This window comes from Paradesulfitobacterium aromaticivorans, from assembly GCF_054657415.1.
Genome location: NZ_BAAHYT010000012.1, coordinates 1 through 42801 on the forward strand (window position 1 = coordinate 1; position 42801 = coordinate 42801).

The 42801-nt window shown below is 45.3% G+C and carries 30 protein-coding genes, 8 pseudogenes and 1 CRISPR repeat array; of the genes and pseudogenes, 28 read left to right on the top strand and 10 right to left on the bottom strand.

The genetic code is table 11. The features are described 5' to 3' along the window. Window positions 1-93 precede the first annotated feature (93 nt). Complete coding sequence (locus ACYQ2N_RS22915) at window positions 94-321, top strand: site-specific integrase (protein ID WP_460001792.1); 228 nt, start codon at window positions 94-96, stop codon at window positions 319-321. After that, window positions 318-1340, top strand: coding sequence for a tyrosine-type recombinase/integrase (locus tag ACYQ2N_RS22920; protein WP_459997746.1), 1023 nt, complete (start codon window positions 318-320; stop codon window positions 1338-1340). The genes ACYQ2N_RS22915 and ACYQ2N_RS22920 overlap by 4 nt, the downstream gene beginning before the upstream one ends. A gap of 139 nt (window positions 1341-1479) precedes the next feature. Continuing rightward, window positions 1480-3307: direct repeats of the CRISPR family, unit length 32 nt; unit sequence GTCGCACCCCGTGCGGGTGCGTGGATTGAAAC. A gap of 200 nt (window positions 3308-3507) precedes the next feature. Here the strand turns inward: ACYQ2N_RS22920 and ACYQ2N_RS22925 are convergent. Together ACYQ2N_RS22925 and ACYQ2N_RS22930 are read right to left on the bottom strand one after the other, a co-directional pair. After that, the gene (locus ACYQ2N_RS22925) at window positions 3508-4917 is read right to left on the bottom strand and encodes an IS110 family RNA-guided transposase (RefSeq protein ID WP_460001793.1); all 1410 of its coding nucleotides are present in this window, start codon (window positions 4915-4917) and stop codon (window positions 3508-3510) included. A gap of 648 nt (window positions 4918-5565) precedes the next feature. Next, the gene (locus ACYQ2N_RS22930; protein WP_460001795.1) at window positions 5566-6309 is read right to left on the bottom strand and encodes an IS110 family transposase; all 744 of its coding nucleotides are present in this window, start codon (window positions 6307-6309) and stop codon (window positions 5566-5568) included. A gap of 214 nt (window positions 6310-6523) precedes the next feature. Between ACYQ2N_RS22930 and ACYQ2N_RS22935 the strand changes: the two genes are divergently transcribed. The 3 genes and pseudogenes from ACYQ2N_RS22935 (at window position 6524) to ACYQ2N_RS22950 (ending at window position 9069) form a co-directional block, all read left to right on the top strand. Beyond that, a complete protein-coding gene (locus ACYQ2N_RS22935) occupies window positions 6524-7510 on the top strand; it encodes an Rpn family recombination-promoting nuclease/putative transposase (protein ID WP_460001796.1) in 987 nt (328 codons plus the stop codon). Between the two features lie 353 nt (window positions 7511-7863). Next, window positions 7864-8173 (top strand): annotated as a pseudogene (locus ACYQ2N_RS22945) (tyrosine phenol-lyase); the annotation flags it as partial. A 377-nt stretch (window positions 8174-8550) separates the two neighbouring features. Next, a complete protein-coding gene (locus tag ACYQ2N_RS22950; protein ID WP_460001797.1) occupies window positions 8551-9069 on the top strand; it encodes a CRISPR-associated endonuclease Cas3'' in 519 nt (172 codons plus the stop codon). A gap of 58 nt (window positions 9070-9127) precedes the next feature. Here the strand turns inward: ACYQ2N_RS22950 and ACYQ2N_RS22955 are convergent. Next, a pseudogene (locus ACYQ2N_RS22955) lies at window positions 9128-9906 on the bottom strand (ATP-binding protein); the annotation flags it as partial. A gap of 305 nt (window positions 9907-10211) precedes the next feature. Here ACYQ2N_RS22955 and ACYQ2N_RS22960 point away from each other — a divergent pair. Then, the gene (locus tag ACYQ2N_RS22960; RefSeq protein ID WP_460001798.1) at window positions 10212-10592 is read left to right on the top strand and encodes a winged helix-turn-helix transcriptional regulator; all 381 of its coding nucleotides are present in this window, start codon (window positions 10212-10214) and stop codon (window positions 10590-10592) included. Between the two features lie 138 nt (window positions 10593-10730). Here ACYQ2N_RS22960 and ACYQ2N_RS22965 read toward each other — a convergent pair whose 3' ends face one another. Then, window positions 10731-11129, bottom strand: coding sequence for a pyridoxamine 5'-phosphate oxidase family protein (locus tag ACYQ2N_RS22965; protein WP_460001799.1), 399 nt, complete (start codon window positions 11127-11129; stop codon window positions 10731-10733). Window positions 11130-11380: 251 nt separating this feature from the next. Here ACYQ2N_RS22965 and ACYQ2N_RS22970 point away from each other — a divergent pair, with 251 nt between their 5' ends. Both ACYQ2N_RS22970 and ACYQ2N_RS22975 read left to right on the top strand, forming a co-directional pair. After that, window positions 11381-11761 (top strand): DoxX family membrane protein, encoded by a 381-nt coding sequence (locus ACYQ2N_RS22970; protein ID WP_460001800.1) that lies wholly within the window; start codon window positions 11381-11383, stop codon window positions 11759-11761. Window positions 11762-12050: 289 nt separating this feature from the next. Continuing rightward, complete coding sequence (locus ACYQ2N_RS22975) at window positions 12051-12956, top strand: MBL fold metallo-hydrolase (protein ID WP_460001820.1); 906 nt, start codon at window positions 12051-12053, stop codon at window positions 12954-12956. Window positions 12957-12985: 29 nt separating this feature from the next. Here the strand turns inward: ACYQ2N_RS22975 and ACYQ2N_RS22980 are convergent, their stop codons facing one another. Then, a complete protein-coding gene (locus ACYQ2N_RS22980; protein ID WP_460001821.1) occupies window positions 12986-13471 on the bottom strand; it encodes a benzoate/H(+) symporter BenE family transporter in 486 nt (161 codons plus the stop codon). 154 nt (window positions 13472-13625) lie between these two features. Between ACYQ2N_RS22980 and ACYQ2N_RS22985 the strand changes: the two genes are divergently transcribed. Beyond that, window positions 13626-14300 (top strand): TetR/AcrR family transcriptional regulator, encoded by a 675-nt coding sequence (locus tag ACYQ2N_RS22985; protein WP_460001801.1) that lies wholly within the window; start codon window positions 13626-13628, stop codon window positions 14298-14300. Window positions 14301-14436: 136 nt separating this feature from the next. Here the strand turns inward: ACYQ2N_RS22985 and ACYQ2N_RS22990 are convergent. Next, window positions 14437-15674, bottom strand: a pseudogene (locus ACYQ2N_RS22990) (IS4 family transposase). Window positions 15675-16017: 343 nt separating this feature from the next. Between ACYQ2N_RS22990 and ACYQ2N_RS22995 the strand changes: the two are divergent. Continuing rightward, complete coding sequence (locus ACYQ2N_RS22995) at window positions 16018-17205, top strand: M24 family metallopeptidase (RefSeq protein WP_460001802.1); 1188 nt, start codon at window positions 16018-16020, stop codon at window positions 17203-17205. 176 nt (window positions 17206-17381) lie between these two features. On the opposite strand, the pseudogene ACYQ2N_RS23000 reads toward ACYQ2N_RS22995, so the two are convergent. Further along, window positions 17382-18616 (bottom strand): annotated as a pseudogene (locus ACYQ2N_RS23000) (IS110 family RNA-guided transposase). A 590-nt stretch (window positions 18617-19206) separates the two neighbouring features. Between ACYQ2N_RS23000 and ACYQ2N_RS23005 the strand changes: the two are divergent. The 14 genes and pseudogenes from ACYQ2N_RS23005 to ACYQ2N_RS23070 form a co-directional block, all read left to right on the top strand. After that, window positions 19207-20742, top strand: coding sequence for a class I adenylate-forming enzyme family protein (locus tag ACYQ2N_RS23005; protein ID WP_460001803.1), 1536 nt, complete (start codon window positions 19207-19209; stop codon window positions 20740-20742). A gap of 2 nt (window positions 20743-20744) precedes the next feature. Then, window positions 20745-21941 (top strand): thiolase family protein, encoded by a 1197-nt coding sequence (locus ACYQ2N_RS23010; RefSeq protein WP_460001804.1) that lies wholly within the window; start codon window positions 20745-20747, stop codon window positions 21939-21941. A 216-nt stretch (window positions 21942-22157) separates the two neighbouring features. After that, window positions 22158-22931: an enoyl-CoA hydratase/isomerase family protein gene (locus ACYQ2N_RS23015; protein ID WP_460001805.1), complete on the top strand. Its 774-nt coding sequence runs from the start codon at window positions 22158-22160 to the stop codon at window positions 22929-22931. A gap of 17 nt (window positions 22932-22948) precedes the next feature. Further along, entirely contained in the window at window positions 22949-24109 is a 1161-nt protein-coding gene (locus ACYQ2N_RS23020; RefSeq protein ID WP_460001807.1) for an acyl-CoA dehydrogenase family protein, read from the top strand. A 28-nt stretch (window positions 24110-24137) separates the two neighbouring features. Beyond that, window positions 24138-25004 (top strand): 3-hydroxyacyl-CoA dehydrogenase family protein, encoded by an 867-nt coding sequence (locus tag ACYQ2N_RS23025; protein WP_460001808.1) that lies wholly within the window; start codon window positions 24138-24140, stop codon window positions 25002-25004. 375 nt (window positions 25005-25379) lie between these two features. Then, complete coding sequence (locus tag ACYQ2N_RS23030; RefSeq protein WP_460001809.1) at window positions 25380-26672, top strand: DUF362 domain-containing protein; 1293 nt, start codon at window positions 25380-25382, stop codon at window positions 26670-26672. A gap of 17 nt (window positions 26673-26689) precedes the next feature. Next, window positions 26690-28354, top strand: coding sequence for an AMP-binding protein (locus tag ACYQ2N_RS23035; RefSeq protein ID WP_460001810.1), 1665 nt, complete (start codon window positions 26690-26692; stop codon window positions 28352-28354). 103 nt (window positions 28355-28457) lie between these two features. Next, window positions 28458-29891, top strand: coding sequence for a 4-hydroxyphenylacetate 3-hydroxylase family protein (locus ACYQ2N_RS23040; protein ID WP_460001811.1), 1434 nt, complete (start codon window positions 28458-28460; stop codon window positions 29889-29891). 617 nt (window positions 29892-30508) lie between these two features. Next, on the top strand, window positions 30509-31714 hold the full coding sequence (locus ACYQ2N_RS23045; protein WP_460001812.1) for an ABC transporter substrate-binding protein: 1206 nt from the start codon (window positions 30509-30511) through the stop codon (window positions 31712-31714). Between the two features lie 122 nt (window positions 31715-31836). Then, entirely contained in the window at window positions 31837-32700 is an 864-nt protein-coding gene (locus tag ACYQ2N_RS23050; protein WP_460001813.1) for a branched-chain amino acid ABC transporter permease, read from the top strand. Further along, on the top strand, window positions 32700-33725 hold the full coding sequence (locus ACYQ2N_RS23055; protein WP_460001814.1) for a branched-chain amino acid ABC transporter permease: 1026 nt from the start codon (window positions 32700-32702) through the stop codon (window positions 33723-33725). The genes ACYQ2N_RS23050 and ACYQ2N_RS23055 overlap by 1 nt, the downstream gene beginning before the upstream one ends. After that, window positions 33722-34486, top strand: a complete 765-nt coding sequence (locus tag ACYQ2N_RS23060; protein WP_460001815.1) for an ABC transporter ATP-binding protein — start codon at window positions 33722-33724, stop codon at window positions 34484-34486. The genes ACYQ2N_RS23055 and ACYQ2N_RS23060 overlap by 4 nt, the downstream gene beginning before the upstream one ends. Beyond that, window positions 34479-35186, top strand: coding sequence for an ABC transporter ATP-binding protein (locus tag ACYQ2N_RS23065; protein ID WP_460001816.1), 708 nt, complete (start codon window positions 34479-34481; stop codon window positions 35184-35186). Before ACYQ2N_RS23060 ends, ACYQ2N_RS23065 begins: the two co-directional genes overlap by 8 nt. A gap of 38 nt (window positions 35187-35224) precedes the next feature. After that, window positions 35225-35739: pseudogene (locus ACYQ2N_RS23070) on the top strand (DUF362 domain-containing protein); the annotation flags it as partial. On the opposite strand, the pseudogene ACYQ2N_RS23075 reads toward ACYQ2N_RS23070, so the two are convergent. Next, window positions 35731-36584 (bottom strand): annotated as a pseudogene (locus ACYQ2N_RS23075) (IS110 family transposase); the annotation flags it as partial. The pseudogenes ACYQ2N_RS23070 and ACYQ2N_RS23075 sit on opposite strands and share 9 nt — an antisense overlap. 591 nt (window positions 36585-37175) lie before the next feature. Between ACYQ2N_RS23075 and ACYQ2N_RS23080 the strand changes: the two are divergent. Together ACYQ2N_RS23080 and ACYQ2N_RS23085 are read left to right on the top strand one after the other, a co-directional pair. Next, a complete protein-coding gene (locus tag ACYQ2N_RS23080) occupies window positions 37176-37946 on the top strand; it encodes an alpha/beta fold hydrolase (protein ID WP_460001817.1) in 771 nt (256 codons plus the stop codon). Window positions 37947-38273: 327 nt separating this feature from the next. Next, window positions 38274-39212: a tyrosine-type recombinase/integrase gene (locus ACYQ2N_RS23085; RefSeq protein WP_460001818.1), complete on the top strand. Its 939-nt coding sequence runs from the start codon at window positions 38274-38276 to the stop codon at window positions 39210-39212. A gap of 137 nt (window positions 39213-39349) precedes the next feature. Here ACYQ2N_RS23085 and ACYQ2N_RS23090 read toward each other — a convergent pair. Both ACYQ2N_RS23090 and ACYQ2N_RS23095 read right to left on the bottom strand, forming a co-directional pair. Further along, window positions 39350-40482, bottom strand: a pseudogene (locus tag ACYQ2N_RS23090) (IS91 family transposase). Continuing rightward, window positions 40475-40651: pseudogene (locus ACYQ2N_RS23095) on the bottom strand (tyrosine-type recombinase/integrase); the annotation flags it as partial. The pseudogenes ACYQ2N_RS23090 and ACYQ2N_RS23095, both read right to left, overlap by 8 nt. Before the next feature lie 164 nt (window positions 40652-40815). On the opposite strand from ACYQ2N_RS23095, the gene ACYQ2N_RS23100 reads away from it, so the two are divergent. Together ACYQ2N_RS23100 and ACYQ2N_RS23105 are read left to right on the top strand one after the other, a co-directional pair. Then, window positions 40816-42054, top strand: a complete 1239-nt coding sequence (locus ACYQ2N_RS23100; RefSeq protein WP_459998007.1) for a site-specific integrase — start codon at window positions 40816-40818, stop codon at window positions 42052-42054. Then, window positions 42051-42801, top strand: a 751-nt coding sequence (locus ACYQ2N_RS23105) for a tyrosine-type recombinase/integrase (RefSeq protein WP_460001819.1), incomplete at its 3' end; no start/stop codon positions are given. The genes ACYQ2N_RS23100 and ACYQ2N_RS23105, both read left to right, overlap by 4 nt.

Sequence of the window (42801 nt, forward strand, 5' to 3'; positions counted from 1 at the left end):
AAACCTTTTTTCATCAAAATCCTTAAATATCAGGCATATTTGAAAAAGGTTTGGATTTTATTTAAGTTTGGATAACGAAGGAAATCAAAACGTTTGGATTTCCTTCGCCATACCTTCGCTGTCTGTTGTCTGAAAAAATGGGTGCTTTCCGGTGCGGAACTTATGACGGTCCTTCCCTATCTAGCAGCCTATATGGGACATACCGATTTTCGGGGAACCCAATATTATCTGAGGCTTACAGCAGACTTGTATCCCGATCTGATCAGCCGAACGGAAGCGGAATTTGGATATGTTATTCCGAACGGGGGACGGCTATTATGAGGGAAAGAGACTTCCCGAGATACCTTACCGGTTTCCTCTCTCAGTACCTTCCCGGTCAGAAAAATGTGAGCCCCCATACGATTGCTGCCTACAGAGATACATTCAAGCTGTTCCTCACCTACTGTGAAACCTGCAAAGGACTAGCTCCTGAGAGAATTACGATGGCCCAGCTTACTAAGGAACTTGTACTGGGCTTCTTAGAATGGATTGAGACAGAGCGAGGCTGTTCTATCCCTACCAGAAATCATCGATTGGCCGTTATTCATTCCTTCTGCCGATATACCCAGAAAGAATTTCCGGAAAACCTCCATGAAACCCAAAAGATACTAGTGATTCCAAACAAGAAAAGCCCAAAGCCCTTGGTATCCTATCTAACTGGCGATGAGATGCGGATTGTCCTATCCCAGCCGGATAGTTCCACAAAGGATGGATTCCGCGATTTGGTTCTTTTGTCTGTGCTCTATGATACAGCGGCACGAGTTGACGAACTCATCAATCTAAAAGTTAAAGATGTCCGCCTTATGGACCCTGCAGTCATCACTCTGCATGGAAAGGGAAGCAAGACTCGTCAGGTTCCAATTATGAGTAACACCAAAACACTGCTTAGTTCCTATCTGGATACTCGAAAAAGCTGCTCAGGTATGGCAGATGTTGAAAATTTCTTATTTGTTAACCAGAAGCGCCAGAAATTATCTCGTTGGGGAATATCTTATATCATCAATAAATACGTAAAAGAAGCAAAAAAAAGTAGTGACTTTATTATTCGATTCCCAGTCACACCCCATATATTTCGGCATAGCAAAAGCATGCATTTGCTTCAATCAGGAGTTAACTTAATATATATCCGGGATTTCCTTGGTCATAGTGATTGTTCAACAACAGAAATATATGCCCGGGCAGACAGCGAGATGAAACGCAAAGCTATTAAAAATGCATATCCGGATTTAGTGCCTGACGGACTGCCAAACTGGGAAGAAGACGGTAACTTAATGAGATGGTTAAATTCACTTTGTGAGTAAAAGATTATGGGGAGTGTTTTCACATAAATTAAGCTGATTTAGAAGATTATTGTGTTATACTCCCCATAATCTGAGGCTCTACATAATGCCGATTATGGGGAGCTCTCCATAATCGTCACTACTACGCGACCTGGTTGTAGTCGCACCCCGTGCGGGTGCGTGGATTGAAACATTTTGAAGTGCGACAAGGCGGGAAAGCTCAAAGTCGCACCCCGTGCGGGTGCGTGGATTGAAACCCTTTAATATAAGTTTGGCGCACAGTTGGGTCAAGTCGCACCCCGTGCGGGTGCGTGGATTGAAACTCGATTGAGTATGATATACTGTTAGTAAGAGTAAGTCGCACCCCGTGCGGGTGCGTGGATTGAAACTCAATAGCTCTAACACAATGGTTCACCTGAACCAAAGTCGCACCCCGTGCGGGTGCGTGGATTGAAACAAGGCCAGCCGGTTTAAGAATCCCTTATATGCTGGTCGCACCCCGTGCGGGTGCGTGGATTGAAACAACAATGGGTGTCACGTTGACCGCAACACTGGAAAGTCGCACCCCGTGCGGGTGCGTGGATTGAAACATCACCCATATAAACAGAAGCGCCAACAGACCAAGTCGCACCCCGTGCGGGTGCGTGGATTGAAACAGTTCATTAACTGCATTTGTCACGCTGGTCTTATCGTCGCACCCCGTGCGGGTGCGTGGATTGAAACAGAGCATTAGTTTGGTTTGTGTTATAGGTGTCGGCGTCGCACCCCGTGCGGGTGCGTGGATTGAAACATCTACCGTCAAATGGATGCGGCCGGAAGCATGGATGTCGCACCCCGTGCGGGTGCGTGGATTGAAACCCCTTAATCGAGAGTACAACAAGACCCGCAGTCAGGTCGCACCCCGTGCGGGTGCGTGGATTGAAACATTGTATAGAGAGTGGGAAGCAGGGAAGGGGGCAGTCGCACCCCGTGCGGGTGCGTGGATTGAAACGTAATATCCATCGGTAGGCGTATATTCGATTTTAGTCGCACCCCGTGCGGGTGCGTGGATTGAAACATTTGGTTGGTGTAGTCGGTTTTGGTTGCTTCGCGTCGCACCCCGTGCGGGTGCGTGGATTGAAACTCATGTGAGTGAGTAACCTTGCGTCCAGCGGCCTAGTCGCACCCCGTGCGGGTGCGTGGATTGAAACGATTGAGCCGAATTCAAGCAGTTTTAGGATGACTGTCGCACCCCGTGCGGGTGCGTGGATTGAAACCAATTTAAGATTAGAAACAACATGTACAATCGTGGTCGCACCCCGTGCGGGTGCGTGGATTGAAACTCGTTCGCCGTTCCTGCGTTGGGTGAACCCGTTGGGTCGCACCCCGTGCGGGTGCGTGGATTGAAACCTGTTTTATAGTCCCAGACATAAACATTGTTATTGTCGCACCCCGTGCGGGTGCGTGGATTGAAACGGAGAGTAAGATCACATCGTAGTTGACTTGCTCCCGGTCGCACCCCGTGCGGGTGCGTGGATTGAAACTTTGGGTTGAGGGGGTTCGACAAGTGCTTTGTACTGTCGCACCCCGTGCGGGTGCGTGGATTGAAACGTCAAACGTCCATCCATACTTACCATAGTTCTCTAGTCGCACCCCGTGCGGGTGCGTGGATTGAAACACCAGACGCAAAGCCAATCAAGCCAGTGACAATCTGGTCGCACCCCGTGCGGGTGCGTGGATTGAAACACCCCCGAAAGGTCGTATAGCCTTTCCGAACCCCGTCGCACCCCGTGCGGGTGCGTGGATTGAAACACCCCCGAAAGGTCGTATAGCCTTTCCGAACCCCGTCGCACCCCGTGCGGGTGCGTGGATTGAAACGTATAGTCCGTCGCGCTGTATCGTATAAAGCTTCGTCGCACCCCGTGCGGGTGCGTGGATTGAAACTGTGATTTCCCCGAACTTTATTTTCTCGTTATCGTCGCACCCCGTGCGGGTGCGTGGATTGGCTTGAAAATAAAATAGACTTAGGGAGAAAAAGTAGTTGGGATACGAGAGAAAAATTCCTAAGGACTGAGTTAAACCAGGAGGAAAAACAAAAGCGGAGGCGAATAAAATAGTCAGCAAACCGAAAATAGGCTTAGCAAAGCTAGGATCCTGATTGGCTTCGGATCCCTTTGAGTCTTAGAACTCGTTATGCTTGCTTGCAGCCTTATCCTTCGGTTTGCTTTTTGCGAGGACGTCCCCGGCGGCGAACAAGTGGTTCAATGGGCGTGGGGGATTCTTCTTTAGGATGGAGAACAGCCTTCGGGCTGGGAGAGATGGAGTGATTCTCTGAGGTTGGGAGTTCCGGTAGATCGTCTTCCTCGGCCATATCGACGATACGGGCTAGTCCCTCGGATAATTCACTCACGTCGGGGAATTCTTCTTTGACTTCGGTAGCCGGAGCTGGCAGTGAAGAAACAGAGGAAGAGACGAGCTTGGCAAAATCGAACGTTTCCTGGCGTGTAAAGAGCGTATAGATAATGCGCACCAGCTTATGAGCCAGGGCAATGAGGGCCTTATTCGTACCACGACGGCGCTTTACGGTCTGGAAGTAATTTGCCAGTGGGGAGTTTTTCTGGCGGGCTGCTGCCCAGGCCACCTGAACCAAAGCGGAGCGCAGATAGCGGTTCGCTCTGCGGATAGCCGCTGACTTCGGCTTACCGGCGCTAATGTTGTTACCTGGACAAAGGGCAATCCAGGAAGCAAAATGAGCCGAATCGGGGAACGAGGAGAGATCCGTGCCAATCACCGCAAGAATATTAATGGCCGAAAGCCGTTTCACTCCAGGCATAGAGAGCAGGATATCCAGCCAAGACTGCAGCTTATGAGCTAAGACATACGCGTTAATCCTGGCATCAAGCAAGACAAGCTCCTGTTCAATGTGGGCTAAATCGTTTAAAAGAAAGCCCAAAATAAAGCGGTGCTCATCCGAGAGATGTCCTGTCAGAGCCTCACAAAGAAGCGGGATCTTCTTGCGGAGTTTACCTTTCGCAAAATTGGCTAAGAGGAAGGGATCCGGTTGTTCCTCTTCTAGTAAAGCAGCAAGCACGAGACGGCCAGACACCCCGAATAAATCCGTGGCAACCAGACTGAATTTAATGTTGCACTCATCTAAGGTGCGGGTAATCGTGTTCTTGGTGCGACGCAGAGAACTCACGACCGCCCAGCGTTGACGAGTCAGTAAACGCAGATTCATAATGACTGGTCCAGGAATATAACTGGGGCGGACTAAGTTATGCATGGACAAATAAGCAATCCGCTGAGCATCGGTCTGATCGGTTTTCTTACCGGGGATCGCTTTCACGTGCAAGGGGTTTAAGATGTGAGACGAAATATTGGCCTCGGCCAACACATTAAAAGGGGGCTTCCAGTAGATGCCACTGCTCTCCATCGCGACCAAGGGGCAATCGTGCTCCAATAGCCACTGACGAAGATCATGGAGACCGGAAGTAAAAGCAGAAAATTCCCGGGTGTACAATACCGGTTCCGTCTGACCACGGGCATCCAACAAGGCGGCAGAAATCGCGCCCCGATGAACATCCAGTCCACAGATAATGGGATAAGTAGCAGGAATCAAAGAAACCAACTCCTCGATTAAGATAGGAAAGGTAGCGCCACAACACCCTGAATAGCCGCTTCAAGCGGAATAAATTGGCTTACGTACTCACCACCCAAAAAAGGATGGGGTAACAATTGGAGGTCCAAAGAGGGGTTGCGGTACAGTTTGAAACACGCGGTCTAAGCCGCACAATCCCTTGGCCCTACGACACTACCGTTCCGACTAAGAAGTTCGACAGAAAATAAAAAAATACTGCTTTGATCGCAGTGGGGGATGAGTTCTGAGTACCCATTTTCATTCGGGGAGGTGTAGGGCGTTCATAGGCGTTTGAAACCGCTATCTGGCGCAGTTCTGCGTTTTCCTCTACGTCGCACCCCGTGCGGGTGCGTGGATTGAAACGGCATAAAATGAAGTGGGCTCCAGGACACGGACCAGTCGCACCCCGTGCGGGTGCGTGGATTGGCTTGAAAATAAAATAGACTTAGGGAGAAAAAGTAGTTGGAATACGAGAGAAAAATTCCTAAGGACTGAGTTAAACTAGGAGGAAAAACAAGAGCGGAGGCGAATAAAATAGTCAGCAAACCGAAAATAGGCTTAGCAAAGCTAGGATCCTGATTGGCTTCGGATCCCTTTGAGTCTTAGAACTCGTTATGCTTGCTTGCAGCCTTATCCTTCGGTTTGCTTTTTGCGAGGACGTCCCCGGCGGCGAACAAGTGGTTCAATGGGCGTGGGGGATTCTTCTTTAGGATGGAGAACAGCCTTCGGGCTGGGAGAGGTGGAGTGATTCTCTGAGGTTGGGAGTTCCGGTAGATCGTCTTCCTCGGCCATATCGACGATACGGGCTAGTCCCTCGGATAATTCACTCACGTCGGGGAATTCTTCTTTGACTTCGGTAGCCGGAGCTGGCAGTGAAGAAACAGAGGAAGAGACGAGCTTGGCAAAATCAAACGTTTCCTGGCGTGTAAAGAGGGCGTAGATAATGCGCACCAGCTTATGAGCGAGGGCAATGAGGGCCTTATTCGTACCGCGACGCCGCTTTATGGCATAGAAATAATTTGCCAGGGGAGAATCTTTCTGGCGAGCGGCTGCCCAGGCTACCTGAACCAAAGCGGAGCGCAGATAGCGGTTCGCTCTGCGGATAGCCGCTGACTTCGCCTTACCGGCACTATTGGCCTCGGCCAACACATTAAAAGGGGGCTTCCAGTAGATGCCACAGCTCTCCATCGCGACCAAGGGGCAATCGTGATCCAATAGCCACTGACGAAGATCATGGAGACCGGAAGTAAAAGCAGAAAATTCCCGGGTGTACAATACCGGTTCCGTCTGACCACGGGCATCCAACAAGGCGGCAGAAATCGCGCCCCGATGGACGTCAAGTCCACAGATAAGGGGATAAGAAGCAGGAATCAAAGAAACCAACTCCCATAAATAAAGATAGGAAAGGTAGCGCCACAACACCCTGAATAGCCGCTACTGGCGCTAATGTTGTTACCTGGACAAAGGGCAATCCAGGGAGCTTCATTGTCCAGCGAATAAAATCACCTCTATTTGCAATATTACAATTTATGGCTGCGAAAGACGGGATATGTTATAATGTAAATGGGAATAGCTAGGAGTTGATAAGATGCCCCGTTTGCAAGAGAACTCAACCCATCATCCGCACGATAAAGGGTATAAAGAGCTGTTAGCCAATAAAGCAACGTTTCTTGAACTCTTAAAAACCTTTGTCGAGGAAACATGGACAGAGGATATACGGGAAGACGACCTAACGCGGGTGGAAAAAAGCTATATCCTACAGGATTTTAATGAAAAAGAGTCCGATATCGTTTATCAATTGCACGGTAAAGAAGAAGACATGGTCTTTTATGTCTTATTGGAACTCCAATCCACCGTGGATTATGGGATGCCTTTTCGACTCTTATTGTACATGGTTGAGATCTGGCGAGACATCTATAATAACACTGCAGTGGAAGAAAGGGAACGCCAAGGCTTTCGTCTACCCGTGATCATCCCAGCGGTGCTCTATAATGGAGAAGGGAATTGGACCGCAGCTCAGGAATTTCGAGCGATGCTCAACAATGTTACTACCTATGCCGAGCATGTAGTAAACTTTAAATATATCTTATTTGATGTTAATCGATATCCTGAAGACATGCTGATTAGGGCGTCTAACCTTATCGCCAGTATTTTTGCCTTAGATCAAAAGATGAGTAGCGAAGCTTTAGTCAAGCGACTGCGGAAAATGGTAGACAACCTCAGAAACTTAAAGAACGAAGAGTTCAGGCAACTCGTCATTTGGATTAAACATGTTCTGAAAGGTCGGCTAGCAGAGCCTTTGACTCAGGAAGTCGACGAGATTTTAGACGGAGCCAATCCGAAGGAGGTGGAGATGATGATCTACAATTTGGAGCGAACGCTGGATGAAATGGAGCAAAAAGCGGAATTTCGGGGGATGCTGAAAGGTCGGGAAGAAGGTCGGGAAGAAGGGAAATTGCAGACAGCCAAGGCGGCTTTGGAGAAAGGATTAGCGGTAGAACTCATCGCAGAAATTACCGGACTTCCCTTGGAAGAGATTCTAAAGTTGCAAAGCGAGATCAGGCAAAAAGCCTAAATAGGAAAAGCTTCTGATAATTCAATTGAAGCATACTATCGAAAGGGTTCCGGAGGAGTAATCTCTGCGGAACCCTTGGCATTTGTACGCTAGAGATGCCAAAAGGGGCAGGAGCCGCTACTCGGAGGTAGAGACCCAAATCAGGGGGATCGGATTAGAAAAAATTCCCTTGGGAAGATTTGAGTAACAGCTAAGCCTAGCTTTAGGATTAAAATGCAGGGGAGCCTCCGGGCAATGTCAGGCAGTTGGAAAATGCGCTCGAACGCATCATCAATATTGTGGATACCCACAAAATCACACCGAAGCAATTCACTCAATGGACAGAACATCGCCTTCATTATCGTCACAATCACGCTGTCGGTCTTCATGAAGGGCTGGATTTTGATTATCTGGAAAGCCGGATTGGGCAAGTTGCATACCTGGGAGAAGCACTGCGCAAACACGGGATTCCGATTCAATGGCCTGTCGGCGGCCATGCCGTTTTTGTAGACGCTGGAAAGTCCTCCCGCACATCCCTGCCGCGTCTATACTGACCGTCACATGGATGTCGGGGTAGACGCTCTCGTCAAGATTTGGGAGCGCCGTGATCGAGTTAAAGGCTTAGAATTTACCTATGAACCTAAAGTACTTCGTCACTTCCTCTGTCGTTTGAGGTCGGTATAACTAATATATTAAACTAACATTTTTGATATAGATTTTTATACAGGGGCGTACAATGCTCCTAATTTTTTTTCTAGGCACGAAGGAAAAAGGCGATAAATGGAGAAAATGGTAAAGGGAGAAATGTTTGTAGTAAGCGGTGATGAATAATTTGGAATATTACGCTCATTCAGACAGTCAAAAAGACAAAAGCCAGTGGCACCTATTAAAACGACATTTAGAAGATACCGCAGTACTAGCTGCACATTTCGCAGAAAAGTTCAAGGCTGCGAAGATAGGCCACCAAGGGTTTTCTTCAACCAATTAATGGACGCTAGTGTTGATTTAATGCTTGTTAAATATGAACGTACCGAAAGCATTTTCCAAGGAGGATAAGTGCAATGTCCCAAGGAGATACCCATGAAGGCCCGAATACTAAAAGAAAATTCATAGCACATCGCCGCGAAAAAGACGGCGGAATTCAAGATTTATGGGAACATGCGGAAGAAACTTCTGCTTTGGCGGGTAAATTTGCTTCGAAAATTGGTTTGGGAAAGCATGGCGAATTGATAGGCTTATTGCACGATTTGGGAAAGGCAAGCTTCGAATTTGACCAATATATTAGATCAGCGACTGGCTTAATTGACCCGGATGAAGACAATTGTATCGATGTAAAAGATAAAAAGGGCAAAATTGATCATTCGCACCGTTCCAAAGTCGCACCCCGTGCGGGTGCGTGGATTGAAACAATCACCACGTTAAAATTAAAGGGGTTAAGAAAGGTCGCACCCCTTGCGGGTGCGTGGATTGAAACCAGCGGCCGATTTAATGCCGACGGTCATGGGTTGGTCGCACCCCGTGCGGGTGGATTCGCTCAAGCCAGTGGGTACCAAAATGTACCCGTTGCTCGCCTAAATTGAGACCACGAAAGTGGTCATTTTTCTGAGAGAGGGGCCAAATATGGAGTTGTACCAGATGCTAGAGCGTCGGGCGGCGGGCATGCAGCCGAGCTTTGACGCTTGGGTAACGGTCGATGTCTGTGTGGGGTAGAAATTTGCTGCTTTTGAATTTGTCCATAAAGGTCGGGTTGGTGTTAAGCTCGAAATAAGTGATCCTGACGGCAAGTGCTTCCGCTTCCCTGCGCTTGGACTGGGACAAAAGCACCTGCCGGGCTCCTTCGCCGGAACTGTTGCCCAGACGGACCATCGCCGAGCGCGGCAGATCGGGGTAGAGGCCGATCGTGATGGCGGATTCCAGGGAGAGGTATTGTCCGAAGGCTCCCGCGGCGTAAAAGCGGCGGATATCCTGCCAGTTGTAGCCGACGCTCTCCAGGAGAACCTCGAGGGCCGCATTGACCGCGCCTTTCGTAGCCATCAGGTTATCGATATCCGCTTGTGTGACAACGATATCCTGCCCTGAGGCAGATTCGGCGGCAGGCACGACCACAAAATACCTTTGCCCGGCGCTAAACCGCGCTGCCCTGTCAATGAGCCCGTTGAGAAAGAGTTCGGCCAAGACATCCACCAGGCCTGAACCGTCCACGGGCCGGGGCATTCCCAATCGTCGAATAGCGCACTCCGGTGACGGGGTCCAGGCTCACCCGATCCACAGTTCCCGGTTCTGCCCGCATGCCGTGGGTCGTGACGCCACCTTCCAGAGCGGGCCCCGTTGTTGACGACCGGGATATACGGGGAACGGCTGAGGGACGTGGGGTCAAGGCCAAGAAGAAGATGCACCATGGTCGTGTTGGCTCCGATGAAGTTGCAAAGTAAGATTGGGCACAAAACCTAAAAAGGAAACGATTCCGACTTATGAGCGAGTCTAAGATTAAGCCTGATGATTCGGGACGAATCGAAGAAACTGTTTCTCCATACCAAATACGGATGGGGTCTTAAGCCACAAATAACGGGGAAAATGGCCACAAAATGTCTGCCTGGAGTTTAGGTTTGCGATAACTCGTTGCCCCAATATTATGAATGTGATATCATTGCTTAGGTATATTTTTTTATGTAAATACTTTTTTATTCCATAAAGCTTACAGGATACTGAGGAGACGAACAAAATGTTAGACATAAGCCAACGGCATGAGGAATGCCACATGAAAGAACAATGCCTAAGGTATGAGATATGTCCTATGGTGTTAGTACAAAATATAGTTTCCGGTAAGTGGAAAATACTGATTCTATGGTATTTGAGTTATAATACGTTAAGATTTCGTGATATAAAAAAACATTTGCCCGATGTTACTCAAAAAATGCTTACACAACAATTAAGAAGATTAGAAGAAGACAAACTCATTTACAGGAAAGTTTATCCAGTTGTACCACCCAAGGTGGAATATGGTTTAACGGATATCGGCAAAAGGATTATTCCAATCCTAGAAATGATGCATGGGTTTGGAACCGAATATTTAAGGGGAGTTCTGGATAAGAAGGGAATATAATGCCGAGTCAATGTTTACCAATTATCAAAGAAAAGAGAAAGGAGTCTGATATCTCCGCGGAAGGGATTAGGCTCCTTTGTGTTGCTCATAGCAAAATATTTAGTTTGGTCCTTACGAATTCTCAATGCGCAACTAAACTTAACCGATTTTCTTACCCGCCATTGGCCCTGGTTTAAGGCTATGAATTTCTTCAATATGCACCAACACTACTGCCTTTGGCCTGGGTAAACCATTTTGTTCAGATAAAGTCGCTGCTTGCTCATAAAATTCCCCGCTGCTTTGAATCTCAGCTCGGCCCCAAAAACGATAACCGTCAGGAATTTCCCTATTTACTACTGCTATGACAACTCTGGAACCGTCTAAGATGTTTCTGTAAGTAGTACCCCCGGTACCTTCAGTAAAAATCAAGGTATCATCATTTAGAACCCGCGTTGAACGTTTTGGGCCAATGTTTTGAATACCATCTTTACTTACTGTACCGATGAAACATTGAAAATTATTCACCATTTCCTTCATTTCCTGGCTAAGAACAGCCATTTTCGCACCCCTTTTCTTCCTAAATAATTAAATTGACGATTAATAAAAGAATACAATATGGAAACTGATTTGAGTAGTACGCACATTATAGTAACATAGTACCTAAAACAATACCAGGTTATTGCCGGAAAGGTATCATTTCAGGTACTATGGCACATAAAGGTGCCTACTAGTCAAAATGGTTCTTGCATTTTATAATTTTATCAACACCAGAGCGCACGGCAAAAGAGATAAAAAGAGGAGGGGCCACATTGAAAAAAGTTGCTGCGGTTTTTCGTTATGTATTCGCTATTTTCTACGTTTTTTCCGCATTAGGGTATTTCTTCGGTTTTATGCCTTTGCCTAAGATGGATGGAATGGCACAACAACTAATGGACGCCATGGTTAGTTCCGGATACCTGATGATCTTTGTTAAACTTACTGAGTTGGTCGGCGGTATATTGTTATTGTTCAATCTTTCAGGACCTTTGGCTCTGGCCGTACTAGCCCCAATCACGTTAAACATTTTCCTTTTTAATTTGATCTTAAATCCATCGCTAATATTTTTAGGTTTAATAATGCTTCTGATTCACCTGGGTTTGGTATGGAACTATCGGGAAAGGTTCATGTTGGTTTTTGCGAAAAGAACCTGATGCTTCTATCCGTACTCGAAAGTTTACCGCTTAAACAGCTCATTCGAGTTAAAGACGTTTAAGCTTTGGTTAAGAGCAGAGAGAAACTTAGGCACGGAAGAAATCATGAAAATTGTCCGAATAAAGGAAACTTACTTCAGGTGGAGTTTTTAACTTAATCTGAAGTTTAGTTGAATTTATCCGATGGCTGACTGCCATCGGATAAAATCATTGTAAGGGGATGTAAAAAATTATTGACGAAGTTTTACCCAATCTGTACCGGATTGAAATTCCCTTGCCCGAAAATCCATTGAAGTCTCTTAATTCATATGTGGTCAAAGCGGGAAAACGCAACTTAATCGTGGACACGGGATTTAATCGTGAAGAATGTATGAGTGCGATGCATTCTGGTTTAAAAGAAATTGGAGTAGACTTAAGGGAAACCGACTTTCTTCTTACCCATTTACATGCTGATCACTCGGGTCTGGTTGCAACTCTCGCCACCAATACGTCAGTAATATACTGTACCAAGGTGGATGGAGAAATTTTCAATACACGAGACCCATGGAAACAAATGCGGGACTTTACTCGGGGCAGTGGAATTCCCGAAAACGACATCCGGAAGGCCGTGGAGTTGTTTCCGATCGCCAAGAGTCATCTGGACTTTAGGTTTCTGAAAGAAGGAGATACCTTAAACTATGGTGACTACCTATTCCGTTGTGTCGAAACTCCTGGTCATACAAAAGGTCATATGTGCCTTTATGAGGCCGAGAAAAATATATTGGTCTCAGGAGACCATATTTTAGGTGAGATAACACCCAATATTTCAGCCTGGTCCTATGAGGAAGATCCCTTGGCAGAATACTTCAATAGTTTGGATAAGGTTTATGGACTAGAGATTAAGCTTGTCTTGCCTGGACATAGGGCAGTAATTACCGATTGTAAAAAAAGAATTCAGCAGCTGAGACTTCACCATCAGACAAGGTTGGCAGAAACTGTATCTATCTTGGAAAAAGGCAGTAAAAACGTTTTTGAGGTAGCGGCACAGATGACCTGGGAGATGAGTTATAAATCTTGGGATTTGTTTCCTGTAGCGCAAAAGTTATTTACCTATGGTGAGGCATTAGCCCACTTGCTCTATCTTGAAGGAAAGGGGAAAATACGTAAGGATCTCATCGACCAAAAGATGGTCTTTACTCTGAAACAAACCGGTTAGCCAAAAAAGGGCGAAGCAGATTGGCTATACTATATATTTATAATTATAAGCCCCCGGAGCATCTTAGCGATCCGGGGGCAATTTTGAGCTTTAAAGATGCCGGCGATAAACGTAGCTGCGTACAGACCTTCTTGAGGACCCACTTCTGATCCCGCACACATAGCGATGCTGGGACCCGCGATTACAGCGTTATGTCCACCAAAAAAAGCGTTAATTATGGTCCATAGACTACTTACAGCCACAAAAGCATTGGTTGGGGGAACGTAGCCCTGTGAAGAAAGTATTCCAAGAGCATGGACATTACCGAAGCCGATAGAAAGGAGGGTTAAAGGTAAAGTTAATTCTAGAATCGCTTTGATGTTAAATGCGGGAGTTATCAATACCAGGTTGGATATGTTAAAGGATATGGCATGCAAGTTAACACTCCCTGCTGTTAAAGCAACAACGAAACCAATTATTAAAGCGCCTAAAACAGGCGGAAGTCTTTTTGCTACGGCCGTATACCAAAAATTTATCTATTTCAACCGTTGAGCCCCAAATAATAACTGTTCAGGAAAAGGATGTTGACTTAAAAATCAACCGAGGTTAAACTTAAGAAAACTTAACTGACACTCATGTCAGTATTGACGCTAATGTCGAAGGAATAATTGCTGATAGGAAGGATCTCTAATGAAAACTACGGATTCAAATTTAGTTAATAGGAACGAGCGTAGAAAGCTGAAAACCAAAGAAAACATCCGTAAGGCGGCTATTGAATCTTTTTTGGAACTGGGATATTTAAACTCAAATGTTCAGGATATTATGAGACGTGCGGATATGGGCTATGGGACTTTTTATCAATATTATCGGAGCAAACAAGATGTCATAGTGGAATTAGCCACTGAAGCATGGGAAATGATCAAAAATGATTATGTCATTCCACCTGTTACGGAGACAAGTCTTTATAAAAGAACAGTCTCCAGGTTGGAACTTGTTTTTCGTACTTACTCAAAGCACCGGGATGTCATCCGGATTCTGATGGACTGCCACACTATGGACGAGGAGCTTCATCGTGTTTGGACCCAGCTTATGGAGGAACCATATACCCGCCTAAAAAAGGATTTAACCTGGAGCATGAAAAGGGGGCTTTGTCGGGATGTAGATCTTAATATTGCTATAGTATCTGTTTACGGAATGGTTCATGCAGTCGGTAATCATATAATTCAAAACAATTTGATCGAACAAGAAATTGAAAAGATCATTAAAGACGTTGGTTTGTTATTCGAGAAAGCTGTATTTGCGGTCGAACACATACCCCATTATTACCTTATAAAAAGTGAAATTAAATCAGTAGAGTTGCATTAAGCTGGAGTGATCGCCCATCCATAGTTACTTAAAATTACTTTATTGGTGTATACATCCATGAGGTTTCTCCTGGTTGAGTCCAAAGGAATATCAACCAAGCGGTAGTCATTTTCCACATTTTCCCACAATATTGCTATTAGAGAATTACGGGATCGTAGGTCAGTTCATCAAGCCAACTCGTATCTTCTTTTTCATTCAAGATCTGTTGTTCCGCTACTTTGTAGATTTGATCATAATTAATTCGCCGGGATACTTTTCTCATTCGTCGTCGAAGCTTGGTTAAAAAAGAATCATAGTTTTCGAAGAGACAGGAGATTGCGATTCTTTGCAAGTTCAGTAAATCTCTTTCGTACCCGGTTTCGAGTTTCAAAAGAATTAGAGCGCAGTAGGTCATAAGTGCGATCAGTAATTGGTTGGTGACTGCTGTTTCACTTGTACCATAAAAATGTTTGATCTGGGCGTGTTGCTTTAACCATTTAAAGAATAATTCGATTTGCCAACGATACCTGTAAATCTCCCCAAATTCCTCGGCACTCCTCTTAAAGTCGTTAGTTACGATGGAAAAGGGTTCGTTAACACCGTCATCAATCGTAATGACACGGAGTTTATGCTCCATTTTTTTGGTATTCGTACCGAGAATTACATCTACATCGTCTTCGATTAGGCCGTCCTCTTTAACAGGTCTTTCTCCAATAAATTCAATCGCAGCATTGTCTTTAAGACGAGTAACGAATCGAATACCATTTTGGCAGTATTCATCGAATTTCTTGTAATCAACATAGCCCCGGTCAAAAATATTAAGAGCGTCATCATCTTCAACAATCAATTCATCCAATTTGTTTTTGTCTGCGGTCTTCGCTGGAGTAACAATCACTTCGTCGGGGACAGCCGTTCCATCAAAACTTAGCCGTAAGTGCATTTTAATCCCGGCTTTGCTTTTCCTAAATACAGCCCAAGGATATCGGGAGAGGCATAGGCTAATGACGGATGCATCAATCATGTACAATTTCCCAAGTCTCTGCTGGATAAATCCATAACTCTTTTTCTGAGCGATTTTGTGTAAAAGGTTCTTGAAAAGCATTTCCGAAACCTTGGTAGGAAGGACTTTAAGCCTTCGGGAAATTTGACTATGGCTGATACTTTTTAGCCCAATGGTACGACCTAGTTCATCACCGTTAACACTCGCACTGATCTTTCTTAAAGCTCTAAATTCTGAGCATTACTGATGAGTAGAACTAGTTGGCTCGTTTTGAGTTTTTGGACTCTTTTATCAAGATTCGAGACTTCCTCATTGATTTTAGTCCAAGTGTCTTTAGAAAAAATCGGTTGAAACAGTTGCATAAATGTGGATTGTGTAGTATCCTTGTCCTGCATTTTTGATCTCCTTATGATTAGAGATTTGGGCAAGGACTACCCTAACTCTAATTATAAGGCTTTTTTATTGAATTTTACAGGAATAATCCGGATTTTAGGCTACTTTAGGCTGATTTTCTCTATCTTTCTTGCTTGTTTACGATTTGACTTTTAGGTCGATACCTCTCTGCAACGCTACTGAAATTAAATAAAATAATGGGTTTTTAGTAAAAACAATCAGAAAAAATAAAATTTTTTTGACAAAAATAATCAGTAAATAATGAATAATCAGATTTATCATTAATGACATTTTCCTCCTTATCTATCAAGTTTAAGAGTATAAGTAGGGAAAGGAGATTTATTTATGAAGATTCTACAGGATGAATTAAAACAGCGGGTTGAAAGCTTGCAAAAATATCTCAAGCAACAAGGGGTAGAAGGAGCGTTATTAGTCCAAAAAGCCGATGTCTTATATTACAGCGGTACAGCCCAAAATGTTCATGTTTTTATTCCTCAGGAAGGTAATCCCCTTGTAATGGCCTATCGGGATTATTTCAGGGCTAAAAAAGAAAGTCCCTGGGTGGTCGTCCAGCTCGCTAGTCTTTCTAAACTCCCCCAGTATATTAACGAGGCAGGATTGTCCATACCCAGTGTATTAGGAATGGAATTTGATGTGCTTCCTGTCAGTCAATATGAACGATATCGGAATATATTCTCGAATGCGACCATTGTTGATGTCTCTTCTTTTGTCCGTATTCAAAGGGCGGTTAAGTCGTCTTGGGAACTGGAACGTTTGGATGAAAGTGCGCGGGTGGCCGCTGAAGTATTCAAGTGGGGTGCAGAAATTCTCCGCCCGGGTATCACAGAGATAGAATTTGAGGCCGAATTAGAACGGATTGCGCTAGTTGCCGGCCATGAGGGATATGTGCGGGTACGTGGATTTGGTACAGAGTTTCATGCCGGCGGGGTTTTTGCCGGTACCCGCGGGGCCGTCCCAGGGCGCTTTGATGGGCCTGTGGTCGGCCAAGGTGTTTCCGTCAGCTATCCCCAGGGAGCAACGAGGACGAAGATTCAAGCGGGCGAGCCTGTTCTGGTGGATTTAGTTTTTGTTGTGAATGGTTATCAAATGGACCAGACCCGGCTGTTTGCCATAGATTATCTTCCGCTTGAACTTAGGGAGGCATACCAGAAGTCTGTTGAACTTGAAGAGAAAATACGCCAAGCCTTGCTACCTGGAAGGGTAGCGGGTGAGATTTACGACGAGGTTATTGCTTGGGTTCGGGAAAATACAGCATATGAGGAGAATTTTATGGGGTATGGTCCTAACCGGGTTGGTTTTGTCGGCCATGGCGTTGGATTGGAACTGGATGAGTTGCCTACGGTCAGTTATGGTTCCAAGTTGGTATTAGTTCCAGGTATGGTATTGGCCATAGAGCCAAAGTTCATTTTTCCGGAATTAGGAGCTGTTGGTATCGAGGATGTGTTTGTTGTTGAGGGCAGTGAAGGAGCGAGGTGTCTATCCTTAGGAGGTAAGGATTTAATACTCGTTTAACCTATATTTTTATTAGTCCTTCGGTAATATGTCAAGACCCTAAGTGAGTTAAAATTTCTGTGAGTTATTATGGAAAAGCCTAAAAAGGCAACAAAAAACCATCCTATTCCCAAAAGGTGGTGGGAACAAGTTACAAAAATGGAAGCACAGATTCCAATGTTCAACTTATTACGGCGTCACCCCCTGTTGCCATGTGGCACATAGATTTGGTTGCTGCGTAGCAGAGCATCAACCATACGAACTAGTTTACGTGCAGTGAGCACGAGAGCACGGCGATGATGGTGAGTCTTGCTTTCTGAAAATTTACGTTCGTAGAAGGCTTTGTACTCCGGTTCGTTCCGGCGAACGCAGTTGGCGGCCTGAGTGAAATAACTACGCAAATAAGTGTTGCCGGTTCGGGTTAAGGGTGTGTCGTCCGCTGTGAAGTCACCTGACTGGTGAGTACGCCAAGTTAACCCTGTAAACTTAGCCAAGGCTCCTTCATTCGGAAAGCGACGGATATCCCCGATCTCGGCAATAATACCTGCAGAGAGCACAGGCCCTATGCCGGGGATGGTAACAAGAGTATTTGGGAAATGTTTTACTTCTGCTTCAATTGCTTTATCGATTTTCTTTACTTGCTTCTCCAAAGCGTGGATGGTTTCAATGCTCGTGGCCAGGATGAGGTTAACCGGTTGAAGAAGACCTCCGCGCAGGCGGTGGGCCTTGCGGGCGGCATCCTTTAGCTTATTGGCTGTGGCTTCTGGATCCTCGAAATGACTTTTACCTTTCTCCATGAGGAAATCAATCAGTTCATCAAGCGGTCGGGCCGCAACCTCTTCTGGAGAAAAAAACTCAAGTGTCAAGAATTCAGATGTAGCGCCGAAAGTGTCGCTAAATACTGCACCCTGGGCAAGAGTACTGAACTTCAAAAACAAGTTGGTGAGGAAATAATTCTTTTCCCGTGAGATCATATTGATTAAGTGACAGCGAAAGCGAGTGAGGCACTACAAAGGCAGGTAGCGGAAATCTACCTGAGAGCCCTCCGGGAGGTGTCCAAAAACGTAAACGTTCGGCAATCACCCAGGCATCAACCCAGTTTTTCTTTGGGAAGATCAACATAAGCCTTTTTGAAATTAGCCACTACCTTGGGGTTGAAAGAATAGATCTGAGGCTGCATTGGGGCTAGACCAGGGTCTTCAGCTAAGAACATCTGTAAAGACCAACTGTACACAGAAGTGGCTTCCAGGCCGATCACAAGCCTTTCATCATTTACTTTCGTGCAGGCTTCGGCGAGATACTTGGCAACCTGTTCACACCCGGGGCGATCATTCAAAGCCTTCAGGCGTTTAACCGGTTCATCACCACGATCATTGACAATACGCACTTTGAAATCCTTGGAACCCACATCAATACCGACAAATAAGCTCAATTAGAATCACCTCGCTTTCTGAGCCGATATTTGTAAGATTAACGTTGGGACCAGGCACCACAACCGGTCAACAACCTCGCCGAATCAGCACTCGTCTTAAAGGAATCATAAATCCACCCGACCTGCTACCAGCGGAGGGGCTCCCTTTAAGCTGTGCAACCTTCGAGTTAAAAGCTCAAGTTGTGGGCTGGCAGTCAGACTAATTAAGAGGTCAAACCCAAGGAGGGAAGGCCTTGCCAGAACGAACCTTACGATTCCATTTTGCCTAAATCCCAACAAAATTCATTACTATATTTCTGTTTTCAAAGAAGAAAGTTTTAGTCTAGGTAGCCTTTGGAGAAGGCATGCGTGTGTGCCTTATGTGGAAAAGCCATTTGGGGTAGTCCTAAAAGAGCTTTCCCACAACGGCACGCCCCGCACACCTTCGACGGCTGCATGGGGTATGCGTTATCCTGCGCGCACCTTGTTGATATTGACCATTTCCATGCTGCGATTTCCAGTTACCGAGACCAAAATAAATGCCCCACGTTCCCTCGATTTATTGGACTCGTGGGGCAGGAACTAATTCGATTATACGAGGAGGGGAATTTATGAATATTGAAGAGAAATTAGGATTATGGGCAGAAAAAGAGCCTATGAAGCAGGCGCTTATGTGGAGGACCGGCAGTTTTACTTATGGGGAACTCAACCGGAGTGTTAATCGTTTAGCCGGAGGATTGGTAAACATAGGAGTAAAAAAAGGTGACAGGGTAGCTGTGCAGCTGATGAATGATCCGGAATTTGTAGTCAGTTATCTGGCTTTATTTCGAATTGGCGCCATTCTGGTCCCTATGAATCCCTTATATACCGAGCGTGAAATTCAAATTATTCTGAGTGATGCCCAGCCAGTTGCCGTCATCACATCGAGCAAGTTTGTCAGCAATATTCTCAATATACGGGAACAGATAAGCAGTTTGCAAAAAGTAATTGTAACGGATGGAGTGGATCTGAAAGGTGTAACCGGATTTACCGACTTGCTTGATGGAGCGTCCGATTCCTGGCAAAGGGATTATGATATTGATCATGATGAACTGGCGGAAATTATTTACACCTCGGGAACAACCGGGATTCCTAAAGGAGCAATGCTGACACACAATAACTTAACCAGTAATATCAAAACCCTTGTTGAAGATTCATTGAAGCTCACTTCCCAGGAAAGGACGTTGATTGTAGCTCCTTTGTTCCATATTGCGGCACAAACCAACTGTATGGCTACAACGTTGAATGCAGGTGGAACAGTATATCTCGAACCTCGCTGGGAATCCACTAAGCAAACACTACAGGCCCTTCAGGATTATCACATAACATATTTCTTCGGTCCTCCAACTATGATTACCTTAATGCTTAATGACCCTGATTTCAAAAGTTACGACTTGAGCGCTATTCGCGTAATTATCGTTGGGGCGGCGGCATTGCCGTCAGAGATTTTCAAAAAGTATACGGATTTATTCGGCTTCGAGCCTATGGAGGGCTATGGTTTGTCGGAGACTTCACCAGTGGTAACATTTAATCCAATCGATGGCTTGAAAAAACCAGGCTCCATCGGGTTGCCGATTAAGGGTATAGAGGTAAAAATCTTCGATAACAATGACGTGGAGCTCCCGCCTGGTCAAGTTGGGGAGATTGTTGTTAAGGGACCTAATGTTTTCAAAGGATACTGGAATAAACCGGAGGAAAGCAAGGAGGCCTTGCGCAATGGGTGGTTTCATACTGGTGACTTGGCCTATAAGGATGATGATGGCTATATCTTCATTGTTGATCGGAAAAAGGATGTGGTTATCCGTGGTGGTCTAAATATTTATCCTCGTGAAGTTGAGGAAATCTTGTACACTCATCCAGCTGTTTTAGAGGTTGCCGTCATCGGCGTCCCTGATCAGGTAATGGGGGAAGAGCTTAAGGCCTTTATGACTGTCAAGGGCGGGCAGCAGGTTGACTTTGCTGAGATCAAGAAGTTCTGCCTGAAATATATTGCGCAGTATAAAGTACCAAAGTTCTATGAAGTTCTGGATTCTCTGCCTAAGACGGTATCCGGGAAGATTCTTAAAACTGAACTTCGCAAGGCAGCCGCCGGAACAGGAGGAAATTGAAAATGGATCAAGTAGTAATTATCGACGGACTAAGGACCCCTGTAGGAGTGTTGGGGGGTGCCTTAAAGGATATACCGGCCGAGGAATTACTGAGACAGGTTTTTGCAGAATTGCTGCGGCGAACTGCCATTGATCCTGCTCAAATCGATGAAGTGATTGCCGGATGTGGTTTTAATCCCAGCAATGCACCGAATGTGGCGAGAGTTGCTGCTTTACTGGCGGGTGTGCCAAAAACGGTGCCTGGTGCGACTATTAATGTCAACTGTGGTTCGGCTATGAAAGCTTTAACCTTTGCCTATCAGGCAGTTAAAGCGGGTGAAGGAGATGTCTTTGTGGTTGGGGGTACGGAGAGCATGAGTAATATTCCGTACATTTTGCATAAGGCCAGATTTGGCGGATACCGGTTTGGTAACGGGGAGCTTGTCGATATGCTATGGGAGAGTCTGACTGATCCTGTTTGCGGCCAGTTGATGGGACGTACTGCAGAAAATCTTGTGGAGGAATTCGGCATAACCCGTGAAGAACAGGATGACTTTGCATTGGAAAGCCATCACAAGGCTGTGGCAGCTGCCCGGACGGGAAAATTTAATGCCGAGATTGTGCCCGTGAAAACAGTGAAAAAGAGCAAAGCGGGCTCTGTCGAAATTGTTGCTCTGGCTGAGGATGAGGGACCGCGCCCGGATTTAACCCGGGAGCAGTTATCAGGACTCCGGGCGGCCTTCAAAGAAGGGGGGAGCGTGACAGCAGGTAATTCCTGTGGTATCAATGACGGGGCATCGGCTGTTTTAGTTATGAGCGCTGGAAAAGCCAAAGAGCTTGGCTTAAAACCAAAGGCAGTTATTCGTTCCATAGCCTGGGTAGGATTGGAACCGCAAAGAATGGGACTGGGACCGGCTCTGGCACTGCCAAAGGCACTTAAATACGCCGGGTTAAATCTGGAGGAGCTTGATGCAATTGAGATCAATGAAGCATTTGCCGCCCAGGTTCTCAGTTGTTTAAGGGTTCTACCCGTCGACAGAAATAAGCTCAATTTGAACGGGGGAGCCATACCTCTGGGTCATGCTGTAGGAAGCACAGGGACCAGGCTAATTATTACACTCATGAATATTCTTGAACAAAACAATTTTAAATCGGGTGCTGCCAGCATGTGTGTGGGTGGTGGCCAAGGTGGAGCAGTGGTGCTCGAACGATTTGCTTAGAACAACGAATAAAAGCTTCGGGTAGATTGACCGGTTTTACTGAAAGGGGAATTAGTGTGTCTGAGCGTATACCGTGTGACGGTGAACTCTATCTAGGCGAGAATCAGTTATGTCAAGAATCAAGCTGTATTTACGAAGGCGATATTTGCTGCCGCTATTGTGAGAAAATAGAGAAATGCGAGACGAGTTGTAGTGATATAAAAGGAAGTGGTTTTAATGAACAAGAGCCAGCTTAATATTAGGATTGCAGATTTTGTTGCAGTAATTGAATTGAACAATCCGCCGTCCAATTTTTTGAACGGTAGCTTATTACGGGAACTGGAGGCTGCCTTGGACCAATTGGAGACTGACCCGGAATGTAAAGTTTTAGTGATTACTGGCCAAGGTACCGTATTTTCGCCCGGGATGAATCTCAATGAAATTCGAGGTGCAAATAGCTATGATCGGTTAGTTAGTCTAAGCAGTTTAGGTCACCATGTTTTTAACCGGATTGAAACTTTTACAAAACCGGTTATCGCTGCGGTAAATGGTTTATGTCTTGGTGGAGGAACCGAGATGATCCTTGCCTGTCATTTGCGTATTGCCAGTCAAGAAGCAAGCATCGCCTTGCCAGAGATCAAAGTAGGCATTTTGCCCGGATTCGGTGGTACTCAACGTTTGCCGAGGCTGATTAATTTGGGTAAAGCTTCGGAAATGATTTTGACCGGAGCCAGTGTGGGAGGAGAAGAAGCTTTACGGATTGGTTTGGTCAATCAAACGGTGCCGAGTGAAAAGTTAATGGCGGAAACCATGAATTTAGCACAAAACCTAGCGGGAAAAAGCCGGTTTGCGTTGAAAGCGGGACTTAAGACAATTTACGAAGGGCTTAAACTCGATCTTGAACAAGGCTTACAGTTGGAAGTCGAACAAGTGACTGGGTTATGGCATAACCCGGATATGCATGAAGGGTTAAATGCTTTTTTTGAGAAGAGAAAGGCAAATTATCAATAGAGGGAGATCTTTACATCATGAAAAATCTTTATTTCACTAAAGAGCACCTAGCTCTAAGAGCCATGGTAAAAAAGTTCACGGAAAAAGAAGTGAAGCCACGGGCGGCTGAAGCTGACCGCAGCCACAAATTAGATCCCTCCTTATTCCAGATGGCAGCAGAGCTTGGGCTGCCGGGAACCTTACACTCTGAAGAGTGGGGCGGATCAGGCCTGGGACAACTCGGTTTTATTACCGTTCTTGAGGAATTGGCCAGAGGCTGCGCCTCTTTCGCGGTGACAATGGCTGTTCACATGGGAATCGGGGTGTTCGGACTTCAGATGGCTGGCACTCCGGAGCAGAAAGAGAAATATTATCGTCCTTGCGTTTTGGGTGAAAAGATTTCCGCTTGTGCCTTAACAGAACCCGATGCCGGTTCTGACTTATCAGTCATGAAAACCAGGGCAGTCCAAGATGGTGATTATTATGTACTTAACGGAACCAAACGTTTTATTACCAATGGAAGTTTTGCAGATTTCATTACTGTATTTGCTGTTACTGATCCGACGGTCGATGCCAGAAATGGAATTACTGCTTTTGTAGTGGAGAAAGGTATGCCTGGTTTTCAAGTTGCTAAAATCGAGGATAAAATGGGGATCAGAGCCTCGGAAACTGCTGAATTGGTCTTTGAAGATGTACGGGTACCTAAGGAAAATATGTTGGGGAGGAAAGGCGAAGGGTTCAAATTGGCGATGCAGGTTCTAGAAACTGGTGGCCGGGTTAGTTTAGCCGCTATGTGTCTGGGTGCTGCCAAAGAACTGGTGGATATGAGCGTCAAATATGCCGGGGAACGGGTACAATTTGGTCAAAAAATCAATCGGTTTCAGGGAATTCAGTTTATGCTATCGGAAATGACGTCCCTTACCTATGCGATGGAATCTATGGTATACCGTACGGCTTGGATCATGGATCAAGGGATGAGTGTTGAACGGGAAGCTCCGGTGTGCAAGTTATTTAGTTCAGAAGCCATCAATAAGATTGCGGACATGGCAATGCAGATTCACGGTGGGGTTGGGTTTACAACTGAATTTCCTGTGGAGAGGTTTTATCGGGATGCGCGTATTAATCCTATATATGAAGGAACTAGTGAAATTCAGAAGATCGTAATAGCTCGCAATTTGATCGCTAACGGTCGGTATTGAAAATCATGACATGTGGAGGGGTAGGATTATGGAGATTGAAAATATAAAAAATATTTGCGTGGTTGGGGCAGGGAATATGGGTCGTCAAATTGCCCTCTGCGCGGCCTTAGCCGGTTACATTGTAACGTGTATAGATGTTAGCCAGGAGATGCTGGATAAAGCCAACGAGTTTGTCCAGGCCTACTTGACCGAGCGGGTGGCCAAAGGTAAGTTAAGTGAACAGGAAGCGAGCCTGGCGCAGATCAACCTTAGTTTTACCCCGTACCTTAGTGATGCCGCGGTCAATGCTGATTTTGTGATTGAGGCTGTTTTGGAGAAATTAGATGTTAAACGCCAGCTGTTTGCCGAGTTAGACCGAATTTGTCCGTCCCATACCATTCTGGCAACCAATAGCTCTACCTTTGTAAGTTCTAAATTAGCAGATGCTACAGGGCGACCGGCGAAGATCTGTAATATGCACTTTTTCAATCCAGCCTTAGTAATGAACCTGGTGGAGGTTGTTCAAGGTCCGCATACCTCGGAAAATACTGTCCGGGTGGCCGAAGAGGTATGCACGAAATTGGGCAAGAAGGCTATTCTGCTGAGAAAAGAGATTTACGGTCTCCTGGTCAACCGGCTGCTGAATGCTTTACAGCAGGAAGCTCTTTTTTTAGCTGAAGTAGGGATCGCTTCTCCCGCGGATATTGACATAGCGGTCGTCAATGCCCTGGGACATCCGATGGGACCGTTTCGGTTAATGGATTTGATCGGTCTGGACGTCTTGTATTATGCTGCAGCGGAAAAGTATCAGGATAGTCTTGATCCTAAAGATAAGCCTTCGCCCTTGTTGGTGGAAAAATATGCAAGGGGGGAATGGGGAAAGAAAATAGGCAAAGGTTTCTATTCTTATGAGTAATGTTCATATCAGGGTAATGGTCAAACGTCGGAAACCTCATTGCCTACCGTGAAAGGGGTGAAAAGTTTTCAGAACTATCTAAATTATATGGGAAGACATTGGGGCTAAAACAGCAAGGCTTTTGATAAGCCATAGATTGGTTTAGCTCCCGTCGTGGCTAATTTGTTTGCTACGATCAAAAAAATAAATGAAAGTGGAAAAATGTGCTGTTTGCCGAACAAAACACCAACATGCTCTGCGCACCGCGGTATGTTTTGTAAAATGGGCAGGATAGTTTTGCATGATCAAGTAGTGCGTTATCCGGAAATATAGGCTTAAAAAAGTTATTCGGGAGTTAGAAAATCTGAAAACTATCAGGAAGACGGGGATCAACACATGACAAAACCGGTTGTGTCATTGGTAAATTTCACTGAGCCATACCAGTCCCTAAAAAATGCCTTGGATTTGTGCGGCGGACTGGAGGGTCTGCAAACCAGCGATAATATTTTGATTAAGCCCAATCTAGTTTCTTGGGATTTTGAATTGCCGTTTCCACCCTTTGGAGTGGTCACGACTAGTACGCTGATAGGCAATTTGGTACGTCTGCTCAAAGAACACGGTTTTGACAATTTGACCATTGGCGAAGGTCCTGCTGACCTGAAATTAAAAGACAACTCTATTTTTACTGCTTTGGGCTACGACAAGTTGGTTCAGCAATATGGCGTTAAGCTGGTTAATTTTCATCGGGATAGTTTTATTCCTGTAGATTACGGTGATTTTAAGTTATCCATTGCCAGAGAGGCCCTCGCGGCAGACAAGATCATTAATGTTCCGGTCTTGAAAACTCATAACCAAGCCAAGGTGTCCTTAGGACTTAAAAATCTCAAAGGTTGTTTAAACCGGAAATCAAAAATGATTTGCCATGGGTTGGGTGAAATGGATCTCATGTTCACTTTTCCCCGCATTATCGAGAAACTGCCTGTTGCGCTCACTATTATCGACGGGATTTACACTTTGGCTAAGGGGCCGGGCCCTACGGGCAAGGCGTTACGGCGCAATCAGCTAATTGCCTCACGTGATCCTTTTGCCTGTGACTTAGTGGGAGCGGAATTACTAGGCTACAGGGGGGAAGAAGTAGAGTTTTTGCGCCATTTTTCGGAGCGGGCAGGCCGTAGCCTCGACTTGGCCGATGTAGAGGTGAAAGGGGAAAATGTGGCGGAACAACGGTCCTTTATCGAATACGACTGGGAATGGACTGAGGACAATACGGGACCATCCGGGTTTCAGAAGCGCGGCATTTCCGGCCTCGCCGTCCGGAAATATGATAATTCCTTGTGTACCGGTTGCTCGGCAGAGTTTAATCCCATGCTGATTCTTCTGATGTCTGCTTACGGCGGGGAGCCTTTTGATGAGGTGGAAGTTGTAAGCGGTAAAAGTCAGTTGGCCCAGCCTGGATTTAAGAAAACGATCCTATTTGGCAAGTGCGCCTATGACATGAACAAGAATAATCCCGATATCAGCCATGCGGTACCGGTGCCAGGTTGTCCCCCTGACATAAAAAAGTTTGCATCAACTCTGGCTAAGGAAGGTATTTTATGTCATTACGATGATTATGTCAAATATCGTCATACTCTTTTCGACCGTTATAGTGGGAAAAGCGAGTTTGACTTAAGCCATTGGACGATTTGATAGAAAGAAGGGTTAGTATGGGGAAAATTTGGCTTAAAACGTACCCGGAAGGGATTCCACATACTTTGGATTATGGCACAACATCATTACCCGCGCGCCTAGAAGAACAGGCCAATGCTCAGCCTGACAAGGCTGCAATTATTTTTTATGGCCGGGTGCTCACCTACCGCGAATTAAGTGAGGAGGCTTCCCAATTTGCTGCGGCCCTACGGAAATTAGGGGTGAACAAAGGGGACAGAGTTGCATTTTTCCTGGAAAATTGTCCCCAGTTTATTATTGCTTATTTAGGCGTCCTGCGCTGTGGTGCGGTATTGGTCGCGCTTAATCCAATGTTTAAAAGGCAGGAACTAGCCTACGAATTAGAGGATACCGGGGCGGAAACATTACTGGTCCAAGACTTGTTGTATCCGGTGTTTGACTCGGTCGGGCCTAGTCCTGTGAAACGGGTGATAGTAACAAGCTTGAGTGACTATCTGCCTAACCAACCGTCCTTGCCATTGCATCCTGACATGCATGCTGAAAAGCAAGTTTGGGTAAATACCTATGACTTTGCGGAGTTGCTACGGGATCCGGAATTGGAGCAAATCCAGTTGGAACAAATTGAACTCTCCGATCTGGCACTTCTCCAGTACACATCAGGCACCACGGGGATTCCCAAAGGCGCCATGATCACACATGGTAATATCATCGCGAACTCTTACGGCGCTTCAGTATGGCATAATTATACTCAAGACGATATCCATCTAACTGTGGCGCCCTTGTTTCACATAACCGGCATGATTTTATGCATGAGTACCCCTTTATTCAGCGGCGGCACGATTGTCCTGTTTACCCGGTTCGACGTTGAGGTAGCTTTAAAGGCGATCGAACTGTACCGTGTCTCGGCGTTGACAGCGGTAACTACAGTTTTTTTAGCATTAATTAATTATCCACATTTAAAAAAATATGATACAAGTACATTGAAGTTGAGCATTTCTGGAGGGGCCCCTGTACCATTGGAAGTCCTCCGCAAATATAGGGAACTAATTGGGACGGATTTGCTTCAGGGATATGGCATGAGTGAAACCACAGCGCCGGTTACGCAAAATAACCGGTTAAGGCCCAAGGATGATTCGGTCGGGCCCCCGTTGATTGACGTAGATGTCAAGATTGTGGATCTGGTGGACGGCGAACGTGAAGTAGCCTTAGGCGAGGAAGGGGAATTGTGGGTCAAAGGGCCCCAGGTAATGGTTGGATATTGGAACAAGCCGGAAGAAACTGCGGCATTTCTGCGTGATGGTTGGTTGGCCACGGGGGATATCATGAAAATGGATGAAGAAGGTTATCTCTACATTCGGGGCCGCAAAAAGGAATTAATTAAAGCTTCCGGATATAGCGTATTTCCGGCTGAGGTCGAAGCCTTGCTTTACCGCCACCCTGCTATCGCTGAAGTGGCCGTGGTGGGAATTCCTCACCCGTATAGGCAGGAAGATGTAAAAGCTTTTATAACCTTAAAACCTGAGTACAAAGGCCAGATTACGGAGGAAGACATGGTGGCCTGGGCCAGGGACAACATGGCCGTATACAAATATCCACGGCAAGTAGAATTCCGGGATAGCTTGCCGAAAACCGCTTCCGGAAAGTTGCTGCGTCGAATGCTGGCGGACGAAGAACGTCAGAAAGCGGAGGCCAAGGCTAACTAATCGTAGTTGGTTCCGGTAGATGGGGTGAAGCACTAAGTTTGAATACGGCTAAAAAAGCTAACCTGACAAAGTAAGTTATGGTAACAGGAAGGAGAAAGAAGTTATGAGAACTGCGCGGCAATATCTTGAGAAATTAAAAAGCATGCGGAAAAATGTCTTTTTAGAAGGAGAGTTGGTGGAGAGGGATGACCAGCGCCTGAAGCCCGGTATAAATGTAATCGCCGAGACTTTTAACTGGGCGGCTGCCGAGGAAGAGGGTGAAGTGTTTACCACTCGCTCCCATCTGACCGGAGAAAAGATCAACCGCTTTTGTCATATTCATCAGAACCCAGAGGATTTGCTGAAAAAGCAAGAAATAACCCGCGAATACTCCAGGCGGGTAGGTGGCTGTATCCAGCGGTGTATGGGAACAGATGCGCTCAATGCTCTCTCTGTTGTTACCAAGGAGGTTGATATAGCTACTGGCAGCGATTACCACCAGCGCTTTTTGGATTATCTCCGTTACTATCAAGCGGAGGACCTTGTGGCCAACTGCGCCCAAACCGATGTCAAAGGAGACCGCACATTACGTCCTCATCAACAAAAGGATCCGGATATGTATCTTAGGGTAACCCGAAAAACCGATGAGGGGATCATTGTGCGTGGGGCCAAAGCTCATAATTCTACGGCGTCCTATGCCGACGAATTAATTGTGTTTCCCACCCGGGCAATGACGGAAAAAGATGCTGATTGGGCTGTAGCGTTTGCTATTCCGGCTGATTCTCCGGGAGTGTCGCTGATTGTACGCCCGGCTGCTTACCGCCAGCGGGAGAAAATGAAAGCTCCTATTGTCGAATACGGTGATGTCAGTTCTTTAACGGTTTTTGATGATGTGTTTGTGCCATGGGAGCGAGTATTTTTATGCGGTGAGTATGAATTTGCCGGTCAATACGCTTCTCTTTTCGCTACTTTCCATCGTCATAGCTATACCGGTTGTAAACCAGGGAGAACCGACATCATATTGGGGGCTACTGCTTTAGTGGCGGAATATAACGGGATTGAGAAAGCTCCCCATGTCCGTGACGATTTGGCGGAATTAATCACCATGTCGGAATTGGTCTACGGGGCAGGGATTGCAGCTGCGGTAAAAGGAACAGTCGCCGCATCAGGTACCACTGTTCCGGATACCATTTTTACAAACGTAGCCCGCTATCATGCCGGAGTCAATATTTACCGGGAGTATGAAATCCTAGCCGGAATTGCAGGAGGATTGCCTGCAACTCTACCGTCGGAAAAAGATTTCGTCAATCCTGAAACGGCTGGGTATTTGAACAAGTACATTATACGCAAAGAAGGGATTTCGGCAGAGGATCAAGAACGCTGTTTTCGGATGTTAAGTGATTTTCTAGCCTCGGCCTTTGTCGGAGTTAGCATGGTTGGCGGCGTACATGGCGGAGGTTCACCCATCATGGAACGACTGGCCATTACCGGGCAGTATGATGTCCAATCGAAAAAAGAACTAGCCAAATATTTGGCCGGGATAACGACAACTGTCTAGTATTTGGCCTGAGTGAAAATTAACCAAGATAAGGAGGAATCCGGGTGTGTTGGTTATGCGAGAAATATGGTGATGGCTACAAATAGTATCTTAACCCGGAGAACTATGCTAGGCGTTTGTCCAAGGTACGTAAAGACACCAGAGAAGCTTTCGGGGCTGATGCTATCCCTAGGCTGGCGGGTATGGGGGCGGGGGTGTTCAGGCCACCGCTTTCCACTTGTACATTAGAACTAGCAGAGGTTATAAATACTAGGGAGAATTATATTCCATACGGGCATTAGACACTGCAAAGGAGTTTTCCTAACCTCTACCCCTTGACAGGTTGAACGGAGGAATGTTAAGGGCACACCTGTGAACCTCGTGAGACATGGGGTGAACCATTAGGGACATTGTATAGAACCAATTGTGCTACCATGATGTGGAAAAACGAGGAGACCCTCTTTTACCATGGTAACCACAAATTGTGAGAACTTTTGCCTTGTAGGAGTTAAAAGAGACTAAGCAAAATCTATGAAAAGGCGAGTATTAGCGAGCAAATCTTAATTTATTGAGGGGGGATTAAAGGGGCAAATACTTTGAGAATATTCAAACAAATTATAAAACAGGAGGGAAATTTTATGTTAAAAAAAAGAAAGAACATATTAAGTTTGCTACTTATTGCATTATTGTCCGTTTCCGTACTCCTAAGCGGGTGCGGTTCTGTTAAAACTGAATCTGCTTCTACTTCACCTTCAACAACGGCAAAAGTTATTAATATTGGCTGGTCGGGACCCCTGAGCGGTGGGGCTGCTCAATACGGCAAGGATACGCTTGACGGGCTTCAGATGGCAGTTGATGAAATCAACGGCGGCGGTGGGATCACCGTCAATGGACAGAAATATACCTTTAAAGTTATTTCCCTTGATGATCAGTATAAACCCGATATGACAGCCACGAACGGGAGGCGACTTGTTTCAGAATACAAAGCGCCGGTGATTTTTGTTCCCCATACCGGAGGTATTTTTGCCTTACAGGAATTTAACATTGATGATAAATTCTTAATCGAAGCCCATTCCTCCGACCCCACCGTTGCACCTCGTAACAATAAATTAACATACATTGGAGCTCCCGCTTACAGTGGGCAGCCAGTGACTTATTCCAAGATTGCCATGCAAAAGTTCGGTAAAAAGGTTGCCCTTATTCCCGCAGTAACTCAATACGGTAAAGATTGGGCAGCCGCTATGGAAACTGCCTGGAAAAATAATGGGGGTACTGTTACTGGATCGTTTCCTCTGGACTTCAACACCCAGACAGATTTCTTCCCGTACATCAGTAAAGCTTTAGCGAGCAATCCAGATGTAATCTACGTAGGCGGCCCGTCCCAGCCTTCTGCGCTTCTGATTAAGCAGGCCAAACAGCAAGGTTTTAAAGGGGGCTTTATTATTAGCGATCAACCCCGGCTGGAGGATATGGAAAAAGTCGTTGCCCTGAGTGAATTGAACGGAACCATTGCCTTAATGCCGCTATACCAGTGGAATACTCCTGGTGTGAAAAAATTCGTGGAAGCTTTTAAAACAAAATATAACGGTAAGGTTCCTACATTCCACAATGCAGGGATGTATATGGCAATGAAACTTATTGCCATGGGCATGGAGAAATCAGGAAGTGTTAATGACCCATCGAAGTTTTATGCAGGCATGAAACAGGTGCTGCCGATTAAAGGTGATTCAATGCCGTATGAACTGGATAATATTACGGATAATGGTCAGCTGGTTCAACCGGACCAGGGAGTCATAATTACTGACGGAAAGTACGGGCAACCTTTCCCGATCATTGCGAAGTAAGCTTCTTCCAGGCCGGAAACGCTGCCGAAGTAAATGACTGCAGCGACTTTCCGGCCCCCCGGTCAGGGGCATACTTCCTTAATTAATAATAAATCGGTTTACCGAGGAAATGGGGGTTTATTATGGACCTGTTTATCCAGCAATTATTAAATGGGCTGACGCTGGGAAGTATTTATTGCCTCGTTGCTCTGGGGTTAACACTAATCTATGGCATTATGGAAGTGCCTAATTTTGCCCACGGTCATTTATATATGATTGGTGCTTACGTTACATTTTTCAGTATTACGGTTTATGGTCTAAACTACTGGATGTCTGCTCTGTTGGCTGGGATATTGATTGCCATCTTGGGGGTAGTGTTGGAGAGAGTCGTTTTTAACCCACTGCGCCATGCTCCCAGCAGCAATAAATTTATCGCCGCCATTGGGGCTATGATGTTTCTGGAAGCTGGAGCCAGGCTGCTGTGGGGGGCTGATTTTCGCAGTATACCGGCTATCTATGACAAAGTTGTTAGCATAGGTGGGATCCGGATTACGGAGCAAAGGATAATCGTGATTATCGCAGCCATAATTTTAATCTCAGCCCTTAATCTGTTCTTGAAACGAACAATTTTAGGTGCATCAATTGAAGCTGTTGCCCAAAACGCCGAAGGGGCTAAGCTGGTCGGAATCAATAGCAAAGCGGTGGCCATGCTTACATTTGCTATCGCCTCATTCCTGGCAGCGATTGCTGCTACTTTGGCCGGCCCCATTTTTCTTGTCTTTCCAACCATGGGTGAGCTGATTATCATGAAAGCATTTGTCATTATTGTTATTGGTGGCATGGGCAGTATTCCAGGGTCCATAGTGGGGGGGTATATTCTCGGTCTGGCGGAGAGCTTGGGAGCAACCTATGTTTCCGTAGATTACAAAGATGTGTTGGCTTTTCTTGTACTTGTCCTAATTTTGACTGTTAAACCTACGGGCCTGTTTGCGAAGGGGGTACGGTAATGGCAGCAATAAAGCAGAATTTTAAATGGTCTTGGTTTTTTTATCTGGCTATGTTGTTCTTGGCCCTGATATTTCCCTTCCTTAGTCCGAACAGCTACTACATCCAAGTTGTCTCGATGGGTTTTATTTTTGCTATCGCTGTTTACGGACTTAATCTCATCGAGGGCTACATGGGCCAACTGTCATTGGCGCAGTCCGGGCTATTTGGTGTCGGGGCCTACGCAGCGGCCCTCCTGACTATGAAGGGGAATATGTCATTCTGGATAGCGGTACCATTGGCCTCATTACTTACAGCAGCATTTGCTTTTGTGGTTGGGTTAATTTCCTTTCGCACCAGGGGGCATTACTTCGTCGTTTTAACCCTGTGCATTGGGGTTATCATCAATTTGATCATTCAAAAATGGGACAGTGTAACCGGAGGAATGGGTGGTTTAATTGGTATTCCCAAACCCAGCCCATTAGGATCCATTGAATTTAATACTATAAAAGCACAGTATTATCTTATTTTGAGCTTTTTGCTGTTCACTGTTTTTGTCATGTACCGGTTGATTCATTCCCTGGTAGGGCAAACTTTTATATCTATCCGCAACAGCGAAGAACTCGCGGCTACTATTGGAATCAATGTCATGAAAAATAAACTTTTAGCCTTTTGTATTGCCGCTTTTTTTACCGGTATGGCCGGGTCGCTATACGCTTCGTTCATTCGATTTATTGGTCCGGATATAAGCAGCCCTACGCTCACTTTCGAATTTCTCCTATATCTATTGGCCGGAGGGCAAGGGACCATAGCCGGACCGATTGTCGGTACTTTACTTATGTCTGGACTTACAGAAAGTCTTCAGTTTTTAAAAGAATACCGTTTATTGCTCTACGGGCCGCTTTTGATTTTGATTGTTAAGTTTTTTCCCTTGGGTCTTGTTGGCTTTGTCAAGGTCTCAATTAGTAGAATTTTCCAAAATAGTCCTCAGCAAGATAGCGATAAAGGAATAAAGCAAGGTTTGCCGGCGAAAGGAGAAGGGTTATGATTTTGGAAACCAAAGCCTTGGGAAAGGATTTCGGAGGGTTGACCGCTCTAAACGATGTTGACTTCCAAATCAACGAAGGGGAAATTGTCTCCATCATAGGACCCAACGGTGCCGGAAAATCTACTTTTTTTAATGTCATTTCCGGATTTTACCCGCCATCCCGGGGCAGTGTCAAGTTTCAAGGCCGTGAGATGACTGGGACGCCGACCCATATCTTTGCCCGGTGGGGTATTGCAAGAACCTTTCAATCGACTCACTTGTTTACTAATGGCAAAGTGCTGGATAACTTGATCATCGGTTACCGTCATAAAACTAAAATGGGCTTCTGGGATGCCATAATACGAACGCCAAGGGCCCGCCGTGAGGAAGGGGAGGCCAGGAAAAGGGCAGAAAGAACCCTCGAGTTTGTCGGTCTGGCTGGAATTGCTGATGAGCCCGTGACAAGTATTTCCCAGGAGGAAGGCAAGCGGTTAGCTATTGGGTTGGCATTGATGGGTGAGCCCCGCCTGCTGCTCCTGGATGAGCCCGCTGCCGGTATCAATCATAACGAAACTAATGGTTTGGTAGAACTGATCAAAAAAATTCGCTCGGATGGAATTACCGTATGCCTAATTGAACATAAAGTTCAAATGGTCATGGGGTTGGCTGACAAGATTATGGTTCTCAATTACGGCAGCAAGATTGCTGAGGGAACACCCAAAGAAATTAGCAGTAACCATAAGGTTATTGAGGCATACCTGGGGAGGGCTGAGCATGCTTAAGCTTAAAGGTATTAGCATTCAGTTTGGCAGTTATCAGGCATTACAGAATATCGATATGGAAATCCGACCAGGAGAATTGGTCGTTTTGCTCGGGGCGAATGGTTCAGGCAAATCGACCCTGTTTAGGACTATTAGTGGGTTGCTCAGACCTGCCAGTGGTACCATCGAGTTTAATAATCAAAGAATTGATGGAATCCCTTCACACAAAGTAGTAAGGCTGGGCATTTCCCAGTGTCCAGAAGGACGCCAGCTCTTTGCTCAATTATCGGTGCAAAAAAATCTTTTATTAGGTTCTTTTTCCCGCCGGCGGGATAAAAACGGAGTTCAAGAATCTCTCAGCACGGTTTACGAATTGTTTCCTGCCTTGAAAGATAAAAGAAATGCCCCGGCTGGTTCTTTAAGTGGAGGACAACAGCAAATGTTGGCCATCGGGAGAGCACTGATGTCCTCACCTCAACTTTTAATGTTGGATGAACCGTCAATTGGATTAGCTCCTTTAGTCGTAAATCAAATGTTTGAAATTATTAAAAAAGTGAATGAAAAAGGGACAATGATACTTCTGGCTGAGCAAAACGCTAATATGGCGTTAAAGATCTCGCGCAGGGGTTACGTTTTGGAAAACGGGCGAATTGTGATGCACGATCACAGCGAGGCGCTTGCCGGAAATGAAGAAGTTAGAAAAGCTTACATTGGGGCCTAATAATGTTCCAGCATCTAATGAACGAGAGGGTAGACATCATGGCGAAACCAGTAGTTGCCCTGGTAAAGTACGTGGATCCTTATGACTCTTTGAAAGCAGTTTTGGAACTGAGTGAAGGACTGCAGGGGTTAAACAGAAGCGACAAGATTTTAATCAAACCTAATATTGTCAGTTGGGACTTTGAACTGCCCTTTCCACCTTTCGGTGTTGTCACGACAAGTACAGTGATTAGCAACCTGATAAGGATTTTAAAGGAAAAAGGCTTCCATAACCTGACTATTGGTGAGGGCGCGCCGCCTGATGTAAATGTCAAAGACAGGTCAATCTATGCAACTTTAGGCTATGATAAGCTGGAACAAGAATATGGTGTAAAGCTGGTTGATTTTAATAAAAGCACGTTTCGGGAAGTGGATTTTGGCGATTTTAAGCTTTCAATTGCGGAGGAGGCTCTGGCAGCGGACAAAATTATCAATGTACCGATTTTAAAAACCCATAATCAAGCCAAAGTGTCCTTGGGTATAAAAATCTTAAAGGTTGTTTAAATAACAAGAGTATTTGGGAAATGTTTTACTTCTGCTACGATTGCTTTATCCATTTTCTTTACTTGCTTCTCCAAGGCGTGGATGGTTTCGATGCTCGTGGCTAGGATGAGATTAACCGGTTGAAGAAGACCTCCGCGCAGGCGGTGGGCCTTGCGGGCGGCATCCTTTAGCTTATTGGCTGTGGCTTCTGGATCTTCGAAATGACTTTTACCTTTCTCCATGAGGAAATCAATCAGTTCATCAAGCGGTCGGGCCGCAACCTCTTCTGGAGAAAAAAACTCAAGTGTCAAGAATTCAGATGTAGCGCCGAAAGTGTCGCTAAATACTGCACCCTGGGCAAGAGTACTGAACTTCAAAAACAAGTTGGTGAGGAAATAATTCTTTTCCCGTGAGATCATATTGATTAAGTGACAGCGAAAGCGAGTGAGGCACTACAAAGGCAGGTAGCGGAAATCTACCTGAGAGCCCTCCGGGAGGTGTCCAAAAACGTAAACGTTCGGCAATCACCCAGGCATCAACCCAGTTTTTCTTTGGGAAGATCAACATAAGCCTTTTTGAAATTAGCCACTACCTTGGGGTTGAAAGAATAGATCTGAGGCTGCATTGGGGCTAGACCAGGGTCTTCAGCTAAGAACATCTGTAAAGACCAACTGTACACAGAAGTGGCTTCCAGGCCGATCACAAGCCTTTCATCATTTACTTTCGTGCAGGCTTCGGCGAGATACTTGGCAACCTGTTCACACCCGGGGCGATCATTCAAAGCCTTCAGGCGTTTAACCGGTTCATCACCACGATCATTGACAATACGCACTTTGAAATCCTTGGAACCCACATCAATACCGACAAATAAGCTCAATTAGAATCACCTCGCTTTCTGAGCCGATATTTGTAAGATTAACGTTGGGACCAGGCACCACAACCGGTCAACAACCTCGCCGAATCAGCACTCGTCTTAAAGGAATCATAAATCCACCCGACCTGCTACCAGCGGAGGGGCTCCCTTTAAGCTGTGCAACCTTCGAGTTAAAAGCTCAAGTTGTGGGCTGGCAGTCAGACTAATTAAGAGGTCAAACCCAAGGAGGGAAGGCCTTGCCAGAACGAACCTTACGATTCCATTTTGCCTAAATCCCAACAAAATTCATTACTATATTTCTGTTTTCAAAGAAGAAAGTTTTAGTCTAGGTAGCCTTTGGAGAAGGCATGCGTGTGTGCCTTATGTGGAAAAGCCATTTGGGGTAGTCCTAAAAGAGCTTTCCCACAACGGCACGCCCCGCACACCTTCGACGGCTGCATGGGGTATGCGTTATCCTGCGCGCACCTTGTTGATATTGACCATTTCCATGCTGCGATTTCCAGTTACCGAGACCAAAATAAATGCCCCACGTTCCCTCGATTTATTGGACTCGTGGGGCAGGAACTAATTCGATTATACGAGGAGGTAGGAAAAGTGCCGTTTATAGACATCCAAGGGAAAAACGCGCATTACCAGCAAAACGGTGAATTCCGAACTGACAAGTCGACTTTATTGTTTGTGCATGGCGCCGGTGGAATGGGAAATAAGTGGGTTCACCAATTATCTGGAATCAAGGGCTATAACCTCATTGCCCTCGACCTCCCTGGGCATGGTCGTTCGGAAGGGGAAGCGGCTGATTCTGTAATTATTTACAGGGATTTTGTTTGGCAATTTGTCCAGGCTCTGAGTTTAGGTCCGTTTGTCATCGCTGGACATTCTATGGGTGGGGCGATTGCCATGGAGTTTGCTTTGGCTTATCCTCATTTATTGGAAGGGCTGATCATTGTCGGCAGCGGGGCAAGACTGAGGGTAAACCCGGAGACATTAGAAGTGTTATCCCGGGGCGAACACCCTCTGGGGAATGTAAAATACATCTATTCTCCTAAGGTTTCTCCCATAGTCTTGGAACGGGCTGCCGAAGAGATGAAGACTGTTCCAACCGAGGTTCTCCTGGCGGATTTTCGATCCTGTGATAACTTTAACCTAATGGATAGGGTTCAGAATATTAATCTGCCCACATTAGTCCTCTGCGGGCAAGATGATCAAATGACTCCGGTAAAATATTCGGAATATCTTGCCAAACAACTAGCTCAGTCAAACCTTGTGCTGATTCCGGATGCAGGTCATTCAGCAATGATAGAACAGTCGGAAGCGGTAAACAGAGCCATACAGGATTTTATCGATACACTTCAACGTGTTTCTTAGCGCAACATTATTTCACAGAATACGAAAAGCAGGAAACCGATGCCTTAGCTTGAGGAAATTATTGGAATAGAGGACTAAGGCACAGGCAAAGGCGGTGCAAATTGTAACGGCCTTGCGTCAAGAATTCCCTGGAGTCTGCCCAGCCATATGCTATACACGAACGTCCCTTTGCTTCCGCTGGAATACACTGGTAATTTACCAGGGTATTTTTTTGTCGGAGTCGGTTTATCAAAATAATGTTGTTTAGCGATGTAAGATAGAAGCATAAGATTTGGCTTGGACAAGATCGTGTGGTCATGTAAACTAGCTTAGAAAGGAGTAAGTCTTATGGAATCTATCATTAAAGAATATCGCGAATACCAGACCATCATCCGGGGCTATACTCAGAAAGTTATCCTTGGTACTTGGCGGGAATTAGTTAAGCTGGCTGACTATCTTAGGAACCTTTCCCTCACTTTTGAAACAGTCACCCTCGTTCACCTCGAAAATTACTGCATAGACCGGACTAAGAGCAAATCCCTGGGATACCGCAATCTCATTGTCAGTCAAATTCGTTCCTTTTTTACCTATCTTCAGCAGCAGGAATACAGGTCGCCCAGCGTTAATTTAACCTACGCCAATTTAGATGCTCATCAAGCCCTTCCAGAAGTCGCTTCGCTAGAGGAAATTCAAGATTGTCTTAAAGAATTAAGAAGACAACTCAATTCTATTTTGCGGCGTAGACAGTTTGACCCTATCTGGAAGCGGAATTTAGCCATATTTGCTCTGATGTATGCTACCGGTATCAGGGCCGGAGAAGTTGCTAATCTTTTGCTTCGTGATGTTTTATGGGAAGAGCAAGTCCTCTGCATTCGTGCTGGAAAGGGTCGGAAGGATCGACGTGTCCCAATCGTTGGAGAGGTATTGGAATTACTACAAACGTACTTAGCTACACGGAAAAATCTACATCTGGATGCTCCCTTGTTCCTGACATGGCGAAAGAAAGAAATGGATAATAATTTAGTCGGCCAAACCTTTAGGACTTACTCTAAATTATGGTCAAAGCCCCTTCGCCCCCACCAGTTGCGACATTATGTAGAGTCCCAGGTTATGGGGAGTGTTACCCGAAAATATATTTTTAAGACTTTTTTTATGAAAACACTCTCCATAATGAATAGAAAATTATCCGAAGTCAATCACGCAAAAAAAGCTCTCCGAGAACGGGAGCTGACTTTGGATAATTTTATTGGACGAAACCGCGGTGGGTTAGCACTATGGGGAAATTAAGATTTTCATTCTGCTCTTGGAAAGCAATTTATTCAAAACGAGGATGTTAGAGTGCAAAAATAAGTGCCCAAATAAATCAAAACATGCTCAATTAGACACAGCTCCCCCCTCACCAATGAAGAGGCATTTGAAAAACATTATGCAATTACGTGTTTTGGCGAAGCTTTGTTGAGATGACCAACACCGCAGCAAGTACAGATGGTAAAGTCTTTACCCGTCAGCTTTTTCAAGAATTCGAGGGTGGTCAACTTTGGTTTTGGTAAATCATTTATCTGAGTATGCGTAAGCTTTTTACACAGTTTAAGTTTTGTCGCTTTATTTCTCGGACTTAACAAACCATAATGTCGTATTCTCGTAAATCCAATAGGCAGCACATGAATAAAGAAAACGGCGAATAAATTCATTGGCTGTTACATTCATCTCTTTTTGTTTATTGCTGTCCTTGTAGTCACGCCATTTGAATGTAACCACACCGTCTTCAAGCTTTACGATACGGTTATTAGAAATCGCAACACGATGCGTATACCTTCCGAGATATTCAACAACACAGCCAGTGTTTTTAAATGGTGGCTTACAGTAGACCACCCATTCTTTTTGATAGAACGATGACATCCAATCACGAAACCTGCAAGGATCTTGCAAATCAGAAATAGAGCCATGAAACTCAAGCTTAGCTTGTTTAAGATAATATAAAAACTTACCTCTAAATTTCCTTGATAAAACCTTAACCGGGATGAAGAACTTTTTTCTTGAGTTCACCCACTTGCCGCAAGAGTTAAGACCTCCACCCGGCACAATACAGTGAATATGAGGGTGGTGCATCAGGTTTTGCCCCCAGGTATGGAGGACCGCGGTAAACCGATTTGCGCTCCCAAATATTTTTGTCAGCGGCAAGCTCGGACAAGGTTTCAGTGGCGGCTTTAAACAAAATATCATAGACAGCTTTTTGATTTTGATAAGCAACCGCGTTTAATGTATCTGGAATGGTAAAAACAACATGAAAATACCCGACATTCAGTAAGTCGTCTTTCCTTGCGTCAATCCAACGTTCTTTATTTAACGTTTGGCACTTAGGACAATGGCGATTCCTGCAGGAGTTGTAAGAAATGCGCATAAAACCGCATTCCTCACACTCATCCACATGTCCGCCTAAAGCAGAGGTTCTGCAGTTTTGAATCGCTCGCATGACCTTCAGTTGATCTGGCAATAGGCGATGATTGAGCTGATAGGTTCCTCCATGTTGAGCAAAAATATCTTGTAATTCAACCATGTGAAGAAACCACTGAATGACCATACGCGGGCAAGTTGTCCAAAGGACTTTTTATGCCTGATGTGACATTCGCAAGGTGCAAATAGATTGTCGTGGACTGAATACTGGCATGCCCAAGCAATTCCTTAATCTGTAACAGCGTAGCACCGTCTTCAAGTAGGTGTGTTGCAAAGGAGTGCCGATTATGGGGAGCTCTCCATAACCGGCATTATGTAGAGCCTCAGATTATGGGGAGTGTTGCTATGATTTGACCAATTGTAGGTCTTTTTTTATTGGATCACTCACCATAATACTTCATAATCATCCTAACTAGAAAAAGAAAGGATGATTATTTTGGATGAACTACTCGATTTGAAACAAATTATGGATCAAGTGCTTTTACTTCAGGAAAAGCAGGGGTATGCGTTAACCACTCTCAAGGTTCATCGGGGTGTATACAATGGCCTTCTCAGGTTCATGCAATCCAATAATTACGCAACCTTGAATGAAGAAGTCGGCCTTGAGTATGTGCATAACCGTACCGGAACATCTATGGACGGTTTTTATGGACGAGGTGACAGGAAGACCAATATATTTATGAAGCCGGTCCAGAACCTTCTCGTATTCATAAAGACCGGGAACATATCCTTCTACATGCGGTCAAAGATTTCCGACTTTCAGTGTCCAGAATGTTTTAACGAAGAATATCTTCTTTTCCAGGACTCCTATGAAGAACGTTATTACGCCAGCTCAACCATCGTGAGCAATAATAATATCTTACATAAGTTTCTTTATTTCCTTAATGACGAAAATATTAAGAGCTCCTTAGATATTACTCCTTCTGTAGTCACAAAATTTCTGGGAAATTACAGCACTGCAAAACCTAAATATGTAAGCACTATCCTGTATGTTATGCGTAATTACCTCTTCTTCCTGTATCAGCAGCGATTTACAAAGGAAGACCTCTCCAAATCTCTTCCTAGAGTTCGGACGATGCGCAACGCTTTTATTCCTTATTCATGGAACACCGAAGATGTTAAGAAACTGCTAGGGGCAGTTGATCGGGCAGACCCAAAAGGGAAACGGGATTATGCCATTCTGCTGATTGTTGTCCGGCTCGGATTGCGTGTCAGCGACCTTCGTGGATTGAGGCTTTCTAGCCTCAACTGGAACCGGAAGACCATAAGCATCAGTATGCAAAAAACGAAGCGGCCGATTGAGCTTCCTCTTCTTGAGGATATTGGCTGGGCGATCATTGATTACCTAAAGAACGGACGTCCTCAGACACCAAGTGATAGGGTATTTGTTCGCCATAGGGCGCCATTCGACGCATTTGGTGAGAACGAAAGTTTTCATAGAGAATTGCATCGCTACATGGTCAAGGCTGGGCTGGATATACCTCTTGATGTCCACTGCGGACTACATTCGTTACGAAGCACGCTGGCCAAGAAGATGCTGGAAAGCAATGCAACGCTTCCTGTTATTTCCGAGACTCTTGGGCACCAGAACATAAATACAACGAGCATCTATTTAAAGATTGATCTTGTAGGCCTTCGCCGATGTGCCCTTGATCCTGATGAGGTGGACCTATGAAAAAAATCTATGAGTGGAAAAGTGACATGAAGGGCCTTCTCTGTACATTCATCCAAGAGAAAAAGATGACTAACTTCATATACAAGAAACAGACTAGAGAATTGGAACGATTCGATGCTTATTACTATTACAACGGCTACAGCGGAATTAATCTGACAAAGCCGATGCTAGACCGCTACATCTATGGTGAATTTGAAAAGCCGTGTACTCATTACAAAAAGGAAATCCTTATGAGGAATTTTGCTGAATTCCTAAGCAGGCACGGACATTTAGTTCATATACCCATAATTAAATCCGCCTCCCAGAAGAGGAGTTCTCATATTCCTTATATATTTACAAAAAAGCAATTGCATAAGTTCTTTATGGCAGTCGATTCCTACCCCTTGGAAGGAACCAACAACCGCAACGTGCTTGATCCGATACTGTTCCGTCTTCTGTATGGAAGTGGTTTGCGAGTCTCAGAAACACTAAACCTGCAGCTTAAGGACATCGACATTGAGAAAAATGTTCTCGTCATACGTCATGCCAAGAATAACAAAGATCGGCTTGTCCCTATTGCACAGAGTCTGACCAAACGGATACAGCTTCTGCTGGATACATACCACAGGTTCAATAAGGACGACTCCTTCTTGTTTCCTAGTATGACTGGAAACAGAACAGATAAAAGTGCCGTTTACCGTCGTTTTCGAGATTATCTGCTTATGGCAGACATTCCGCATACGTCTGCCGGGCCAAGGGTTCACGACC

Coding starts and splice junctions, on each gene's coding strand:
- ACYQ2N_RS22920 (WP_459997746.1), top strand. CDS start 318: ATGAGGGAAAGAGACTTCCCGAGATACCTTACCGGTTTCCTCTCTCAG.
- ACYQ2N_RS22935 (WP_460001796.1), top strand. CDS start 6,524: ATGCCCCGTTTGCAAGAGAACTCAACCCATCATCCGCACGATAAAGGG.
- ACYQ2N_RS22950 (WP_460001797.1), top strand. CDS start 8,551: ATGTCCCAAGGAGATACCCATGAAGGCCCGAATACTAAAAGAAAATTC.
- ACYQ2N_RS22960 (WP_460001798.1), top strand. CDS start 10,212: ATGTTAGACATAAGCCAACGGCATGAGGAATGCCACATGAAAGAACAA.
- ACYQ2N_RS22965 (WP_460001799.1), bottom strand. CDS start 11,129: ATGGCTGTTCTTAGCCAGGAAATGAAGGAAATGGTGAATAATTTTCAA.
- ACYQ2N_RS22985 (WP_460001801.1), top strand. CDS start 13,626: ATGAAAACTACGGATTCAAATTTAGTTAATAGGAACGAGCGTAGAAAG.
- ACYQ2N_RS22995 (WP_460001802.1), top strand. CDS start 16,018: ATGAAGATTCTACAGGATGAATTAAAACAGCGGGTTGAAAGCTTGCAA.
- ACYQ2N_RS23005 (WP_460001803.1), top strand. CDS start 19,207: ATGAATATTGAAGAGAAATTAGGATTATGGGCAGAAAAAGAGCCTATG.
- ACYQ2N_RS23010 (WP_460001804.1), top strand. CDS start 20,745: ATGGATCAAGTAGTAATTATCGACGGACTAAGGACCCCTGTAGGAGTG.
- ACYQ2N_RS23015 (WP_460001805.1), top strand. CDS start 22,158: ATGAACAAGAGCCAGCTTAATATTAGGATTGCAGATTTTGTTGCAGTA.
- ACYQ2N_RS23020 (WP_460001807.1), top strand. CDS start 22,949: ATGAAAAATCTTTATTTCACTAAAGAGCACCTAGCTCTAAGAGCCATG.
- ACYQ2N_RS23025 (WP_460001808.1), top strand. CDS start 24,138: ATGGAGATTGAAAATATAAAAAATATTTGCGTGGTTGGGGCAGGGAAT.
- ACYQ2N_RS23030 (WP_460001809.1), top strand. CDS start 25,380: ATGACAAAACCGGTTGTGTCATTGGTAAATTTCACTGAGCCATACCAG.
- ACYQ2N_RS23035 (WP_460001810.1), top strand. CDS start 26,690: ATGGGGAAAATTTGGCTTAAAACGTACCCGGAAGGGATTCCACATACT.
- ACYQ2N_RS23040 (WP_460001811.1), top strand. CDS start 28,458: ATGAGAACTGCGCGGCAATATCTTGAGAAATTAAAAAGCATGCGGAAA.
- ACYQ2N_RS23045 (WP_460001812.1), top strand. CDS start 30,509: ATGTTAAAAAAAAGAAAGAACATATTAAGTTTGCTACTTATTGCATTA.
- ACYQ2N_RS23050 (WP_460001813.1), top strand. CDS start 31,837: ATGGACCTGTTTATCCAGCAATTATTAAATGGGCTGACGCTGGGAAGT.
- ACYQ2N_RS23055 (WP_460001814.1), top strand. CDS start 32,700: ATGGCAGCAATAAAGCAGAATTTTAAATGGTCTTGGTTTTTTTATCTG.
- ACYQ2N_RS23060 (WP_460001815.1), top strand. CDS start 33,722: ATGATTTTGGAAACCAAAGCCTTGGGAAAGGATTTCGGAGGGTTGACC.
- ACYQ2N_RS23065 (WP_460001816.1), top strand. CDS start 34,479: ATGCTTAAGCTTAAAGGTATTAGCATTCAGTTTGGCAGTTATCAGGCA.
- ACYQ2N_RS23085 (WP_460001818.1), top strand. CDS start 38,274: ATGGAATCTATCATTAAAGAATATCGCGAATACCAGACCATCATCCGG.